The sequence below is a fragment of the Streptomyces sp. NBRC 110028 genome (assembly GCF_001417735.1).
Lineage (GTDB): Bacteria > Actinomycetota > Actinomycetes > Streptomycetales > Streptomycetaceae > Streptomyces.
The window spans coordinates 1-57,671 of sequence record NZ_BBUZ01000047.1 but is presented as its reverse complement, the minus strand read 5'-3'; the positions used below and the strand labels follow the sequence as shown (position 1 = coordinate 57,671).

General features: G+C 71.5%; 53 protein-coding genes (1 of these 53 running past the window's edge). 47 read left to right on the top strand and 6 right to left on the bottom strand.

Annotation, left to right across the window (positions count from 1 at the left end):
• A protein-coding gene (locus ASC60_RS34060) for an HIT domain-containing protein (protein ID WP_055557575.1) crosses the window boundary here: on the top strand, window positions 1–23 show its 3' portion. It extends 538 nt beyond the left edge of the window; 23 of the gene's 561 nt are visible here — the last part of the coding sequence; its start codon lies beyond the left edge, outside the window; its stop codon occupies window positions 21–23.
• 88 nt (window positions 24–111) lie between these two features.
• Here the strand turns inward: ASC60_RS34060 and ASC60_RS34055 are convergent, their stop codons facing one another.
• Window positions 112–1,764, bottom strand: a complete 1,653-nt coding sequence (locus ASC60_RS34055; protein WP_055557598.1) for a hypothetical protein — start codon at window positions 1,762–1,764, stop codon at window positions 112–114.
• Between the two features lie 171 nt (window positions 1,765–1,935).
• Complete coding sequence (locus tag ASC60_RS34050; protein ID WP_055557574.1) at window positions 1,936–4,146, bottom strand: elongation factor G-like protein EF-G2; 2,211 nt, start codon at window positions 4,144–4,146, stop codon at window positions 1,936–1,938.
• A gap of 149 nt (window positions 4,147–4,295) precedes the next feature.
• Here ASC60_RS34050 and pgsA point away from each other — a divergent pair, with 149 nt between their 5' ends.
• The 15 genes from pgsA (at window position 4,296) to ASC60_RS33975 (ending at window position 20,111) form a co-directional block, all read left to right on the top strand.
• Window positions 4,296–5,021, top strand: a complete 726-nt coding sequence (gene pgsA, locus ASC60_RS34045; protein ID WP_370592997.1) for a phosphatidylinositol phosphate synthase — start codon at window positions 4,296–4,298, stop codon at window positions 5,019–5,021.
• Window positions 5,018–5,926, top strand: a complete 909-nt coding sequence (locus ASC60_RS34040; protein WP_055557572.1) for a phosphatidylinositol mannoside acyltransferase — start codon at window positions 5,018–5,020, stop codon at window positions 5,924–5,926. The genes pgsA and ASC60_RS34040 overlap by 4 nt, the downstream gene beginning before the upstream one ends.
• Complete coding sequence (locus ASC60_RS34035; protein ID WP_055557571.1) at window positions 5,923–7,083, top strand: glycosyltransferase family 4 protein; 1,161 nt, start codon at window positions 5,923–5,925, stop codon at window positions 7,081–7,083. Before ASC60_RS34040 ends, ASC60_RS34035 begins: the two co-directional genes overlap by 4 nt.
• A 92-nt stretch (window positions 7,084–7,175) precedes the next feature.
• A complete protein-coding gene (locus ASC60_RS34030) occupies window positions 7,176–7,718 on the top strand; it encodes a hypothetical protein (RefSeq protein ID WP_055557570.1) in 543 nt (180 codons plus the stop codon).
• A gap of 200 nt (window positions 7,719–7,918) precedes the next feature.
• Window positions 7,919–8,851: a pyridoxal 5'-phosphate synthase lyase subunit PdxS gene (gene pdxS, locus ASC60_RS34025; RefSeq protein WP_055557569.1), complete on the top strand. Its 933-nt coding sequence runs from the start codon at window positions 7,919–7,921 to the stop codon at window positions 8,849–8,851.
• Between the two features lie 106 nt (window positions 8,852–8,957).
• Window positions 8,958–9,560 carry a pyridoxal 5'-phosphate synthase glutaminase subunit PdxT gene (gene pdxT, locus ASC60_RS34020; RefSeq protein ID WP_055557568.1) on the top strand — a complete coding sequence of 201 codons (603 nt, stop codon included), beginning with the start codon at window positions 8,958–8,960 and terminating at the stop codon, window positions 9,558–9,560.
• 269 nt (window positions 9,561–9,829) lie between these two features.
• On the top strand, window positions 9,830–10,582 hold the full coding sequence (locus ASC60_RS34015; protein WP_055557567.1) for a YebC/PmpR family DNA-binding transcriptional regulator: 753 nt from the start codon (window positions 9,830–9,832) through the stop codon (window positions 10,580–10,582).
• Between the two features lie 164 nt (window positions 10,583–10,746).
• The gene (ruvC, locus tag ASC60_RS34010) at window positions 10,747–11,298 is read left to right on the top strand and encodes a crossover junction endodeoxyribonuclease RuvC (RefSeq protein WP_055557566.1); all 552 of its coding nucleotides are present in this window, start codon (window positions 10,747–10,749) and stop codon (window positions 11,296–11,298) included.
• Entirely contained in the window at window positions 11,295–11,915 is a 621-nt protein-coding gene (gene ruvA, locus ASC60_RS34005) for a Holliday junction branch migration protein RuvA (protein WP_055557565.1), read from the top strand. The genes ruvC and ruvA overlap by 4 nt, the downstream gene beginning before the upstream one ends.
• 68 nt (window positions 11,916–11,983) lie before the next feature.
• A complete protein-coding gene (gene ruvB, locus ASC60_RS34000) occupies window positions 11,984–13,087 on the top strand; it encodes a Holliday junction branch migration DNA helicase RuvB (protein WP_234357243.1) in 1,104 nt (367 codons plus the stop codon).
• A gap of 205 nt (window positions 13,088–13,292) precedes the next feature.
• Window positions 13,293–13,817: a preprotein translocase subunit YajC gene (yajC, locus tag ASC60_RS33995; protein WP_055557564.1), complete on the top strand. Its 525-nt coding sequence runs from the start codon at window positions 13,293–13,295 to the stop codon at window positions 13,815–13,817.
• 148 nt (window positions 13,818–13,965) lie between these two features.
• Window positions 13,966–15,717, top strand: coding sequence for a protein translocase subunit SecD (gene secD, locus ASC60_RS33990; protein WP_055557563.1), 1,752 nt, complete (start codon window positions 13,966–13,968; stop codon window positions 15,715–15,717).
• A gap of 1 nt (window position 15,718) precedes the next feature.
• Window positions 15,719–16,840: a protein translocase subunit SecF gene (gene secF / locus ASC60_RS33985; protein WP_055557562.1), complete on the top strand. Its 1,122-nt coding sequence runs from the start codon at window positions 15,719–15,721 to the stop codon at window positions 16,838–16,840.
• On the top strand, window positions 16,837–17,409 hold the full coding sequence (locus tag ASC60_RS33980) for an adenine phosphoribosyltransferase (protein ID WP_055557561.1): 573 nt from the start codon (window positions 16,837–16,839) through the stop codon (window positions 17,407–17,409). Before secF ends, ASC60_RS33980 begins: the two co-directional genes overlap by 4 nt.
• 167 nt (window positions 17,410–17,576) lie before the next feature.
• The gene (locus ASC60_RS33975) at window positions 17,577–20,111 is read left to right on the top strand and encodes a bifunctional (p)ppGpp synthetase/guanosine-3',5'-bis(diphosphate) 3'-pyrophosphohydrolase (protein ID WP_055557560.1); all 2,535 of its coding nucleotides are present in this window, start codon (window positions 17,577–17,579) and stop codon (window positions 20,109–20,111) included.
• Window positions 20,112–20,187: 76 nt separating this feature from the next.
• Here ASC60_RS33975 and ASC60_RS33970 read toward each other — a convergent pair whose 3' ends face one another.
• Window positions 20,188–21,417, bottom strand: a complete 1,230-nt coding sequence (locus tag ASC60_RS33970) for a DUF349 domain-containing protein (protein ID WP_055557559.1) — start codon at window positions 21,415–21,417, stop codon at window positions 20,188–20,190.
• A 214-nt stretch (window positions 21,418–21,631) separates the two neighbouring features.
• Complete coding sequence (locus ASC60_RS33965) at window positions 21,632–22,492, bottom strand: peptidylprolyl isomerase (protein WP_055557558.1); 861 nt, start codon at window positions 22,490–22,492, stop codon at window positions 21,632–21,634.
• Window positions 22,493–22,649: 157 nt separating this feature from the next.
• Between ASC60_RS33965 and ASC60_RS33960 the strand changes: the two genes are divergently transcribed.
• The 4 genes from ASC60_RS33960 (at window position 22,650) to ASC60_RS33945 (ending at window position 26,964) form a co-directional block, all read left to right on the top strand.
• A complete protein-coding gene (locus ASC60_RS33960; protein WP_055557557.1) occupies window positions 22,650–23,369 on the top strand; it encodes an MBL fold metallo-hydrolase in 720 nt (239 codons plus the stop codon).
• Between the two features lie 14 nt (window positions 23,370–23,383).
• Window positions 23,384–24,646, top strand: coding sequence for a histidine--tRNA ligase (hisS, locus tag ASC60_RS33955; protein WP_055557556.1), 1,263 nt, complete (start codon window positions 23,384–23,386; stop codon window positions 24,644–24,646).
• A gap of 243 nt (window positions 24,647–24,889) precedes the next feature.
• Window positions 24,890–25,537, top strand: a complete 648-nt coding sequence (locus ASC60_RS33950) for a vitamin K epoxide reductase family protein (RefSeq protein WP_055557555.1) — start codon at window positions 24,890–24,892, stop codon at window positions 25,535–25,537.
• Window positions 25,538–25,596: 59 nt separating this feature from the next.
• Complete coding sequence (locus tag ASC60_RS33945; protein WP_055557554.1) at window positions 25,597–26,964, top strand: replication-associated recombination protein A; 1,368 nt, start codon at window positions 25,597–25,599, stop codon at window positions 26,962–26,964.
• A gap of 7 nt (window positions 26,965–26,971) precedes the next feature.
• Here ASC60_RS33945 and ASC60_RS33940 read toward each other — a convergent pair whose 3' ends face one another.
• Window positions 26,972–27,718 (bottom strand): DUF2470 domain-containing protein, encoded by a 747-nt coding sequence (locus tag ASC60_RS33940; RefSeq protein ID WP_055557553.1) that lies wholly within the window; start codon window positions 27,716–27,718, stop codon window positions 26,972–26,974.
• 193 nt (window positions 27,719–27,911) lie between these two features.
• On the opposite strand from ASC60_RS33940, the gene rpsD reads away from it, so the two are divergent.
• The 14 genes from rpsD (at window position 27,912) to nusB (ending at window position 42,259) form a co-directional block, all read left to right on the top strand.
• Window positions 27,912–28,523, top strand: coding sequence for a 30S ribosomal protein S4 (gene rpsD, locus ASC60_RS33935; protein ID WP_055557552.1), 612 nt, complete (start codon window positions 27,912–27,914; stop codon window positions 28,521–28,523).
• A 344-nt stretch (window positions 28,524–28,867) separates the two neighbouring features.
• Window positions 28,868–29,308 carry a DUF948 domain-containing protein gene (locus ASC60_RS33930; RefSeq protein ID WP_055557596.1) on the top strand — a complete coding sequence of 147 codons (441 nt, stop codon included), beginning with the start codon at window positions 28,868–28,870 and terminating at the stop codon, window positions 29,306–29,308.
• Between the two features lie 8 nt (window positions 29,309–29,316).
• A complete protein-coding gene (locus ASC60_RS33925; protein ID WP_055557551.1) occupies window positions 29,317–29,646 on the top strand; it encodes a DUF6167 family protein in 330 nt (109 codons plus the stop codon).
• Window positions 29,646–32,333 carry an alanine--tRNA ligase gene (gene alaS, locus ASC60_RS33920; RefSeq protein WP_055557550.1) on the top strand — a complete coding sequence of 896 codons (2,688 nt, stop codon included), beginning with the start codon at window positions 29,646–29,648 and terminating at the stop codon, window positions 32,331–32,333. Before ASC60_RS33925 ends, alaS begins: the two co-directional genes overlap by 1 nt.
• A 2-nt stretch (window positions 32,334–32,335) precedes the next feature.
• Entirely contained in the window at window positions 32,336–32,800 is a 465-nt protein-coding gene (gene ruvX / locus ASC60_RS33915; protein WP_055557549.1) for a Holliday junction resolvase RuvX, read from the top strand.
• A gap of 91 nt (window positions 32,801–32,891) precedes the next feature.
• Window positions 32,892–34,691, top strand: coding sequence for an endolytic transglycosylase MltG (gene mltG / locus ASC60_RS33910; RefSeq protein ID WP_055557548.1), 1,800 nt, complete (start codon window positions 32,892–32,894; stop codon window positions 34,689–34,691).
• A 6-nt stretch (window positions 34,692–34,697) separates the two neighbouring features.
• Window positions 34,698–35,543 carry a shikimate dehydrogenase gene (locus ASC60_RS33905; RefSeq protein WP_055557547.1) on the top strand — a complete coding sequence of 282 codons (846 nt, stop codon included), beginning with the start codon at window positions 34,698–34,700 and terminating at the stop codon, window positions 35,541–35,543.
• A 288-nt stretch (window positions 35,544–35,831) separates the two neighbouring features.
• A complete protein-coding gene (aroC, locus tag ASC60_RS33900) occupies window positions 35,832–37,016 on the top strand; it encodes a chorismate synthase (protein ID WP_055557546.1) in 1,185 nt (394 codons plus the stop codon).
• A 47-nt stretch (window positions 37,017–37,063) separates the two neighbouring features.
• On the top strand, window positions 37,064–37,546 hold the full coding sequence (locus tag ASC60_RS33895) for a shikimate kinase (protein ID WP_055557595.1): 483 nt from the start codon (window positions 37,064–37,066) through the stop codon (window positions 37,544–37,546).
• On the top strand, window positions 37,543–38,703 hold the full coding sequence (gene aroB, locus ASC60_RS33890) for a 3-dehydroquinate synthase (protein WP_055557545.1): 1,161 nt from the start codon (window positions 37,543–37,545) through the stop codon (window positions 38,701–38,703). Before ASC60_RS33895 ends, aroB begins: the two co-directional genes overlap by 4 nt.
• Before the next feature lie 268 nt (window positions 38,704–38,971).
• Complete coding sequence (locus ASC60_RS33885) at window positions 38,972–39,928, top strand: AAA family ATPase (RefSeq protein ID WP_055557544.1); 957 nt, start codon at window positions 38,972–38,974, stop codon at window positions 39,926–39,928.
• 91 nt (window positions 39,929–40,019) lie between these two features.
• The gene (locus ASC60_RS33880; protein ID WP_055557543.1) at window positions 40,020–41,132 is read left to right on the top strand and encodes an aminopeptidase P family protein; all 1,113 of its coding nucleotides are present in this window, start codon (window positions 40,020–40,022) and stop codon (window positions 41,130–41,132) included.
• A gap of 96 nt (window positions 41,133–41,228) precedes the next feature.
• A complete protein-coding gene (gene efp, locus ASC60_RS33875; protein WP_055557542.1) occupies window positions 41,229–41,795 on the top strand; it encodes an elongation factor P in 567 nt (188 codons plus the stop codon).
• Between the two features lie 2 nt (window positions 41,796–41,797).
• Entirely contained in the window at window positions 41,798–42,259 is a 462-nt protein-coding gene (gene nusB / locus ASC60_RS33870; protein WP_055557541.1) for a transcription antitermination factor NusB, read from the top strand.
• A 115-nt stretch (window positions 42,260–42,374) separates the two neighbouring features.
• Here the strand turns inward: nusB and bldD are convergent, their stop codons facing one another.
• Window positions 42,375–42,875, bottom strand: a complete 501-nt coding sequence (gene bldD / locus ASC60_RS33865) for a transcriptional regulator BldD (protein WP_014056259.1) — start codon at window positions 42,873–42,875, stop codon at window positions 42,375–42,377.
• A 222-nt stretch (window positions 42,876–43,097) separates the two neighbouring features.
• Here bldD and pyrR point away from each other — a divergent pair, with 222 nt between their 5' ends.
• The 13 genes from pyrR (at window position 43,098) to metK (ending at window position 57,627) form a co-directional block, all read left to right on the top strand.
• Window positions 43,098–43,682, top strand: a complete 585-nt coding sequence (pyrR, locus tag ASC60_RS33860; RefSeq protein ID WP_055557540.1) for a bifunctional pyr operon transcriptional regulator/uracil phosphoribosyltransferase PyrR — start codon at window positions 43,098–43,100, stop codon at window positions 43,680–43,682.
• A gap of 148 nt (window positions 43,683–43,830) precedes the next feature.
• The gene (locus tag ASC60_RS33855) at window positions 43,831–44,811 is read left to right on the top strand and encodes an aspartate carbamoyltransferase catalytic subunit (RefSeq protein WP_055557539.1); all 981 of its coding nucleotides are present in this window, start codon (window positions 43,831–43,833) and stop codon (window positions 44,809–44,811) included.
• 2 nt (window positions 44,812–44,813) lie between these two features.
• Window positions 44,814–46,109, top strand: a complete 1,296-nt coding sequence (locus ASC60_RS33850; RefSeq protein WP_055557538.1) for a dihydroorotase — start codon at window positions 44,814–44,816, stop codon at window positions 46,107–46,109.
• On the top strand, window positions 46,106–46,708 hold the full coding sequence (locus ASC60_RS33845; protein ID WP_055557537.1) for a hypothetical protein: 603 nt from the start codon (window positions 46,106–46,108) through the stop codon (window positions 46,706–46,708). Before ASC60_RS33850 ends, ASC60_RS33845 begins: the two co-directional genes overlap by 4 nt.
• Complete coding sequence (gene carA / locus ASC60_RS33840; protein WP_055557536.1) at window positions 46,705–47,844, top strand: glutamine-hydrolyzing carbamoyl-phosphate synthase small subunit; 1,140 nt, start codon at window positions 46,705–46,707, stop codon at window positions 47,842–47,844. The genes ASC60_RS33845 and carA overlap by 4 nt, the downstream gene beginning before the upstream one ends.
• Window positions 47,837–51,148, top strand: a complete 3,312-nt coding sequence (carB, locus tag ASC60_RS33835; protein ID WP_055557535.1) for a carbamoyl-phosphate synthase large subunit — start codon at window positions 47,837–47,839, stop codon at window positions 51,146–51,148. Before carA ends, carB begins: the two co-directional genes overlap by 8 nt.
• Before the next feature lie 96 nt (window positions 51,149–51,244).
• Complete coding sequence (locus tag ASC60_RS33830; RefSeq protein WP_055557534.1) at window positions 51,245–52,348, top strand: quinone-dependent dihydroorotate dehydrogenase; 1,104 nt, start codon at window positions 51,245–51,247, stop codon at window positions 52,346–52,348.
• Window positions 52,349–52,454: 106 nt separating this feature from the next.
• Window positions 52,455–53,312: an orotidine-5'-phosphate decarboxylase gene (pyrF, locus tag ASC60_RS33825; protein WP_055557533.1), complete on the top strand. Its 858-nt coding sequence runs from the start codon at window positions 52,455–52,457 to the stop codon at window positions 53,310–53,312.
• 204 nt (window positions 53,313–53,516) lie between these two features.
• Entirely contained in the window at window positions 53,517–53,840 is a 324-nt protein-coding gene (locus ASC60_RS33820) for an integration host factor (RefSeq protein ID WP_009713618.1), read from the top strand.
• 39 nt (window positions 53,841–53,879) lie between these two features.
• Window positions 53,880–54,446, top strand: coding sequence for a guanylate kinase (gene gmk / locus ASC60_RS33815; RefSeq protein ID WP_055557532.1), 567 nt, complete (start codon window positions 53,880–53,882; stop codon window positions 54,444–54,446).
• Window positions 54,447–54,504: 58 nt separating this feature from the next.
• Window positions 54,505–54,765 (top strand): DNA-directed RNA polymerase subunit omega, encoded by a 261-nt coding sequence (gene rpoZ / locus ASC60_RS33810; RefSeq protein ID WP_020867048.1) that lies wholly within the window; start codon window positions 54,505–54,507, stop codon window positions 54,763–54,765.
• Between the two features lie 101 nt (window positions 54,766–54,866).
• Window positions 54,867–56,084: a bifunctional phosphopantothenoylcysteine decarboxylase/phosphopantothenate--cysteine ligase CoaBC gene (gene coaBC, locus ASC60_RS33805; protein ID WP_055557531.1), complete on the top strand. Its 1,218-nt coding sequence runs from the start codon at window positions 54,867–54,869 to the stop codon at window positions 56,082–56,084.
• A 319-nt stretch (window positions 56,085–56,403) separates the two neighbouring features.
• A complete protein-coding gene (gene metK, locus ASC60_RS33800) occupies window positions 56,404–57,627 on the top strand; it encodes a methionine adenosyltransferase (protein WP_055557530.1) in 1,224 nt (407 codons plus the stop codon).
• Window positions 57,628–57,671 lie beyond the last annotated feature (44 nt).

Below are 57,671 nucleotides of genomic sequence, written 5' to 3'. Positions count from 1 at the left end.
CCGACGCCTGGCCGAAGGGCTGAGCGGCGGCGCCTCCCGCAGCACCGGGTACGACAGGGGCGTGGCCCCCGGCAGACCGCCGGGGGCCACGCCCCTGTCGTGCGCCGGGCCCTACGCGTCGTACAGGTCGACCTTCTTCGGGGTGACGTCCTGGACCTGGCCGCTGAGGGCCAGCGAGCGGTTACCGAAGCGCTCGGTGTCCACGCCGTGGTGCTTGAGCACGCCGATCGCCGCCTCGTGGACCACCCGCAGCACGGGGGTGGCCGTCCGCAGCGCGTCGTCCGCCATGAAGCGGTGCCGCCAGGGTTTGTCGGCCCAGGCGTGGCGCAGCCCGAACGGCTCGGGCAGCACGAGCTTGCCGCCGAGGTGATCCAGGACGGGCGGGTACCAGGTGAAGGGGGCGCGCGCGGCGAGCCGCACGACCTCCGCGGGCTTCACGAGCGGCAGCGGGACCGACTTGGTCTCCCAGAACCGGAAGGTCTTGGCGACCGTCTTCGAGGGAGCCGAGGGCTTGCCGAAGAACAGCGGGTGCACCGGGCCCAGCGCATGTCCGGTGACCTCGATGCGCAGCGTCTTGTGCAGCAGGGTCACCGTGATCATGAAGGTGATCACCAGCTGGCCGTCCCACAGCACGAACTGCACGCCCAGATAGTGCCGGTCGCCGGAGCCGAACTGCTGCTCGTCGCAGATCTTCTGCAGATCGACGCCCTTTATCTGGAAGCCTTCCCCCTCCGAGGTGCCGCCGCGCTCGACCGACTTGGCGCCCTCGCCGATGGGGGAGACCACCCAGTGGCGCACCTGGGGCGGGGGGAAGCCGCCGGTGTGCAGCGGGGTGCGCTCCAGCAGGCGCAGCTGGTCGTGGATCGCCCGTATGACGTCCCAGCTGCGGAAGGGGTCGATCTCCTTGTCGGGGTCGGCCGACACCAGGTCCTCGGCGAGCTGCCAGCTGCCCCAGCGGGTGCCCATGCCGAGTATGCCCTTGGGGCCGGCGTAGAAGACCACGTTGCTGTACTGCTCGGCGGTGAGCTTGTGCAGCGACTTGCGCAGCACCTCGGCGGAGGTCTGGCCCGGGTGGTTGGGCACCGAGTCGGGCACCTTGGCGCCGACGCCGGTGCCCGAGAGCAGCCCGCCCCAGTAGTCCCGCAGCTCCTTGGCGGTGCGCTCGCAGATCTGCTTGGCGATATACCAGCCGATCACCGGGGCGACCACCACGCCGCGCAGATATATGCCCCAGAAGCCACTGAACGGCAGCTTGATCAGAAAGATGACGACGAAGATGCCGAGCGCCGCCATCAGGGCGGTGCCCAGCGCCCCCATCCGCTTGTCCTGGGCGCCGGCCACCGAGCGGCGCAGCTGGAAGGCGCCGAGCCAGAGCAGCGCGCCGGGGAGGAACAGCAGCCCGAATATCACCATGACGACGGTGAGGCGGGCGTCGCGGACCTTGCGGATCCGGTTGGCGGCCAGGCAGTGCTCGACGATCGTCTGCGGCTCGGTGCCGAAGGACTGGATCACCTGGTTGCGGCCGCCGCCGAGCATGCGCAGCTGCACCGCGCGCGAGAACGCCTCGCCGAGGTTCGGCTCGAACAGCGAGATCTTGGGCGGCTTCACCTCCGAGACCGTCCACTCGGAATTGGCGTCCAGCAGCTTCGCCACCGGGTCGTCGCGATAGGCGGCCGAGGCGAGTGCCTGCGTCGCCGCCGTCTCGCCCGCCGACCCGGACAGGGGCACCTGTGCCCCGGGACTGAAATCGAATCCGTCCGTCACCAACGCCCCCAATACCGCACGCCGATTGCGCTGCGACCTCAGCGTATCCGGGGTGCGTACCACCTGTCGCCAGGGCGTGGGAGCCTGTGGAAAACTTCCCGGTCTCCGTGCCCGTCGACGGCCGCCCGCCCCGGGCGAGTTGGGGCGGGCGGCGCCATGGCGGCCGGTGAACTACGTCCCGGCCCCGGTCCGTTCGCCGCGCAACCGCTCGGCCACCTGCGGGGGCATCGGCTCGTGCCGGGCGTACGAGCGGCTGAACCGCCCGGTGCCGTGTGACAGCGACCGCAGGTCGACCGCGTACCGGCCGATCTCGAGTTCCGGGACCTCCGCCTGGATCAGGGTCTGGCCGCCGCCGGACTGCTCGGTGCCCACGACCCGGCCGCGCCGCCCGGACAGATCGCTCATGACGGCGCCGACGTAGTCGTCGGCGATCAGGACGCCGACCTTGACCACCGGCTCCAGCAGCTCGATCCAGCTGTCGGCGGCCGCCTCGCGCAGCGCGAGCGCGCCCGCCGTCTGGAACGCGGCATCGGAGGAGTCCACCGAGTGCGCCTTGCCGTCCAGCAGGGTGATCCGCACGTCGACCAGCGGGTTTCCGGTGGAGACACCGCGCGCCGCCTGGGCCCGTACCCCCTTCTCGACGGACGGGATGAACTGCCGGGGCACCGCGCCGCCGACGACCTTGTCCACGAACTCGATGCCCGAGCCGCCGGGCAGCGGCTCCACCTCGATCTCGCAGATCGCGTACTGGCCGTGCCCGCCGGACTGCTTGACGTGCCGCCCGCGCCCGCTGGATTTGCTTCCGAACGTCTCGCGGAGTGCCACCTTGTACGGCACGGCGTCCACCTGTACCCCGTACCGGGCGCGCAGCCGCTCCAGGGCGACGTCCACATGGGCCTCGCCCAGGCACCACAGCACCACCTGGTGGGTGTCCGGGTTCTGCTCCAGCCGCATCGTCGGGTCCTCGGCCACCAGCCGCGACAGGCCCAGCGACAGCTTGTCCTCGTCCGCCTTGCTGTGCGCCTCGATGGCGACGGGCAGCAGCGGGTCGGGCATCTGCCACGGCTCCATGAGCAGCGGCCGGTCCTTGGCCGAAAGCGTGTCCCCGGTCTCGGCGCGGGTCAGCTTGGCGACGCACGCCAGATCGCCCGCGATGGCCTGGGACAGCGTGCGCTGCTGTTTGCCGAACGGCGTGGACAGGGCACCGACCCGCTCGTCCACGTCGTGGTCCTCATGGCCGCGGTCCTCCATGCCGTGCCCCGAGACGTGCACCGTCTCGTCCGGGCGCAGCGTCCCGGAGAAGACCCGGACCAGCGATATCCGGCCGACGTAGGGGTCGGAGGAGGTCTTGACGACCTCGGCGGCCAGCGGGCCGTCCGGGTCGCAGACCAGTGCCGGGCACGCGGCGCCCTGCGGGGTGGTGACCGCGGGGGCCTCGCGCTCCAGCGGGGTCGGGAAGCCGCGGGTGATCAGCTCCAGCAGCTCGGTGGTGCCCAGGCCCTGCCGGGAGCCGTCGGCGGCGGGCGCGGCGGCCAGCACGGGGTGGAAGCTGCCGCGGGCGACGGCCTTCTCCAGGTCGTCGATCAGCGTCTTGACGTCGATCTCCTCGCCGCCCAGATAGCGGTCCATGAGGGTCTCGTCCTCGCTCTCGGAGATGATCCCCTCGATGAGCCGGTCGCGGGCCTCCGAGACCAGGGGGGCCTGGCCGTCGGTGGGCGGGGTCTCGGTCCGTGACCCCGAGGAGTAGTCGTACACCCGCTGGGAGAGCAGGCCGATCAGCCCGGTCACGGGGGCGTGCCCGTCCGGGGCCGGTTCGCCGCGCAGCGGCAGGTACAGCGGCAGGACGGCGTCGGGGTCGTCGCCGCCGAAGGTGCGGCGGCAGATCTCGGTCATCTCCTCGAAGCTGGCGCGGGCCGCCTCCAGGTGCGTGATCACGATGGCGCGCGGCATCCCGACCGCGGCGCACTCCTCCCACACCATGCGGGTGGCGCCCGCGATGCCCACCGCGTCCTGGGCCGCCGAGACGACGAAGAGGGCCGCGTCCGCTGCCCGCAGACCGGCCCTCAGCTCCCCGACGAAGTCGGCGTAGCCCGGGGTATCGAGGAGATTGATCTTCATCCCGCCCCATTCGACGGGGACCAGGGACAGCTGTACCGAGCGCTGCTGCCGGTGCTCGATCTCGTCGTGGTCGGAGAGACAGCCGCCGTCCTCGACCCGGCCGGCCCGGTTGATCGCGCCGGTGGCCAGCGCGAGGGCCTCCACGAGTGTCGTCTTCCCGGACCCGCTGTGGCCGACCAGCACCACATTCCGCAGGGAGCTGGGGCGGTCGGCCGCCGCTGCCCTTCCGGCGGCCCCGGGGTGTGTGTTCGTCTTCTCGCCCATGTGTCTCGCCTCCCGGTCGACACCTTGCGATACTTCGAGCTTTCCACCGAGGTCACGGTGCGTCCATACGTCGCACATCCGGGCACCGCACGGGAGGGGCGGGGGAGCGGTCCGGCAGGTGCGCGGCGGCCTGGTAGCGCCTGGCTACGATGGGCCCGCCGGTGGCCTCTTGGCCATCCGGCCCGCATCGACCCACCGGGAAGGCCATGCTGAACAAGTACGCGCGTGCTTTCTTCACGCGTGTTCTCACACCATTCGCCGCCCTGCTCATCCGTCTCGGCGTCAGCCCGGACGCGGTGACCCTCACCGGAACCGGTGGTGTGATCGCGGGAGCGCTGGTCTTCTACCCCCGGGGGGAGTTCTTCTGGGGCACCGTCGTCATCACGCTCTTCGTCTTCTCGGACCTGATCGACGGCAATATGGCGCGGCAGCTGGGCCGCTCCAGCCGCTGGGGCGCGTTCCTCGACTCGACGCTGGACCGGGTCGCCGACGGGGCGATCTTCGGCGGTCTGGCGTTGTGGTACGCGGGCGGGGGCGACGACAATGTGTTGTGTGCGGTGACGATCTTCTGTCTCGCCAGCGGCCAGGTGGTCTCGTACACCAAGGCGCGCGGCGAGAGCATTGGGCTGCCGGTGAACGTCAACGGGCTGGTGGAGCGCGCCGAGCGGCTGGTGATCTCGCTGGTCGCCTGCGGGCTCTCGGGCCTGCACATGTTCGGTGTGCCGCACATCCAAGTCCTGCTGCCGATCGCGCTGTGGATCGTCGCCGTGGGCAGCGCCGTGACGCTCGTACAGCGCGTGGTCACCGTGCGCCGGGAGGCCGCCGAGGCGGACGCCGCGGAGCGCGCGGTGCCCCAGGGGGGCGAGACACGGTGAAGGACAGGCTGACCGACGCGCTGTACGGGCTCGGCTGGAGCGCGGTCAAGAAGCTCCCGGAGCCGGTCGCCGTGGCGCTCGGGCAGCGCATCGCCGATCAGACGTGGAAGCGGCGAGGCAAGGGCGTGCTGCGGCTGGAGGCCAATCTCGCGCGCGTCGTCCCCGAGGCCTCGCCGCGGCGGCTGGCCGAGCTGTCCCGGGCGGGCATGCGCTCGTACATGCGCTACTGGATGGAGTCCTTCCGGCTTCCGACGTGGAGCGCGGAGCGCATCCGGAGCGGCGTCGAGATCAAGGACGTGCACTACCTGGTCGACGGGCTGGCCAGTGGCCGCGGCGTGGTCCTCGCGCTGCCCCACATGGGCAACTACGACCTCGCCGGGGCCTGGGTCACCACCAGGCTGGGGGTGCCGTTCACCACGGTCGCGGAGCGGCTGAAGCCGGAGTCGCTGTACGACCGGTTCGTCGCCTACCGCGAGGGCCTGGGCATGGAGGTGCTGCCGCACCAGGGCGGAGCCGCCTTCGGCACGCTGGCGCGGCGGCTGCGGGCGGGCGGCCTGGTCTGTCTGGTGGCCGACCGGGACCTGTCCGCCTCCGGGGTGGAGGTGTCCTTCTTCGGCGAGTCCGCGAAGATGCCCGCCGGCCCGGCCCGGCTCGCGGCGCAGACCGGCGCGCTGCTGCTGCCGGTCACCCTCTGGTACGACGCGTCCCCGGTCATGCAGGGCCGCGTCCATCCGCCCGTCGAGGTGCCGGAGGGCGGCACGCGCGCCGAGCAGACCGCCGTCATGGCCCAGCAGGTCGCCGACGCCTTCGCCTCGGGGATCGCCGAACACCCGGAGGACTGGCACATGCTGCAGCGGCTGTGGCTCGCCGACCTGGACCGCGGTCCCGGAAGGGAGACGCCGTGAGGATCGGGATCGTCTGCCCCTACTCCTGGGACGTCCCGGGCGGGGTGCAGTTCCACATCCGCGACCTGGCGGAGCACCTCATCCGGCGCGGCCACGAGGTCTCCGTCCTCGCGCCCGCGGACGACGAGACCCCGCTGCCGCCCTACGTCGTCTCCGCGGGGCGCGCGGTCCCGGTGCCGTACAACGGCTCCGTCGCCCGCCTCAACTTCGGCTTCCTGTCCGCCGCCCGGGTGCGGCGCTGGCTGCACGACGGCGCCTTCGACGTCATCCACATCCACGAGCCGACCTCGCCCTCTCTCGGGCTGCTGGCCTGCTGGGCGGCGCAGGGGCCGATCGTCGCCACCTTCCACACCTCCAACCCCCGCTCGCGGGCCATGATCGCCGCGTATCCGATCCTGCAGCCCGCCCTGGAGAAGATCAGCGCGCGGATCGCGGTCAGCGAGTACGCGCGGCGGACCCTGGTCGAGCATCTGGGCGGCGACGCCGTCGTCATCCCCAACGGCGTCGACGTGGGCTTCTTCGCCGACGCCGAGCCGAAACAGGAGTGGCAGGGCGACACGATCGGGTTCATCGGCCGCATCGACGAGCCCCGTAAGGGGCTTCCGGTGCTGATGCGCGCCCTGCCGAAGATCCTCGCCGAGCGTCCCCGGACCCGGCTGCTGGTCGCCGGGCGCGGCGACGAGAAGGAGGCGGTGGCCGGGCTCCCGGAGCGGCTGCGGGACCGGGTCGAGTTCCTGGGGATGGTCAGCGACGAGGACAAGGCGCGCTTCCTGCGCAGCGTGGACGTGTACGTCGCGCCCAACACGGGCGGTGAGAGCTTCGGCATCATCCTGGTCGAGGCCATGTCCGCGGGCGCCCCGGTCCTCGCCAGCGACCTGGACGCCTTCGCCCAGGTCCTGGACGGGGGAGCGGCCGGTGAGCTGTTCGCGAACGAGGACGCGGACGCGCTGGCGGCCGCCGCGCTACGGCTGCTCGGCGACCCGGACCGGCTCGCCGAGCTGCGCGAGCGGGGCAGCCGCCATGTGCGGCGCTTCGACTGGTCGACCGTGGGCGCGGACGTGCTGGCGGTCTACGAGACGGTGACGGACGGTACGTCCTCCGTCGACGCCGACGACCGCGTGGGCCTGCTCGGCCGCCTGGGCCTGACCCGTGACTAGTGCCGCGTCAGTCAAGGTTTGCCCGGGGTGAACCTTGGCTGACGCGGCACTGGGTCGGGCCCGGGGGGCCGTAGGCGGTAGCGTGGCGCGGCGTGAGCACACTGATCTGGGTCGCGATCGCGCTGGTGGTCGTCGCCGTCTATCTGAGCTGGACCGCGGGGCGTCTGGACCGGCTGCACAGCCGTCTGGACGCGGCGCGGGCGGCGCTGGACGCGCAGTTGCTGCGCCGCGCCTCGGTCACCCAGGAGCTGGGTACCGCCGGAGTGCTCGACCCCGCCTCGTCGATGGTGCTCTACCAGGCCGCGCACGCCGCCCGGCAGGCCGAGGAGGAGCACCGTGAGGTGGCCGAGAGCGAGCTGAGCCAGGCGCTGCGGGCCGTTTTCGAGGAGCCCGCGCAGGTCGAGGCGGTGCGGGAGGCGCCGGGCGGTGAGGCGGCGCTGGGGGAGCTGGCGGAGGCGGTGCGCCGGGTGCCGATGGCGCGTCGGTTCCACAACGACGCGGTGCGGGCGGCGCGGGCGCTGCGCCGGCACCGCAAGGTGCGCTGGTTCCGGCTGGCGGGCCATGCCCCGTTTCCGCTGGCGTTCGAGATGGACGACGAGCCTCCGGCGGCCCTGGTGGCGCGCGCGGAGCACTGAGGGCGTGCGGACAGGACCTTTGAGGGCGTCGGAGCCACCGGCCTTCGATTGGCCCTTGCCGAGGGTCCTCCGGACCGGGTTTCGTTCATCCGTGTATCACACATGTCCATGACCCGGGCCGGATGGCCGGGTCATGAACAGGTATCGAACGGCCCTACGATGGGTTCATCGCACTTTTCACTATCGAGTGAGGTCAAACCGTGTCCACCACGTCCGCCAGCACGTCCCCGTCCGCAGAGAATCCGGCGGCTCCCGCGACCGGCACCGCCCGCGTCAAGCGGGGCATGGCCGAGCAGCTCAAGGGCGGCGTGATCATGGACGTCGTCACGCCGGAGGAAGCCAAGATCGCCGAGGACGCCGGTGCCGTCGCGGTCATGGCGCTGGAGCGGGTTCCGGCCGACATCCGCAAGGACGGCGGCGTGGCCCGGATGTCCGACCCGGACATGATCGACGGCATCATCAACGCGGTCTCCATCCCGGTCATGGCCAAGTCCCGGATCGGCCACTTCGTCGAGGCGCAGGTGCTGCAGTCCCTGGGCGTCGACTACATCGACGAGTCCGAGGTGCTGACCCCGGCCGACGAGGTCAACCACAGCGACAAGTGGTCCTTCACCACCCCGTTCGTGTGCGGTGCCACCAACCTGGGCGAGGCGCTGCGCCGGATCGCCGAGGGCGCGGCGATGATCCGTTCCAAGGGCGAGGCGGGCACCGGCAACGTCGTGGAGGCGGTCCGTCACCTGCGCCAGATCAAGGGCGAGATCGCCCGGCTGCGCGGCCTGGACAACCACGAGCTGTACGCGGCGGCCAAGGAGCTGCGCGCCCCGTACGAGCTGGTCGCGGAGATCGCGCGGACCGGCAAGCTGCCGGTCGTGCTGTTCTCCGCCGGTGGTGTCGCCACCCCGGCCGACGCCGCGCTGATGCGTCAGCTCGGCGCCGAGGGCGTCTTCGTGGGCTCGGGCATCTTCAAGTCCGGTGACCCGGCGAAGCGCGCCGCGGCGATCGTGAAGGCGACCACCTTCTACGACGACCCGAAGGTCATCGCGGACGCGTCCCGCGACCTGGGCGAGGCCATGGTCGGCATCAACTGCGACACCCTCCCCGAGGCCGAGCGGTACGCCAACCGCGGCTGGTAATCACGGGCCGGCAGGCCCCGCACCACGCGTCCGGTGGACGGTCCGCGCCGCCCGCGGGCCGTCCACCGTCACGCGTTCACTCTGACATCCGAGAGGTCCCCGCACCGTGTCCGAGACGACGTCCGAGACCCCCCTCATCGGCGTGCTCGCTCTCCAGGGCGACGTCCGCGAGCATCTGGCCGCGCTCACCGCGGCCGGCGCGCAGGCCCGGCCGGTGCGCCGCCCCGAGGAACTGGCCGAGGTAGCCGGGCTGGTGATCCCCGGCGGCGAGTCCACCACCATGTCCAAGCTCGCGGTCGTCTTCGGGCTGCTGGAGCCGCTGCGCGAGCGCATCCGGGCGGGCTTGCCGGTGTACGGAACCTGCGCCGGTATGATCATGGTCGCGGACAAGATCCTCGACGGCCGGGAGGATCAGGAGACCCTGGGCGGCATCGACATGATCGTGCGCCGTAACGCCTTCGGCCGCCAGAACGAGTCCTTCGAGGCCGCGGTCGACATCGAGGGCATCGAGGGCGGCCCCGTGGAGGGCGTCTTCATCCGCGCGCCGTGGGTCGAGTCGGTGGGCGCCGGTGCCGAGGTGCTGGCGACGTACGAGGGCCATACGGTCGCGGTCCGGCAGGGCAACGTCCTCGCGACGTCGTTCCACCCGGAGCTGACCGGTGACCACCGGGTGCACGCCCTGTTCGTGGAGATGGCTCGGCGCGCGTAGCGCTCCGTCGAGGGTGGCGGTGGGCGACGGGAGATGGCTCGGCGCGCGTAGCGCTCCGTCGAGGGTGGCGGTGGGCGACGGGAGATGGCTCGGCGCGCGTAGCGCTCCGTTGAGGGTGGCGGTGGGCGACGGGAGATGGCTCGGCGCGCGTAGCGCTCCGTTGAGGGTGGCGGTGGGCGACGGGAGGGCGGGGACCGCGCGCTGAGCGGCGATCCCGGTAGGATCTCAGGCGTTCGTACAGCATTGGGTAACGCGAAGGAGACAGGCGGATGTCCGGCCACTCTAAATGGGCTACGACGAAGCACAAGAAGGCCGTGATCGATGCCAAGCGCGGCAAGCTCTTCGCGAAGCTGATCAAGAATATCGAGGTGGCGGCCCGGATGGGCGGGCCCGACGTCGACGGCAACCCGACGCTCTACGACGCCATCCAGAAGGCCAAGAAGCAGTCCGTTCCGAACAAGAACATCGACAGCGCGGTCAAGCGCGGTGCCGGTCTCGAGGCGGGCGGCGCCCAGTACGAGACGATCATGTACGAGGGCTACGGTCCCAACGGTGTCGCGGTGCTCATCGAGTGCCTCACCGACAACCGCAACCGTGCCGCCTCCGACGTCCGCGTCGCCATGACCCGCAACGGCGGCTCGATGGCCGACCCGGGCTCGGTGTCGTACCTGTTCAACCGCAAGGGTGTCGTGATCGTCCCCAAGGGCGAGCTGTCCGAGGACGACGTGCTGGCCGCGGTGCTCGACGCGGGCGCCGAGGAGGTCAACGACCTCGGCGAGTCCTTCGAGGTCCTCAGCGAGGCCACCGACCTGGTCGCGGTCCGCACCGCGCTCCAGAAGGAGGGCATCGACTACGACTCGGCCGACACCAACTTCGTGCCCACCATGCAGGTGGAGCTGGAGGAGGACGGCGCGCGCAAGATCTTCAAGCTGATCGACGCGCTGGAGGACAGCGACGACGTGCAGAACGTCTTCGCCAACTTCGACGTCTCCGACGAGGTCATGGCCAAGGTCGACGCCTGACGGCGGATCGCCTGAGGACACATCAGCACACGCGTGGCGGGCGGGTCGGCGGGGACACACCCCACCGGCCCGTCGGCGTTGTCGGCCGGTGCTGTCGGTGGCAGCCGCTAGCCTGCAGGAACAGATGACCGAAGCGTGATCAGGGCGACGAGGGGAGGGGCGCGGTGCGGGTGCTGGGCGTGGATCCGGGGCTGACCCGGTGTGGCATCGGCGTGGTCGACGGGGTCGCGGGCCGCCCGCTGCGGATGCTGGGCGTCGGCGTCATACGGACCCCTGCGGACGCCGGGATCGGCGACCGTCTCGTCCTCGTCGAGCGCGGCATCGAGGAGTGGCTGGACACGCACCGGCCCGAACGCGTCGCGGTGGAGCGGGTGTTCAGCCAGCACAATGTGCGGACCGTCATGGGCACCGCCCAGGCCAGCGCGGTCGCCATGCTCTGCGCCGCGCGCCGCGGGCTGCCGGTCGCGCTGCACACCCCCAGCGAGGTCAAGGCGGCCGTCACCGGCTCCGGGCGCGCCGAGAAGGCGCAGGTCGGCGCGATGGTCACCCGGCTGCTGCGGCTGGACGCCCCGCCCAAACCGGCCGACGCCGCCGACGCCCTGGCGCTCGCCATCTGCCACATCTGGCGCGCCCCCGCGGCCAACCGGCTGCAGCAGGCCGTCGCCGCCCACCGCACCCCGCGTTCCCCTCGCTCCACGGAAGGCCGTATTACATGATCGCGTTCGTCTCCGGTCCGGTCGCGGCCCTCGCCCCGGACACCGCCGTCATCGAGGTCGGCGGCGTCGGGATGGCGGTCCACTGCACCCCGGGCACCCTGTCCGGGCTGCGGGTCGGCGAGCCCGCCCGGCTCGCGACCTCGCTCGTGGTCCGCGAGGACTCCCTGACGCTCTACGGCTTCGCGGACGACGACGAGCGCCAGGTCTTCGAGCTGCTCCAGACCGCCAGCGGGGTCGGCCCCCGGCTCGCCCAGGCCATGCTGGCGGTGCACACGCCGGACGCCCTGCGGCTCGCCGTCTCCACCGGTGACGAGAAGGCGCTCACCGCCGTCCCCGGCATCGGCAAGAAGGGAGCGCAGAAGCTGCTGCTGGAGCTGAAGGACCGGCTCGGCGCGCCGGTCGGCAGGGCCGTGCCCGCCGCCCGCCCGCCCGCGGCCGCGGGCTGGAGCGATCAGCTGCACACCGCCCTGGTCGGCCTCGGCTACGCCACCCGGGAGGCCGACGAGGCGGTCGCCGCCGTCACCCCGCAGGCCGAGGTGGCCCTGGCCGAGGGCGGTGCGCCGCAGGTGGCGCAGCTGCTGCGGGCCGCCCTGCAGACCCTGAACCGCACCCGCTGACCGGCCGCCGGCGCGCGCATGCCGCGACCGGCCGGACCGCTCGACACGATCTCGCGAGGCGAAACGCAGTGAACTGGGACGAGACCGAACCGGCCGACGCCGACGACGCCCTGTCCGGCGACCTGCCCGGCGGCGCGGGCAGCCGGCTGGTGGGCGCCGACGCCGACGGGGACGACCAGGCGGTCGAGGCCGCCCTCCGCCCCAAGGACCTGGGGGAGTTCGTCGGCCAGGAGCGGGTCCGCGAGCAGCTGGACCTGGTCCTCAAGGCGGCCCGGCAGCGCGGCGGCACCGCCGACCACGTGCTGCTCTCCGGCGCGCCCGGGCTCGGCAAGACCACCCTCTCGATGATCATCGCGGCCGAGATGGGCGCCCCCATCCGCATCACCTCCGGCCCGGCCATCCAGCACGCGGGCGATCTCGCCGCGATCCTCTCCTCGCTCACCGAGGGCGAGGTGCTGTTCCTGGACGAGATCCACCGCATGTCCCGGCCCGCCGAGGAGATGCTGTACATGGCGATGGAGGACTTCCGGGTCGACGTCATCGTCGGCAAGGGGCCCGGGGCCACCGCCATCCCGCTGGAGCTGCCGCCGTTCACCCTGGTCGGCGCGACCACCCGGGCCGGACTGCTGCCGCCCCCGCTGCGCGACCGCTTCGGCTTCACCGGCCACATGGAGTTCTACGCCCCCGCCGAGCTGGAGCGGGTGATCGACCGCTCCGCCCGGCTCCTGGAGGTGACCATAGAGGCCGAGGGCGCGGCCGAGATCGCCGGGCGCTCCCGCGGCACGCCCCGTATCGCCAACCGGCTGCTGCGCCGGGTGCGCGACTACGCCCAGGTCAAGGCGGACGGCCTCATCACCCGGGAGATCGCCGCCAGCGCCCTGGCGGTCTACGACGTGGACGGCCGGGGCCTGGACCGGCTGGACCGGGCGGTGCTCAGCGCCCTGCTCAAGCTGTTCGGCGGCGGCCCGGTGGGCCTGTCGACCCTGGCGGTCGCGGTGGGGGAGGAGCGTGAGACCGTGGAAGAGGTCGCCGAGCCGTTCCTGGTGCGCGAGGGCCTGCTGGCCCGTACGCCCCGGGGCCGGATCGGGACCCCCGCGGCCTGGGAGCATCTGGGCCTCACCCCGCCGCAGCGCGGCGCCGGGGGCGGCCAGAGCGGCTTGTTCGAGGCGTGAAGGCGCGTACTGTCCGGCATCATGGCGTGAAGAGCGAATAATGGTGGGGTCAGGAACCCCGGTGCCGCGCCGGGCGTTGTTCCATAGGCGCGGGCTCGCTTAGACTCCGCCGATGCCGTCCGTATGCCGTCTGTTCTTCCGTATGGCATACCCACCCCCGTAGACCAGGCCGCGCCCCAGCGGTCGTGTGAAGGATCTCCGTCCCGTGAATATCGTGACTCTCCTGCCGTTCATCGTGCTCATCGGGGCCATGTTCCTGATGACTCGGTCGGCCAAGAACAAGCAGCGCCAGGCCGCCCAGATGCGGGACACCATGCAGCCGGGCACCGGCGTGCGGACCATCGGCGGCATGTACGCGACGGTCAAGGAGGTCCACGACGACACGGTCCTCCTCGAGGTGGCCCCCGCCGTTCACGCGATCTACGCGAAGAACGCGATCGGAGCCGTCCTCTCCGACGCGGAGTACAACCACATCGTCCACGGCATCGACCCCGATGAGGACGGTGCCGACGGCGTCGACAGCGCCGACACCCCTGTCGTCCCCGACGACGCCTCCTCGCTGACCACCCCCGCGGGCGGCGCCGACGACTCCTCCGCCGAGAAGGCGCCGGCCTCCGAGCCGGAGGCCGGGAAGGCCGACGCCAAGAAGATCGACCTCGGCAAGGACGACGCCGCCGCGGCCGACGCGCCCGAGGGCGAAAAGCGGGACGGCGGCGCCGACGCGAAGTAGTCCTGCACTGTGAACCACGGCGTGCCACCGCTCGGCGCGCCGTGGTTCATGGACGGTCTAGGCTCCGGCGGGGGCACACCCCCACAAGACTTCGTGGCCGCCCCGCGCACACCCGCTGCGGGGCGGTTGGACAGGGAGATACGACAAGGTGGCAGCACCGAAGAAGGGCCGCAGGTCCCCCGGGTCACAGGGCAGGCCCGGGCGCGCGCTGGCCGTGATCGTGATCGCCATGGTGGCGCTCATCGGGGGGATGTTCATCTCCGGTCACACCACACCGCGGCTGGGAATCGATCTCGCGGGCGGCACCAGCTTCACGCTGGAGGCCAAGAACCAGCCGGGCAAGCCCAACGCGATCAACACGGCCAACATGAACACCGCCGTCAGCATCATCGAGCGGCGGGTCAACGGCCTGGGTGTGTCCGAGGCCGAGGTCCAGACGCAGGGCCCCAAGCACATCATCGTGAACATCCCCAAGGGGACGAACGCGAAACAGGCCCGGCAGCAGGTGGGCACCACCGCCCAGCTGTACTTCCGGCCGGTGATGACCACCACCTCCGGCGGCAAGACCAAGGCGCCCAGCAGCACTCCCAGCCCCTCCTCCAGCGCGTCCCAGGGCAAGCCGGACAAGGGCGACCAGGGCGGCAGCGGCAAGCCCAGCCCCACCGCCACCACCCAGGGCCGTGCCGTCCCCGAGGCGCTGAAGGCCGACAAGACGCCGACGCCCACCCCGTCCAAGACCCCCAAGGGCGGCGAGACGGGCAAGCCCTCGGACACCTCCGGCCAGGAGAAGCTGGCCAAGGACTTCGCAGCACTGGACTGCACCACCCGGGCGGGGCGTGCCGCGGCGGCCGAGAAGGCGGCCAACACCAAGCCGAGCGATCCCGTCCTGGCGTGCAGCCAGAAGGGTGACTCCAAGTTCGTCCTCGGCCCCTCCGAGGTCGAGGGCACCGACGTCGACGATGCCTCGTCCGTCTTCGAGAGCCAGAACGCCTCGGGCTGGATCGTGCAGCTCGACTTCAACAACAAGGGCGCCAAGAAGTTCGCCAAGGTGACCGGCGAGCTGACCAAGCAGCAGTCCCCGCAGAACCGCTTCGCGATCGTCCTGGACGGCGAGGTCGTCTCCGACCCCGAGGTCACCCAGGGCGCCATCACCGGCGGCCGGGCCACCATCTCCGGTGGCTTCACCCAGCAGAGCTCCGCGGACCTGGCCAACGTGCTGTCCTTCGGTGCGCTGCCGCTGTCCTTCGACATCGCGGACGAGACCACCGTCTCCGCGGCCCTCGGCGGCGAGCAGCTGCAGGCCGGTCTGATCGCCGGCGCCATCGGTCTCGCACTCGTGGTGATCTACCTGGTCGTCTACTACCGCGGTCTGTCCCTGGTGGCCATGGCGTCCCTCGCCGCGTCCGCCATACTGACGTACACGATCATGGTGCTGCTCGGCCCGGCCATCGGCTTCGCACTGAACCTTCCGGCGGTCTGCGGTGCGATCGTGGCGATCGGTATCACCGCCGACTCGTTCATCGTCTACTTCGAGCGGATCCGTGACGAGATCCGTGAGGGCCGCTCGCTGCGCCCGGCCGTCGAGCGCGGCTGGCCGCGGGCCCGGCGCACCATCCTGGTCTCCGACTTCGTGTCGTTCCTCGCCGCCGCCGTGCTCTTCATCGTGACCGTCGGCAAGGTGCAGGGCTTCGCCTTCACCCTGGGGCTGACCACCCTGCTCGACGTCGTCGTGGTGTTCCTGTTCACCAAGCCGCTGATGACGATCCTCGCCCGCCGCCCGTTCTTCGGGAACGGCCATCCGTGGTCCGGTCTGGACCCCAAGCGCCTCGGGGCCAAACCGCCGCTGCGCCGCCGTCGTCCCGCCGCCCCCGGCCCCGCCGACACCCCGAAGGAGGCGTGAGATGTCGCGACTCGGCAGTCTCGGCGCCAGGCTCTACCGAGGCGAGGTCGGCTACGACTTCGTCGCCAAGCGGAAGATCTGGTACGCCATCTCGATCCTGATCACCATCACGGCCATCGCGGGCCTGGCGGTGCGCGGCCTCAACATGGGCATCGAGTTCTCCGGCGGCGCGGTCTTCACCACTCCCAACACCACGGTCTCGGCCCCCCAGGCCCAGGAGGTGGCGGAGAAGGCGTCCGGCGGCCACACCGCGGTCGTCCAGGAGCTGGGCCGCGGTGGCCTGCGGATCCAGATCAGCGAGCTGGGCACCAAGGAGGCCGTCCCGGTCCAGGAGAAGCTCGCCCAGAAACTGGACGTCAAGACCAACAAGATCGACACCCAGCTGGTCGGCCCGAGCTGGGGCGAGCAGATCGCCTCCAAGGCCTGGCAAGGCCTCGCGATCTTCATGGTCCTGGTGGTGATCTACCTTGCCATCGCCTTCGAATGGCGGATGGCGCTGGCCGCCCTGATCGCCCTGGTCCACGACCTCACCATCACCGTCGGTGTCTACGCGCTGGTCGGCTTCGAGGTCACCCCGGGCACCGTGATCGGTTTGCTGACGATCCTCGGTTACTCCCTCTACGACACCGTCGTGGTCTTCGACGGTCTCAAGGAAGGAGCCAAGGACATCACCAAGCAGACCCGCTTCACCTACCCGGAGATCGCCAACCGCAGCCTCAACTCGACCCTGGTGCGGTCCATCAACACCACGGTCGTGGCGCTGCTGCCGGTCGGGGCGCTGCTCTTCATCGGGGGCGGTCTGCTCGGCGCGGGCATGCTCAACGACATCTCGCTGGCCCTGTTCGTCGGCCTCGCCGCCGGCGCGTACTCCTCGATCTTCATCGCCACCCCGCTGGTCTCCGACTTCAAGAGCCGCGACCCGCAGATGAAGGCGCTGGCCAAGCGGGTGCGCGCCAAGCGCGCCGCGGCCGCCAAGGCCGAGACCGAGCCGAACGACGGCGAGCCGGCCGAGGGCGGCGAACCGGACCTGGAGGACGCGGCCCCGGCCGGAGTCGTCGGCCAGCGCCGCCAGCCCGCGTCCCGCAGCCGGGGCCGCGGCCGGCCGTCGGGGAAGCGCCGATGAGTGGGACGAGCGTGTCCGGGGAGCCGGGCACCGAAGAGCTGCGCGGGCTGCTGCTCAGCCGTATCCAGGACGTGCCGGACTACCCGCAGCCGGGCGTGATGTTCAAGGACATCACCCCGCTGCTCGCCGACGCCGCGGCCTTCTCCGCGCTGACCGACGCGCTCGCCGAGCTGTGCGTGCGGCACCGGGCGGACAAGGTCGTGGGCCTGGAGGCGCGCGGCTTCATCCTCGCCGCCCCGGCCGCCGTGCGCGCCGGGATCGGCTTCGTACCGGTCCGCAAGGCGGGCAAGCTCCCCGGGGCGACCCTGGGGCAGGCGTACGAGCTGGAGTACGGCACCGCGGAGATCGAGATACACGCCGACGCGCTGGAGCCCGGCGACCGGGTCCTGGTCATCGACGACGTGCTCGCCACCGGCGGCACCGCCGAGGCGTCGCTCCAGCTCATCCGGCGGGCCGGCGCCCAGGTCGCCGGGGTCGCCGTGCTCATGGAGCTGGGCTTCCTGGACGGCCGCAGACGTCTGCTGGGCGCGCTGGACAGCGCCCCGCTGGAGGCCCTGATCACGGTCTGACCGGAATCCGCCGACACCACCGCCGGAGGGCGGGGACCTGCGCAAGGAACAGGTCCCCGCCCTCCGTCGTTGCCCGGCTCTCGCGGCCGGGAGGCAAGCGGAGTGGCGGGATCGATACCATTGGGACCCCGACCCCCCGGGGTCCGGACCGCTTGAGGAGTGCTCTCTTGCCAGACGAGGCCCAGCCGCTCTCCCCCGGAGTCCGTCCCGCTCCGGACGCGACCGCCGCCGCCGAGCAGACGACGGCGTCCTCAGCCACGCCCGGAAACGGCGCGGACCGCCCCTCACCGGCAGCCGGCACCCCCGAGCAGACCCGGCCGGGGCCCGCCGCGGCGGGCCCCGCGGGCGAGCTGCGGCCCGCCCCGGCCGCGCCCCGCACCACTCAGAGCCAGAGCCCCGCCCCGCGCTCCGGCTCCTCCAACCGCGTGCGCGCCCGCCTCGCCCGCCTCGGCGTGCAGCGCTCCAGCCCGTACAACCCGGTGCTGGAGCCCCTGCTGCGCATCGTGCGCGGCAACGACCCCAAGGCGGACGGCGCCACGCTGCGCCAGATCGAGCGCGCGTACCAGGTGGCCGAGCGCTGGCACCGCGGCCAGAAGCGCAAGAGCGGCGATCCGTACATCACCCACCCGCTCGCGGTGACCACGATCCTCGCCGAGCTGGGTATGGATTCGGCCACGCTGATGGCCGGACTGCTGCACGACACCGTCGAGGACACCGAATACGGCCTGGACACCCTGCGCCGCGACTTCGGCGATCAGGTCGCCCTGCTCGTCGACGGCGTCACCAAGCTGGACAAGGTCAAGTTCGGCGAGGCGGCCCAGGCCGAGACCGTGCGCAAGATGGTCGTCGCGATGGCCAAGGACCCCCGGGTCCTGGTGATCAAGCTCGCCGACCGGCTGCACAACATGCGCACCATGCGCTACCTGAAGCGGGAGAAGCAGGAGAAGAAGGCCCGCGAGACGCTGGAGATCTACGCCCCGCTCGCCCACCGGCTGGGCATGAACACCATCAAGTGGGAGCTGGAGGACCTCGCCTTCGCGATCCTCTACCCCAAGATGTACGACGAGATCGTCCGGCTGGTCGCCGAGCGCGCGCCCAAGCGCGACGAGTACCTGGCCGTCGTCACCGACCAGGTCCAGGGCGATCTGCGGGCCGCGAGGATCAAGGCGACCGTCACCGGCCGCCCCAAGCACTACTACTCCGTCTACCAGAAGATGATCGTGCGGGGCCGGGACTTCGCCGAGATCTACGACCTGGTGGGCATCAGGGTGCTTGTCGACACCGTCCGCGACTGCTACGCGGCGCTGGGGACCATCCACGCGCGGTGGAACCCGGTGCCCGGGCGGTTCAAGGACTACATCGCGATGCCCAAGTTCAACATGTACCAGTCGCTGCACACGACGGTCATCGGGCCCAGCGGCAAGCCGGTCGAGCTGCAGATCCGCACCTTCGACATGCACCGCCGCGCCGAATACGGCATCGCCGCGCACTGGAAGTACAAGCAGGAGGCGGTCGCCGGCACCTCCAAGGTCCGCACCGACGTGCCCCGGGGCAAGGCCGGCAAGGACGACGCCGTCAACGACATGGCGTGGCTGCGGCAGCTCCTGGACTGGCAGAAGGAGACCGAGGACCCCGGCGAGTTCCTGGAGTCGCTGCGCTTCGACCTCTCCCGCAACGAGGTCTTCGTCTTCACGCCCAAGGGCGACGTCATAGCGCTGCCCGCCGGGGCCACCCCGGTGGACTTCGCGTACGCCGTCCACACCGAGGTCGGCCACCGCACCATCGGGGCCCGGGTCAACGGGCGGCTGGTGCCGCTGGAGTCGACCCTCGACAACGGTGACCTGGTGGAGGTCTTCACCTCCAAGGCGGCCGGAGCGGGGCCGTCCCGCGACTGGCTGGGCTTCGTCAAGTCACCGCGGGCCCGTAACAAGATCCGTGGCTGGTTCTCCAAGGAGCGCCGCGACGAGGCCATCGAACAGGGCAAGGACGCGATCGTCCGGGCGATGCGCAAGCAGAACCTGCCGATCCAGCGGATCCTGACCGGCGACTCGCTGGTCACCCTCGCCCACGAGATGCGCTACCCGGACATCTCCTCGCTCTACGCGGCCATCGGCGAGGGCCATGTCTCCGCGCAGAACGTGGTCGGCAAGCTCGTCTCGGCCCTCGGCGGCGAGGAGGCCGCCAACGAGGACATCGCCGAGACCGCCCCGCCCATCCGGCGCTCCAAGCGCCGCTCCAGCGCCGACCCGGGCGTGGTGGTCAAGGGCGTCGAGGACGTATGGGTCAAGCTGGCCCGCTGCTGCACGCCGGTGCCGGGCGACCCCATCATCGGCTTCGTGACCCGCGGCAGCGGCGTCTCCGTCCACCGCGCCGACTGCGTCAACGTGGACTCGCTGTCCCAGCAGCCCGAGCGCATCCTCGACGTCGAGTGGGCACCCACCCAGTCGTCGGTCTTCCTGGTCGCCATCCAGGTCGAGGCGCTGGACCGGTCCCGGCTGCTGTCGGACGTCACCCGCGTCCTGTCCGACCAGCACGTCAACATCCTCTCCGCGGCCGTCCAGACCTCCCGCGACCGGGTGGCCACCTCGCGCTTCACCTTCGAGATGGGCGACCCCAAGCATCTGGGACACGTCCTGAAGGCCGTGCGCGGCGTCGAGGGCGTCTACGACGTGTACCGGGTCACCTCGGCCCGCGCACGCTGAGAAAGCCCCGCAGAACGCGAAGGGCGGCCCCGGTCTCCCGGGGCCGCCCTTCGCGTGCCGTTTCAGCGCGACGGGCTCAGCCGCCGAACTCCTCCAGGCCCTTGAGCGCCTGGTCCAGCAGTGCCTGCCGGCCCTCCAGCTCCTTGGAGAGCTTGTCGGCCTTCGCGTTGTTCCCCGCCGCGCGGGCCGCGTCGATCTGGGAACGCAGCTTGTCCACGGCGTCCTGCAGCTGGCCGGTCAGCCCCTGGGCGCGCGCCCGCGCCTCGGGGTTCGTACGCCGCCACTCGGCCTCCTCGGCCTCCTGGAAGGCGCGCTCGACCGCGTGCAGCCGGCCCTCGATGCGGGCGCGGGCGTCCCTCGGCACATGGCCGACGGCCTCCCACCGCTCGTTGATCGACCGGAACGCCGCGCGGGACGCCTTCAGGTCCGAGATCGGCAGCAGCTTCTCGGCCTCGACGACCAGCTCCTCCTTGCGGGTCAGGTTCTCCCGCTGCTCGGCGTCCCGCTCCGCGAAGACCTCGCCGCGGGCCTGGAAGAAGACGTCCTGGGCGCCGCGGAACCGGTTCCACAGGTCGTCCTCGTGCTCGCGCTGCGCGCGGCCCGCGGCCTTCCAGTCGGCCATCAGCTCGCGGTAGCGGGCCGCGGTCGGACCCCAGTCGGTGGAGCCGGACAGCGCCTCCGCCTCGGCGACCAGCTTCTCCTTGGTCTGCCGGGCCTCCTCGCGCTGCGCGTCCAGCGCGGCGAAGTGCGCCTTGCGCCGCTTGGAGAACGCCGAGCGGGCGTGCGAGAAGCGGTGCCACAGCTGGTCGTCCGTCTTGCGGTCCAGCCGCGGCAGGCCCTTCCAGATGTCGACCAGGGCGCGCAGCCGCTCCCCGGCCGCCCGCCACTGCTCGCTGGCCGCCAGCTCCTCGGCCTCGGCGACCAGCGCCTCCTTGGCCTGGCGGGCCTCGTCGGCCTGCACCGCCTTGGCCGCCCGGCGCTCCTCACGGCGCGTCTCGACGACCTTGGCGAGCTGGTCGAGCCGCTTGCGCAGCGCTTCCAGATCGCCGACCACATGGTGCTCGTCGACCTGGTGCCGGATGTGCTCGATGGCCGCCGTCGCGTCCTTGGCCGACAGGTCGGTGGTCTTGACCCGGCGCTCGAGAAGGTCGATTTCGACGACCAGACCGTCGTACTTGCGCTCGAAGTAGGCGAGGGCCTCGTCCGGCGATCCCGCCTGCCACGACCCGACGACCTGCTCACCGTCGGCCGTACGCACGTACACGGTCCCCGCCTCGTCGACGCGGCCCCAAGGCTCGCTGCTCACAGCGCCTCCTCCACATGATGCCGGGGCGGGCATGCGGCCCGCGGGCATCGTCCACAGTTTCTTCCGGCCGGGCAGCGACGCCCGGGCCGGTCTCCCAGCAGGGTGGTGCGGCCATCACGGCAGACACCCTGCACAACGCCAACATAGGCGAACGGTGCCCCGGCTGTCCGTATCCTGCGCGACCGAAATTTCGCGGTACGCACACCCGGCGACCTCAGGACTTGCCGACCGTCGCCTTGTTGATCACCACGCTGGCGTTCGGGGCGGTGTTCTGCATCTGGTCCGGGGGAGCCGCCCCGGCCTTGGCGATCTTCTGCAGGACCTTCATGCCGTCCTCGGAGACCTTCCCGAAGGGGGTGTAGTCCGGCGGCAGCGGGCTGTCCTTGTAGACGAGGAAGAACTGGCTGCCGCCGCTGTTCCGGCCCTTCTTGGTCTGCGCGTTGTACTGGTTCGCCATCGCGACCGTGCCGGCCGGGTACGTGTTCCCCTTCAGCGAGGGGTCCTTCAGGTTCTCGTCCGGCAGGGTGTAGCCGGGGCCGCCCGCGCCGGTGCCCTGCGGGTCACCGCACTGCAGCACGTAGATCCCCTGGTTCACCAGCCGGTGGCACTTGGTGTGGTCGAAGTACCCCTTGCCGGCCAGGAAGTCGAACGAGTTGACCGTGTGCGGCGCCTTGGCGGCGTCCATGTCGAAGGAGATGTCCCCGCAGGTGGTCTCCAGCTTCATGGTGTAGGTGGCCGACTTGTCGATGGAGACCGCCGGCTCCTTCTTGAACGACATCTTCTTCGGCTTCTCGCCGGCGACCGCCTTCGCCTCCTTGGCGCACGGGTCCGGCGCCTTGCTGGTGGCGGGGGCCGAAGGGGTGGACGCGGCGTCGTCCTTCTTCTTGTCCTTGTCGTCGCCGGAGAAGGCGCCCGCGGCCGCCACCGCCCCGCCGCCGGCCAGTACCACGGCCAGTACGGAGGCGATCACCACATTGCGCTGGCGGGCCTTGCGCCGTGCCGTCTCGCGCCGCTGCTGCTGCCGCAGGTACTTCTCCCGGGCAAGCTGCCGCCGCCGCTGCTCGCTACTGACCACCGGGTCGTCTCCTCACGCCGTATGTCATCGGTGTCCTGCCGGAGGGCTCGGCCGTACCGTATACGGGTTCGCTGTGCCGGGCCCGCCGCCGGTAGGCTCTGGAGCTGCCGACATTCTTCCGCCGGCCGACTCTTCCGGACGACATTTAAGGACGATCGTGCTCATTGCCGGGTTCCCCGCCGGGGCCTGGGGGACCAACTGCTACCTGGTCGCCCCCGCCGCCGGTGAGGAGTGCGTGATCATCGACCCGGGCCACCAGGCGGCCCAAGGCGTCGAGGAGGCCGTCGCCAAACACCGGCTCAAGCCCGTCGCCGTCATCCTGACCCACGGCCACATCGACCACGTCGCCTCGGTCGTTCCGGTCTGCGGCGCCCATGACGTACCGGCCTGGATCCACCCCGCCGACCGCTACATGATGAGCGATCCGGCCAAGGCGCTCGGACGGTCCATCGGCACGCAGCTGATGGGCGAGCTGACCGTCGGCGAGCCGGACGACGTCAAGGAGCTGTCCGACGGCTCCGAACTGAAGCTGGCCGGAATGGAGTTCACCGTCGCGCACGCGCCGGGCCATACCAAGGGGTCGGTGACCTTCAGGCTGCCCGAACAGCCGGACATCCCCCCGGTGTTCTTCTCGGGCGACCTGCTCTTCGCCGGCTCCATCGGACGCACCGATCTGCCCGGCGGCGACCACGCCGAGATGCTCCAGTCGCTGGCCCGTGTGTGCCTGCCGCTCGACGACTCGACCGTGGTGCTGTCCGGCCACGGCCCCCAGACCAGCATCGGCCACGAGCGCGCCACCAACCCCTTCCTGCGGCAGGTGGCCGCCGGCCCCGGAGACGCCGCCACGGACGCGGCTCCTCCGCGACGAGGAATGTGACGAGAGAACCCACGGTGAGCACCTTCAAGGCCCCCAAGGGCACCTACGACCTGATCCCGCCGGTCTCCGCGACCTACCTCGCGGTGCGGGACGCCATCGCCACCCCGCTGCGGCGGTCCGGCTACGGCTACATCGAGACCCCCGGCTTCGAGAACGTCGAACTCTTCGCGCGCGGCGTCGGCGAGTCCACCGACATCGTCACCAAGGAGATGTACACCCTCACCACCAAGGGCGGCGACGAACTGGCGCTGCGCCCCGAGGGGACCGCCTCGGTGCTGCGCGCCGCGCTGGAGGCCAATCTGCACAAGGCCGGCAGCCTGCCGGTCAAGCTCTGGTACTCCGGTTCGTACTACCGCTACGAGCGGCCCCAGAAGGGCCGCTACCGCCACTTCTCGCAGGTCGGCGCGGAGGCGATCGGCGCCGAGGACCCGGCCCTGGACGCCGAGCTGATCATCCTCGCGCACGACGCCTACCGGTCGCTGGGGCTGCGGAACTTCCGGATCCTGCTGAACTCGCTCGGCGACGCCGAGTGCCGTCCCGTCTACCGGGCCGCCCTCCAGGACTTCCTGCGCGGGCTCGACCTGGACGAGGACACCCGGCGGCGCATCGACATCAACCCGCTGCGGGTGCTCGACGACAAGCGCGAGGCCGTCCAGAAGCAGCTGGCCGGAGCGCCGCTGCTGCGCGACTACCTGTGCGACGCCTGCCGGGAGTACCACGCGCGGGTGCGTGAGCTGATCACCGCGCAGGGCGTGGAGTTCGAGGACGACGCCAAGCTGGTCCGCGGCCTGGACTACTACACCCGCACCACGTTCGAGTTCGTCCACGACGGCCTCGGCTCGCAGTCCGCGGTCGGCGGCGGCGGCCGGTACGACGGCCTGTCCGAGATGATCGGCGGCCCGGCCCTGCCGTCGGTGGGCTGGGCGCTCGGCGTCGACCGTACGGTGCTCGCGCTGGAGGCCGAGGGCGTCCGGCTGGACCTGCCCGACGCGACGAGCGTCTTCGCCGTGCCGCTGGGGGAGGAGGCCCGCAAGGTCCTCTTCGGCGTGGTCGGCGAGCTGCGCAGGGAAGGCGTGGCGACGGACTTCGCGTACGGCGGCAAGGGGCTCAAGGCCGCGATGAAGGCCGCGAACCGCAGCGGCGCGCGGTACGCGATCGTGGCGGGCGAGCGGGACTTCGCCGAGGGCGTCGTCCAGCTGAAGGACATGGAATCGGGCGAGCAGGAGGCCGTTCCGCTGTCCAAGATCGTGACCACCCTCCAGGCGAAGCTGGGCTGACCGCCTCCGCGGCGTCAACGCCGTGGGGGCCGGTTCATCCTGCCAATCGAGACCGCCCTCCGCTCCCCGGCCCCGCCCCTCCCGGGGCGGGGCCCGGCCGCCTCGGCCCGCGCTTATGCCCGTCGAACGGGGGACCCGCGAAGATGGTCGGGCCCTGACAACAGGGCATGACGGGGCGATGGGTTGGGGCACAATGGCCGTGCCCGACGGGGCCGGACAGTGTGGAGAGCGACGGACGGCGATATGGCGACGACACTGATGGACGACGTGGAGTCCGACGAGGCGCGGGGCGGCGCGCGGACCGGAACGGGAGGCGGCCGCGCCTTCGCGCTCCTGCTCGTGATCACCGGCGCGCTGGGGCTGCTGGCGGCCTGGGTCATCACGCTCGACAAGAACAAGATCCTCGAGTACAAGGCCGACGGCAAGGTCTTCACCCCCGGCTGCAGCCTCAACCCGGTGGTCTCCTGCGGCAACATCATGGAGAGCAAGCAGGCCGCGGCGTTCGGCTTCCCGAACCCGATGCTCGGCCTGGTCGCCTACGGCATCGTCATCTGCGTGGGCATGTCCCTGCTGGCCGGGGCCCGCTTCCCGCGCTGGTACTGGCTGACGTTCAACGCGGGCACCCTCTTCGGCGCCGGCTTCGTGACCTGGCTCCAGTACGAGTCGCTGTACGTCATCGGCTCGCTGTGCCTGTGGTGCTGCCTCGCCTGGGTCGCCACCATCGTGATGTTCTGCTACGTCACCGGCCACAACATCAAGCACGGATACCTGCCGGCGCCGGACGGGCTGCGGCGCGGGCTGCTGGAGTTCCACTGGGTGGTGCCGGTGATGTGGATCGGCGTGATCGGGATGCTGATCCTGACGCGCTGGTGGGACTTCTGGACGAGCTAGAGACTAGGCCGAACCCCCTGGAAGCCGGTGCTGTCGGTGCGGTGCCATAGGCTTTCGGGGTGGAGCCAGACCTGTTCACCGCCGCCGCCGAGGACCGCCAGGAGAAGGACCCGGCCAGCAGCCCGCTGGCCGTGCGCATGCGCCCGCGCACGCTGGACGAGGTCGTGGGCCAGCAGCATCTGCTGCGTCCCGGATCGCCGTTGCGGAGACTGGTCGGCGAGGGCAGCGGGGGGCCGGCCGGGCCGTCCTCGGTCCTGCTGTGGGGCCCGCCCGGGATCGGGAAGACCACGCTCGCGTACGTGGTCAGCCAGGCCACCCAGAAGCGGTTCGTGGAGCTGTCGGCGATCACCGCGGGGGTCAAGGAGGTGCGGGCCGTCATCGACGGGGCGCGCCGCTCCTCGGGGGCGTACGGCCGGGAGACCGTGCTCTTCCTGGACGAGATCCACCGCTTCAGCAAGGCGCAGCAGGATTCGCTGCTGCCCGCCGTGGAGAACCGCTGGGTCACCCTGATCGCGGCCACCACGGAGAACCCGTACTTCTCGGTGATCTCCCCGCTCCTGTCCCGCTCGCTGCTGCTCACCCTGGAGTCGCTCACCGATGACGATCTGCGCGGGCTGGTGCGCCGCGCGCTGACCGACGAGCGGGGGCTCGGCGGCGCGGTCACCCTCTCCGAGGAGGCCGAAGGGCATCTGCTGCGGATCGCGGGCGGCGACGCCCGGCGGGCGCTCACCGCGCTGGAGGCGGGGGCCGGGTCGGCGATGGCCAAGGGCGAGGCGGAGATCACGCTGACCACGCTGGAGGAGGCGGTCGACCGGGCCGCGGTCACCTACGACCGGGCCGGTGATCAGCACTATGACGTGGCAAGCGCTCTCATCAAGTCGATCCGCGGCTCGGACGTGGACGCCGCGCTGCACTATCTGGCGCGGATGATCGAGGCGGGGGAGGACCCCCGGTTCATCGCGCGGCGGCTGATGATCTCGGCGAGCGAGGACATCGGGCTGGCGGACCCGACCGCCCTGCCCACCGCCGTGGCGGCGGCGCAGGCGGTCGCGCTGATCGGCTTTCCCGAGGCCGCCCTGACGCTGAGCCACGCCACGATCGCGCTGGCGCTCGCGCCCAAGTCCAACGCGGCCACGACGGCGATCGGGGCGGCGCTGGCGGACGTCCGGGCGGGGCTCGCGGGCCCGGTGCCGCCGCATCTGCGGGACGGGCACTACAAGGGCGCCGAAAAGCTCGGCCACGCCCAGGGGTATCTGTATCCGCACGATCTGCCGGGCGGCATCGCGGCGCAGCAGTACGCGCCGGACAAGATCCACGGAAAGCGCTACTACGAGCCGACGCGGTACGGGGCGGAGGCCCGCTACGCCGATGTGGTCGAGCGGGTCCGGGCGCGGCTGCGCGGCGACCCGCCGCCGGAGTCCTCGTAGACACCCCCTAGTCGGCGGCCGCCTCGAACAGGGTGTGCATCGCGCGGCGCAGTTCGGAGACGCTCCGCACCGGCTCCGGGAAGTCGAAGCGCGCGTCGAACGGCCGGTCGGCGTCGTCCGTGAAGCGGACGCGCAGGCCGAAGCGGTCCAGGGCCACGGGGATCGCGGGGCCGCGGGTGCACACCATGGACGAGCGCTCGCCCAGCAGGACGCACAGCCCGCGCACCTGGTCGCTGTGGGCGGCGTGCAGATGCTGCAGCAGCTCGGCCTCGTGCGGGGCGAGCGGGTCGGGGGCGGCCTGCGCGAAGTCGTCCGGCTCGACGCCGTCCGCGCCCCACAGGTCGTCCACGCACGCCTCGGCGACCTCCAGCCGCAGCAGCGTCCACGCGGCGGCCCGGCCGCGCGGCCCGGCGGACGGGTCGGGCCGAAGGGCCTCCCCGAGGCCCAGCAGCTCTCCGACCGGATGGTGCTCTGCCAGCAGGGCCGCGTTCGCGGCGCGGTCGCCGCCGCGTACGGGAGTGAGCCAGCCGGCCACCCAGGCGCGGCCGCGGATCCGCTGGGGCACCGCGACCGGGGCGACGTCCGTGATCTCCATCACGCAGGTCAGATCGTCGTCCTGCGCGTGGGCCGCCGCGCGGGCCGCGGGTGAGCCGCCGGGGAGCAGTAACAGCACATCCCCGTCCGGGGTGACGGCGCGAGCGGCCGGTCCGTCCATGCCGAGATCGTCGGTGACCTCGATTCCGGGAATCGTCAACGACGCCGTAGCCTTGTTTTCCACGAGAGTCCGTACACGCTCTGCCGCCGTCGGCCGCAGGGCGTCTTCCTTGGGACGCGGCTGACCCTCCTCAAGACTCTGAGCAGTGCTGGGCAGGGGGATCCCAGGTCGAAACATGCGTTTTCCTCGGCTAAGGTAAGGCTCACCTAACTTACATGGAGGTTCGTTCCACGTGAACCAGTCGCGTCCCAAGGTCAAGAAGTCGAGGGCGCTCGGCATCGCGCTGACGCCGAAGGCCGTCAAGTACTTCGAGGCCCGTCCCTACCCGCCCGGCGAGCACGGCCGTGGCCGCAAGCAGACCAGTGACTACAAGGTCCGGCTGCTGGAGAAGCAGCGTCTGCGCGCTCAGTACGACATCAGCGAGCGCCAGATGGCCCGTGCCTACGACCGCGCTCGGAAGGTCGATGGCAAGACGGGCGAAGCCCTGATCATCGAGCTTGAGCGCCGTCTGGACGCGCTCGTCCTGCGGTCGGGAATCGCCCGCACGATCTACCAGGCCCGCCAGATGGTGGTCCACGGTCACATCGAGGTCAACGGCCGCAAGGTCGACAAGCCCTCCTTCCGGGTCAGCCCGGACGACGTGGTGATGGTCCGCGAGCGCAGCCGCGAGAAGCACCCCTTCCAGGTGGCCCGCGAGGGTGGCTACGCCCCCGACGGCGAGACCCCGCGCTACCTCCAGGTCAACCTCAAGGCGCTCGCGTTCCGGCTCGACCGGGACCCGAACCGCAAGGAGGTCCCGGTGATCTGCGACGAGCAGCTCGTCGTCGAGTACTACGCCCGCTGACCCAGCGGACCGTACGCGCTCCGCATCGAGGCTCGGTTCGCCTCCGGGGCGCCTCAGCCTCTGTCGGCGGTCGACCGTGCTCTCCCTTTCGGCAGCGGCGCGCCCCTGTGGCCCACTCGCCATCCAGCCCGCGGGTTCCCCATCGACCGGTGTGTCGAGGGGAACCCGCGGGCTGTTTGGCCGAGCGGAATGCGTTTCGGCCGGGCGTGCCCGGCGCGATAGGGTCGTTACCTGCCGCCCGCGCCCGGACGACCCGCCCGAGACCGGCGGGCGACGGACGACTGAGACGACGGACGACCTGAACGACGACGACCGACGTGATCGGCAGCAGGGAGCGGTGCAACGTGTCCGGTGGAGAGGTGGCCGGGATCCTCGTGGCCGTCTTCTGGGCGATTCTGGTGTCCTTCCTCGCCCTCGCCCTGGTGAGACTCGCCCAGACGCTCAAGGCGGCCACCCGGCTGGTGGCGGAGGTCACCGAACAGGCGGTGCCGCTGCTCAGTGAGGCGTCGGCGACCGTGCGCGAGGCGAACACCCAGCTCGCGCGCGTGGACTCGATCGCCTCCGACGTCCAGGAGGTCACCTCGAACGCCTCCGCGCTGTCCTCGACCGTCTCCTCCGCCTTCGGTGGACCGCTGGTCAAGGTGGCGGCGTTCGGCTACGGCGTCCGGCGCGCGATCGGCCGCAAGGGCCGGCCCGAGAGCGATCCCGCGCCCACCGTCGTCATCGGCAAGACCTTGCCGTCCGCCCGCCGGGGCGGCCGCCGCAACCGTGGATCGAAGGGCTGAGAGACCGGATGTTCCGCCGCACTTTCTGGTTCACCACCGGCGTCGCAGCCGGTGTGTGGGCCACCACCAAGGTCCAGCGCAAGCTCAACCAGCTCACCCCCGAGAGTCTGGCGGCGCAGGCCGCCGACCGGGCGGTGCTCGCCGGACGGCGGATCAAGGTCTTCGCGCTCGATGTGCGCGACGGCATGGCCGACCGCGAGGCGGCCCTCAAGGACGCGCTGGGCCTGACCTCGGCGCCCGCCAATGACCTCACCCAGCTGCCGGCCCAGCGCGGCCGGGCCCAGCTCACGCACATGTCCCCCTACCCCAACCCGAACGCCCGAAATGAGGACCACTGATGGAGTCGGCTGAAATCCGCCGCCGCTGGCTGCGCTTCTTCGAGGAGCGCGGGCACACCGTCGTGCCGTCGGCGTCGCTCATCGCGGACGACCCGACCCTGCTGCTCGTCAACGCGGGCATGGTCCCCTTCAAGCCGTTCTTCCTGGGTGAGGTCCAGCCGCCCTACAAGCGCGCCGTGAGCGTGCAGAAGTGCGTGCGCACGCCGGACATCGAAGAGGTCGGCAAGACCACCCGGCACGGCACGTTCTTCCAGATGTGCGGCAACTTCTCGTTCGGCGACTACTTCAAGGAAGGCGCCATCACCTACGCCTGGGAGCTGCTGACCGGCTCCGTGGCGGACGGTGGCTACGGTCTTGACCCCGAGCGCCTCTGGATCACCGTCTACGAGCAGGACGACGAGGCCGAGCGCATCTGGCGCGACGTCGTCGGCGTCCCCGCAGAGCGCATCCAGCGCCTGGGCATGGGCCCCAACTACTGGTCCATGGGCGTCCCCGGCCCCTGCGGCCCCTGCTCCGAGATCAACTACGACCGTGGTCCGGAGTTCGGCGTGGAGGGCGGCCCGGCCGTCAACGACGAGCGCTACGTGGAGATCTGGAACCTGGTCTTCATGCAGTACGAGCGCGGCCCGGGCGAGGGCAAGGAGAACTTCCCCATCCTCGGCGAGCTGCCCAGCAAGAACATCGACACCGGCCTCGGCCTCGAACGCCTCGCGATGATCCTGCAGGGCGTGCAGAACATGTACGAGACCGACACCCTGCGCGTCGTGATCGACAAGGCCACCGAGCTGACCGGGGTCGCCTACGGCGCCGCCCATGACTCCGACGTATCGCTGCGCGTGGTCGCCGACCACATGCGCACCTCCGTCATGCTCATCGGCGACGGAGTCACCCCCGGCAACGAGGGCCGCGGCTATGTGCTGCGCCGCATCATGCGCCGCGCCATCCGCAACATGCGCATCCTCGGCGCCGCCGAGCCGGTCGTCGCCGAGCTGGTGGACACCGTCCTCACGACCATGGGCGAGCAGTACCCGGAGCTGCTGACCGACCGCAAGCGCATCGAGACCGTCGCGCTCGCCGAGGAGTCGGCCTTCCTGAAGACGCTCAAGGCCGGCACCAACATCCTCGACACCGCCGTCACCGACACCAAGGCCGCCGGCTCCACCGTCCTCCCCGGCGACAAGGCGTTCCTGCTCCACGACACCTGGGGTTTCCCGATCGACCTCACCCTGGAGATGGCCGCCGAACAGGGCCTCTCGGTGGACGAGGACGGCTTCCGCCGCCTGATGCGGGAGCAGCGGGAGCGCGCCAAGGCCGACGCCAAGGCCAAGAAGACCGGCCACGCCGACCTGTCCGCCTACCGCGAGGTCGCCGACACCTCCGGCTCGACCGTCTTCACCGGCTACAGCGACACCTCCGGTGAGTCCACTGTCGTCGGCCTGCTGGTCGACGGGGTCTCCTCGCCCGCCGCCTCCGAGGGCGACGACGTCGAGGTCGTCCTGGACCGCACCCCGTTCTACGCCGAGGGCGGCGGCCAGCTCGCCGACACCGGCAAGATCAAGCTGGCCTCCGGCGCCGTCGTCGAGGTGCGGGACGTCCAGCAGCCGGTGCCCGGCGTCAGCGTGCACAAGGGCGTCGTCCAGGTCGGCGAGGTGACGGTCGGCTCCGCCGCGTACGCCGAGATCGACGTCAGGCGCCGCCGCGCCATCGCCCGCGCCCACAGCGCCACCCACCTCACCCACCAGGCGCTGCGCGACGCGCTCGGCCCGACCGCCGCCCAGGCCGGTTCGGAGAACTCGCCCGGCCGCTTCCGCTTCGACTTCGGCTCGCCGACCGCCGTCCCCGGCACGGTGCTCACCGACGTCGAGCAGAAGATCAACGAGGTGCTCTCCCGCGAACTCGACGTCACCGCCGAGGTGATGAGCATGGACGACGCCAAGAAGCAGGGCGCCATCGCCGAGTTCGGCGAGAAGTACGGCGACCGGGTGCGCGTGGTGACCATCGGCGACTTCTCCAAGGAGCTGTGCGGCGGTACGCACGTCCGCAACACCGCCCAGCTGGGCCTGGTGAAGCTGCTCGGCGAGTCCTCCATCGGCTCCGGCGTGCGCCGCGTGGAGGCCCTGGTGGGCGTGGACGCGTACAACTTCCTCGCCCGTGAGCACACGGTCGTCTCCCAGCTCACCGACCTGGTCAAGGGGCGCCCCGAGGAGCTTCCGGAGAAGATCTCCGGAATGATCACCAAGCTCCGGGACGCGGAGAAGGAGATCGACCGGTTCCGCGCCGAGAAGGTGCTGCAGGCCGCCGCCGGGCTCGCCGAGGGCGCCAAGGACGTCCGGGGCGTCACCCTGGCCACCGGCCGGGTGCCGGACGGCACGACCGCCGACGACCTGCGCAAGCTGGTGCTGGACGTGCGCGGACGGCTGGACCACAAGGCGGGGGCCCTCGACCGGCCCGCCGTCGTCGCCCTGTTCACCGTGGGAGGCGGCCGCCCGCTGACCGTCATCGCCACCAACGAGGCGGCGCGCGAGCGCGGACTCAAGGCCGGTGACCTGGTCCGTACCGCCGCCAAGACGCTCGGCGGCGGAGGCGGCGGCAAGCCGGACGTCGCCCAGGGCGGCGGCCAGAACCCGGACGCCGTCGGCGACGCCATCGAGGCCGTCGAGCGGCTCGTCGCGGAAGCGGGCCAGTAGCCGTGCGACGCGGCCGGCGCATCGCCATCGACGTCGGGGACGCCCGGATCGGGGTCGCCTCGTGCGACCCCGACGGGATCCTCGCCACCCCGGTGGAGACCGTGCCGGGACGTGACATCCCGGCCGCCCACAAGCGGCTTGCGGCCCTCGTCGAGGAGTATGAGCCCATCGAGGTGGTGATCGGCCTCCCGCGCTCGCTCAACGGGCGCGAGGGGCCGGCCGCGGCCAAGGTGCGCACCTTCGCCCGGGAGCTGGCGCGGCGGGTCCAGCCGGTGTCCGTAAGGCTGGTCGACGAGCGTATGACGACCGTCACAGCGGCGCACGGACTCCGGGCTTCCGGGGTGTCGTCCAAGAAGGGCCGTTCGGTCGTTGACCAGGCAGCCGCGGTGGTCATTCTGCAGAGCGCGCTGGAGACCGAGCGGGCCTCCGGCCGGGCGCCGGGCGAGGCCGTCGAAGTGGTCATCTGATCGCGATACGGTAACGTTCCGCGCGACATGGCAGCCATCTCTTGTGCCGCGAGCGCACTCGGTGGCTGCCACCGCCGTCGCTAGGGGTTCGATGACTGAGTACGGCCGGGGACCCGGCTCCCAACCGTGGCATTCCGAGGACCCGTTGTACGGGGACCAGGGATGGGGCGGGCATCAGGCGGTGACCGGGCAGGAGCCGTACCCGCCGGACCCGAACGACCCCTACGGACAGGGTCCCTACGCGCAGGCCGGTTACCCGCACGACGGCTACGCCCAGGACGCCTACGCGCAGGATGCCTACGCCCAGAACGGATACGCCCAGGGCGCCCCCGGCCAGGACGTCTACGGGCAGGACCCCTACGGACACCAGCAGTACCCGCACGGATACCCGCAGGACGCCCAGCCGTTCCCGCAGCAGCAACAGCAGCCGTCATGGGAGCAGTACGGGCAGCAAGGCAGCCAGCAGGGGTACGACCCCGGCGGCAACCCCGGCTGGGACGGCTCCTACAGCGCCGGGACGGACCCGAACGATCCGTACGGCTACGCGGCCCAGGGCGGCGCCCAGGAGGGCTACCCGCAGCAGGCGGCGCACGAGCCGCCGCGGCAGCAGGACGCGCAGACGCCGGGGGAGACCCAGCAGATGCCCCAGGTGCCGCAGGAGGCACAGGAGCCCGAGCCCCAGGTATCCCGGCAGGACGCCCCGAAGGATGACCACCCGTTCTTCGCCTCCGACGACGACGCGGGGCACGACGCCGACGACTCCGAGGGCCGCTCCCAGAAGGGCAGGAAGCCCAAGGCGAAAGGGAAGGCCGGGCCCAAGCGCCGCAGCGGGGTCGCCTGCCTCTTCGTCACCGTCGTCCTGGTGGGTGCCGTCGGCGGAGGCGGCTACTTCGCCTACGACTTCTGGCAGACCCGCTTCGGCCCGGCGCCGGACTACGAGGGCCAGGGCTCCGGCCAGGTCGAGGTGGAGGTGCCCGACGGCTCGGGCAACGCCGAAATCGGCAGCATCCTCGCCGAAAAGGGCGTGATCAAGAGCAGCGGCGCCTTCGTGGAAGCCGTCGAGGACAGCGGCAAGTTCGTCCAGCCGGGCAGCTACACCCTCCGTAAGGAAATGTCCGGCGCGGCCGCGGTGAAGCTGATGCTCAGCCCCGCCAGCAGCAACGCCCTGATCGTCACCGAGGGCATGCGCGGCGCGGCGGTCTACGCGGCGATCGACAAGAAGACCGGCGCAAAGACGGGCACCACCGCGGGCATCGCCAAGAAGGAAGCCGAGAACCTCGGCCTGCCTTCCTGGGCGAACGACAATGCCAAGATCAAGGACCCGCTGGAAGGATTCCTCTACCCCTCCCGCTACAGCGTGGGCAAGAACGCCGAGCCCGCGGACGTGCTGCGCAAGATGGTCGCCGAGGCCAAGCGGAACTACGCGCGGCAGGATCTGGAGGGCAAAGCCAGGGAGCTGGGTCTCAAGAGTCCCCTGCAACTCATCACCGTGGCGAGCCTGGTCCAGGCCGAGGGCATCACACACGATGACTTCCGCAAGATGGCCGAGGTGGTCTACAACCGGCTCGAACCCGGCAACAGCCAGACCAACGGCAAGCTGGAATTCGACTCGACGTACAACTACATCAAGAACCAGAGCAAGCTCGACATCTCGGTCAGCGAGATCAAGGGCTACGACAACCCGTACAACACCTACTTCTACAAGGGCCTGCCGCCGGGCCCGATCGGGAACCCCGGCGCGGACGCGCTCAAGGCGTCGATGAACCCGACCAGCGACGGCTGGTACTACTTCGTGGCGATCGGCAACAAGAGCCAGTTCTCCAAGACCTACGCGGAACACCAGAAGTGGGTCGAGAAGTTCAACAAGCAGCAGCGCGAGAACAACGGCTGAGGAAAGATGTCGCACAACCGCAGGGCAGCCGTGCTCGGCTCGCCGGTCTCCCACTCCCTCTCCCCGGCGCTGCACAACGCCGCGTACCGGAAGCTGGGGCTCGACGGCTGGCACTACGGCACCGTCGAGCTGGACGAGGCGGCGCTGCCGGGCTTCTTCGAGCGGCTCGGCGGACCGGGCGAGCCGGACTGGGCGGGGTTCTCCGTCACCATGCCGCTCAAGCGCGCGGTCATCCCGCTGCTGGACCGCGTCAGCGACACGGCGGCCTCGGTGGAGGCGGTCAACACCGTCGTCCTGACCGACGACGGACGACGGCTCGGCGACAACACCGACATCCCCGGCATGGTGGCGGCGCTCGCCGAGCGCGGCGTCCAGCGGGTGGAGCGGGCCGCCGTCCTGGGCGCCGGGGCCACCGCCTCCTCCGCGCTGGCCGCGCTCGCCCGCGTCTGCGACGGCGAGGTCACCGCGTACGTCCGCAGCGACGCCCGGGCGGCCGAGATGCGGCAGTGGGGCGAGCGGCTGGGCGTGCCGGTGCGCACGGCGGACTGGGGCGCCGCGGCCGAGGCTTTCGACGCCCCGCTGGTGATCGCCACCACCCCCGCCGGGACGACCGACGCGCTCGCGGCGTCCGTCCCCGAGCGCCCCGGCACGCTCTTCGACGTCCTCTACGACCCCTGGCCGACCGCGCTGGCCGCCGCCTGGTCCGTGCGCGGCGGCGTCGTGGTCGGCGGTCTCGACCTGCTGGTCCACCAGGCCGTGCCGCAGGTCGAGCAAATCACCGGGCGCGCCCCGGCGCCGCTCGCCGTGATGCGCGAGGCAGGCGAGGCGGCCCTCGCCGCCCGCGGAGTGTAACCAGGCGCAGTCGGGATCGTTCTCCTGGTGAGCCACGCGCTCCCCGCCACAGCGGGGGTGGTCCGCCGTACTTCTGGATTCCGGCCAGTTCCGCGTGGTGCTCCGCTCAGTGAGGAAGGGGCGGCAGGCGCAGCGCCTGCCGCCCCTATCGCGTCGCACGTCCGTACGCTGGACGTGGGCCCTCGGCGGAATCCGCGCCGTGGGAGGATCGGAGGTGGCCGGCCCGAGCCGCGCACCGGGCCGAGCCCCTGGACGTCGAGGCGCGAGCATGAGCATGAGGGAGCACCGTTGAGCAGGTTGCGCTGGCTGACCGCGGGGGAGTCGCACGGCCCCGCGCTTGTGGCGACGCTGGAAGGACTGCCCGCAGGGGTGCCGGTCACCACCGAGATGGTGGCGGACGCCCTCGCGCGGCGCCGGCTCGGTTACGGCCGCGGGGCGCGGATGAAGTTCGAGCGTGACGAGGTCACCTTCCTCGGCGGCGTCCGGCACGGTCTGACCCTCGGCTCCCCGGTCGCGATCATGATCGGCAATACCGAGTGGCCCAAGTGGGAGCAGGTCATGTCGGCCGACCCGGTCGACCCCGAGGTCCTGGAGGGACTGGCCCGTAACGCGCCGCTGACCCGCCCCCGTCCCGGCCACGCCGACCTCGCCGGCATGCAGAAGTACGGTGTGGCGGACGCCCGGCCCATCCTGGAGCGCGCCAGCGCCCGCGAGACCGCCGCCCGCGTCGCCCTCGGCACCGTCGCCCGCTCCTACCTCAAGGAGACGGCCGGGATCGAGATCGTCTCCCATGTGACCGAGCTGGCCTCGGCCAAGGCCCCGTACGGGGTCTACCCCGAGCCGTCCGACGTCGAGCGGCTCGACGCCGACCCGGTGCGCTGCCTGGACGCCGACGCGAGCAAGGCGATGGTGGCCGAGATCGACCAGGCCCACAAGGACGGCGACACCCTCGGCGGCGTCGTCGAGGTGCTGGCGTACGGCGTGCCGGTGGGCCTCGGCTCGCATGTGCACTGGGACCGCCGGCTGGACGCGCGGCTGGCCGCCGCGCTGATGGGCATCCAGGCCATCAAGGGCGTCGAGGTCGGCGACGGCTTCGACCTCGCCCGGGTGCCCGGCTCCCAGGCGCACGACGAGATCGTGTCGACCGACGAGGGCATCAGGCGCTCCTCCGGCCGCTCCGGCGGCACCGAGGGCGGGCTGAGCACGGGCGAACTGCTGCGAGTACGGGCCGCGATGAAGCCGATCGCGACCGTGCCCCGGGCGCTGGCCACCGTCGACGTCACCACCGGCGAGGCCACCAAGGCCCACCACCAGCGCTCGGACGTGTGCGCGGTACCGGCCGCCGGTATCGTCGCCGAGGCCATGGTCGCCCTGGTCCTGGCCGAAGCGGTCGCCGAGAAGTTCGGCGGCGACTCGGTCACCGAGACCCGCCGCAACGTCCGGGGCTTCCTCGACAGCCTGGCCATCCGGTGACCGCGCCCAGCGCACCGGAGGGGCCCGCCGCGGTGCTGGTCGGGCCCATGGGCGTCGGTAAGAGCACCGTCGGACGGGTGCTCGCCGAGCGGCTGGACACCACGTTCCGCGACACCGACACCGACATCGTGGCGACCGCGGGCAAGGAGATCTCCGAGATCTTCATCGACGAGGGCGAGCCCCACTTCCGTGAGCTGGAGCGGCAGGCCGTACGGGCCGCCGTCACCGGGCACCCGGGCGTGCTGGCGCTCGGCGGCGGCGCGATCCTCGACCCGGACACCCGCGCCCTGCTCACCGGCCTGCCGGTGGTCTTCCTGGAGATGGGCGTCGCCGAGGCCGTCAAGCGCACCGGCCTGGACGCCCCCCGCCCGCTGCTCGCCGTCAACCCGCGCCAGCGCTGGCGCGAGCTGATGGAGCAGCGCCGCCCGCTGTACACCGAAGTCGCCCGAGCCGTCGTGACGACCGAGGGCCGCACCCCCGACGAGGTCGCCGACGCCGTCATGGACGCACTGGAGCTGAAGAAGGCATGAGCACCGACACCCCCACGCGCATCCAGGTCGGCGGCACGGCGGGCACCGCGCCGTACGAGGTCCTGGTCGGCCGGCAGCTCCTGGGCGAGCTGCCCGGGCTGATCGGCGATGCCCGCCCGTCTCCCACCACCACCCTCGACGGAGGCGCCGCGCGCCACGGCAATCGTCAGCGCGTCGCCGTCCTGCACCCCGAGGCGCTGGCCGAGACCGGTGAGGCGATCCGCCAGGACCTCGCCGACCAGGGGTACGAGGCCATCGCGATCCAGCTGCCGAACGCGGAGGAGGCCAAGACCGCCGAGGTCGCCGCGTACTGCTGGAAGGCGCTGGGCCAGACCGGCTTCACCCGCAGCGACGTCATCGTCGGCGTCGGCGGCGGCGCGACCACCGACCTCGCGGGCTTCGTCGCCGCGACCTGGCTGCGCGGGGTGCGCTGGATCGCCGTCCCGACGACCGTGCTCGGCATGGTCGACGCGGCGGTCGGCGGCAAGACCGGCATCAACACCGCCGAGGGCAAGAACCTCGTCGGCGCCTTCCACCCCCCGGCCGGGGTGCTGTGCGACCTGGCCGCGCTGGACTCGCTTCCGGTCAACGACTACATCAGCGGCCTCGCCGAGATCATCAAGGCCGGATTCATCGCCGACCCGGCCATCCTGGAGCTGATCGAGCAGGACCCGGCCGCGGCCCGCACCCCCGGCGGGGCGCACACCGCCGAGCTGATCGAGCGGTCCATCCGGGTCAAGGCCGAGGTCGTCTCCAGCGACCTCAGGGAATCCGGGCTGCGCGAGATCCTCAACTACGGGCACACCCTCGCGCACGCCATCGAGAAGAACGAGCGCTACAACTGGCGGCACGGCGCCGCCGTCTCCGTCGGCATGGTCTTCGCCGCCGAACTGGGCCGCCTCGCGGGCCGTCTGGACGACGCCACCGCCGACCGGCACCGCGCCGTCCTGGAGTCCGTCGGCCTGCCGCTCACCTACCGCGGCGACCAGTGGCCCAAGCTGCTGGAGACCATGAAGGTCGACAAGAAGACCCGCGGTGACCTGCTGCGCTTCATCGTGCTGGACGGCATCGCCAAGCCGACCGTGCTGGAAGGGCCGGACCCGGCGGTGCTGCTCGCCGCGTACGGCGAGGTCTCCGGGGAGACCTCCCGGAGCTGACCGGATCCGGTCACAACTGTGTCATCGCCATCGAAGCCCGCGGCCCCGCCGCGGGCTTTCGAACACCGCGGAGTTTGCCCGCAGTTGCGGGCCCCCGCGGACGAATTGCCTGGCTGACGCGTCGAGACGGGCACTCATCGGGTTTCCGGGGCGTTCACACAGCGGCGCACGGGGCAGGTACCGTTCGGTAGGAGCGGCCTCAGCGCCGCGTCACCACGCGACAGTTGTCCGCCACGACTGCCGCCCGTACGAGACGGAGTGCCACCGGATGCAGCACGCAGTGGGAGCTCCGCTGCCACCGTCCCACCGGCCGGCGGGGCAGGGGCCCGGGCCGCAGGGCGCAGGCTGGGCCCAGAGCGCGAGTCAGCCCCCCGGTTCCCAGCAGCACCCCCCGGCCCCGCCCGTACCCCCGGCGCCCGCTCCACCGGTCCCGCCCGCGCACCCCTCGGCGCCCATGCCGCCGGGGTTCGTGCCCCCGGCCCCCGCACCGCCCGCGCCCGCACCCCCGGTGGCGGGCCATCCGCAGACCGCCGGGCACCCCACCCCGCAGCCGCCCCCCGGACCGCCCGTCGACCACCCCGGCACCACCGGCCACATCCAGCTGCCGCCCGGCGGGCCCGTCCCGCTGCCCCACCCGCCCGCCGACCCGGCGATGGCCGACGCCTCGCAGGCCGCCGTCGCCGTGCTGCTCATCGGACCGGCCGGGGCGGGCAAGACCACCGTCGCCCGCCACTGGGCCGACCGCCGCCGGGTGCCCACCGCCCACATCAGCCTCGACGACGTCCGCGAATGGGTCAGGTCGGGCTTCGCCAACCCCCAGTCGGGCTGGAACGAGAACTCCGAGGCGCAGTACCGCCTCGCCCGCCGCACCTGCGGCTTCGCCGCCCGGAACTTCCTGGCCAACGGCATCTCCTGCATCCTCGACGACGCCGTCTTCCCCGACCGCCCCGTCGTCGGCCTCGGCGGCTGGAAGCGGCACGTCGGCCCGGGCCTGCTGCCCGTGGTGGTGCTGCCCGGCCTCGAAATCGTCCTGGAGCGGAACGCGGCCCGCAGCGGCAACCGCCGCCTCAGCGACGAGGAGGTCGCCCGGATCCACGGCCGGATGGCGGGCTGGTACGGCTCGGGCCTGCCGATCATCGACAACTCGACGTACGACGTGGAGACCACCGCCCGCATGCTGGACGAGGTGGTGGCCCGCTCCATCGCCAGCCCGCCCGCCTTCTGACGACAGCCCGGGGCATCCCGAGTACCGGGCCGGGCCCCCGTCCGGCCCCTTCCGGACGGCCGGGGCGGGGCGGAGTGCGTACGCTCGGGGCATGTCCCAGGTGTACGCGGCCCGACGTGCCCGCCTGCACGACCAGTACGCGGCGGCAGGGAGCGAGGCCGCCCTGGTCTCCCGGCCCGCCAATGTGCGCTATCTGTGCGGCGACGCGCCCCCGGGCGCCGCACTGCTCCTCGGACCCGTCCAGGACGTCCTGGTGGCGCCCGAGGCGTCCTCGTGGGGGCCGGTGCCGGGGCCGCATCCGGAGGATCTGCGGGTCCTCGTGCTGTCCGGGCGCGGGGCGGACGGCGACCCGGCCGTGGCCGCGGCCGACCTGGCGGCGGCGGACGGCGCCGAGTCGCTGGCCGTCGAGGAGCACGATCTGACCGTGGCCCGCCACCGGGCGGTCGGCTCCGCCGTGCCGCGGCTGCGCCTCGCCGACCTGGGGCGGGCCGTCGAGCAGCTGCGGATCGTCAAGGACGACGAGGAGATCTCGTGCATGCGGATCGCCGGGGAGCTGGCCGACCAGGCCCTCGGCGAGCTGCTGGAGTCGATCCTGGTGGGCCGTACCGAGCGCCATCTCGCGCTGGAGCTGGAGCGGCGGCTGGTGGATCACGGCGCGGACGGACCGGCCTTCCCCACCGTGGTCGCCGCGGGGCCGCACGCGGGCCGGGCCGGGCATCTGCCCACCGACCGCCGGGTGGAGGAGGGCGATTTCCTCACCATCTGCCTGGGCGCCGACTACCGGGGGTACCGCTGCCAGGTGGGCCGTACGTTCGTCGTCGGCCCCTCGCCCGCGGACTGGCAGGTCGAGCTGTACGACATCGTCTTCGCCGCTCAGCGGGCCGGACGGGAGGCCCTGCTGCCGGGAATGGCGTACCGGGACGTGGACCGGGTGACCCGTCAGGTGCTGGACGCCGCGGGGTACGGGGAGGGGCTCGAGGCGCGTACCGGACACGGTGTGGGCCTGGAAAACGACGAGGACCCTCGGCTGTCGCCGTCGGCCATGGGTAAACTGGACGCTTGTGTGCCGGTCACCGTCGAACCGGGGGTCCACCTCCCGGGACGGGGCGGTGTCCGGATCGACGACACGCTCGTCGTCCGCCCCGAGGCGGACGGCGGACCCGAGCTACTCACCATCACGACCAAAGAGCTGCTCGCGCTGTAGTCCTGGCTGACAGTTTTCCGCTGGCGGCCCTGGCTGATAACGGCGCGTCGCGGCCTTTTGGTCTCCACCAGCTGCAGTCCAGGAGATCCCGCAACCGTGGCATCCACGAACGACCTCAAGAACGGCATGGTGCTCAAGCTAGACGGCGGCCAGCTCTGGTCCGTCGTCGAGTTCCAGCACGTCAAGCCCGGCAAGGGCCCCGCTTTCGTGCGCACCAAGCTCAAGAACGTGCTGTCCGGCAAGGTGGTCGACAAGACCTTCAACGCCGGCGTGAAGGTCGAGACGGCCAATGTCGACAAGCGCGGCATGCAGTTCTCGTACAAGGACGGCGAGAGCTTCGTGTTCATGGACATGGACACGTTCGACCAGATCTATGTCACCCCCGAGGTCGTCGGCGACAACGCCCGGTATCTGCTCGAGGGTTTCGAGGCGGTCGTGGCGATGTACGAGGGCAACCCTCTGTATGTCGAGCTGCCCGCCGCCGTCGAGCTGGTGATCGAGTACACCGAGCCCGGCGTCCAGGGTGACCGCTCGACCGGTGGCTCCAAGCCCGCCAAGCTCGAGACCGGCTACGAGATCGGCGTCCCGCTCTTCATCACCACCGGTGAGAAGATCAAGGTCGACACCCGTTCCGGTGAGTACCTCGGTCGGGTGAACAACTAACCGTGGCTGCCCGCAACAAGGCCCGTAAGCGTGCCTTTCAGATCCTTTTCGAGGCCGATCAGCGTGGCAGCTCCGTGCAGACCGTCCTCGCGGACTGGATACGGCACGCCCGGACCGACGATCGGCAGCCGCCGGTCAGCGAATACACGATGCAGCTCGTCGAGGGGTACGCGGAGCACACCGCCCGGATCGACGAACTGCTCGCCACCTACGCGGTGGGCTGGACGCTGGACCGGATGCCGGTCGTCGACCGGAACATCCTGCGGCTCGGCGCCTATGAGCTGGTGTGGGAGGACGCGACTCCGGACGCGGTGGTGATCGACGAGGCGGTGCAGCTCGCCAAGGAGTTCTCCACCGACGACTCGCCGTCGTTCGTCAACGGCCTGCTGGGCCGGCTCAAGGAGCTGAAGCCGGGACTGCGCCGCGACTCGGAGACCCAGGCCTCGGGAGAGACCCAGGGTTAAGGAAGCAGGACGTCACAAAGCCGCCGGGGGCGGTGGAGGCCAGATGGCACCTCCACCGCCCCCGGCGGCACGTTTCTGCTGGTGGAGAGGGGTGCGAGAGCGCGAAGGGCGCGCCTCACACATCCTCGTGCTGGACCGCGCGGCGCGCGTCGGCGCCCAGCACTCCCCAGCTGATCAGCTGTTCGGTCAGCACGGAAGGCGACTGGTCGTAGATCACGGCGAGGGTGCGCAGATCGTCCTGGCGGATCGAGAGCACCTTGCCGTTGTAGTCACCGCGCTGGCTCTGGATCGTGGCGGCGTACCGCTGGAGCGGGCCCGCCTTCTCGACCGGCACATGGGCCAGCCGCTCCAGGTCAAGCACCAGCTTCGGCGGCGGCTCGGCCGCCCCGGCCGGGCTGGTGCCCGGCAGCAGCTCCTGCACCGGGACGCCGTAGAAGTCGGCCAGTTCGGCGAGACGCTGGACGGTCACGGCGCGGTCCCCGCGCTCGTACGATCCCACCACCACGGCCTTCCACCGGCCCTGGGACTTCTCCTCGACGCCGTGAAGGGAGAGGCCCTGCTGGGTGCGGATGGCGCGGAGCTTGGCCCCGAGCTGTTTGGCGTATTCGCTGGACATAAAGCTCCCCGGACACTGAATCGACGTGCGGCTCCGCCGCGCGGCTGGTAACTCACTGTGAAGGTTACGTAGCGTAATCTCCATTCGTCAAGCCGAATGGTGCGGAGGGGCTCTCGCCAGGGGTGTTGGCGAGCGCCCCGTGCGCCCCTGCTACTGTGAATGGCGCAAATCCGACGTCCTTTAAGGTCCGTCCCGTGAGGCGGAGAAGGAGGTCCGTATCCCATGGACGCTCGTACCTCGGACGCCGCGCGTTCCGTGCTGGAAGCACCGGACATCGCGCGTGTCCTGACCCGCATCGCCCACGAGATCGTCGAGCGCGCCAAGGGCGCCGACGACGTGGTGCTGCTCGGCATCCCCACCCGCGGTGTCTTCCTCGCCCGGCGGCTGGCCGCCCGGCTGGAGGAGATCACCGGCAGGTCGCCCGGTGAGCTGCCGGTCGGCTCGCTCGACATCACGATGTACCGCGACGACCTGCGCCTGCGGCCCGCCCGCGCGCTGGCCCGCACCGACATCCCCGGCGACGGCGTCGACGGCCGTCTGGTCGTCCTCGTCGACGACGTGCTCTTCTCCGGCCGCACCATCCGCGCCGCGCTCGACGCCCTCGGTGACATCGGCCGGCCGCGCGCCGTCCAGCTCGCGGTCCTCGTCGACCGCGGCCACCGGGAACTGCCGATCCGGGCCGACTACGTCGGCAAGAACCTCCCCACGTCGCTGCGGGAGACGGTCAAGGTCCAGCTCACCGAGGAGGACGGGCGCGACAGCGTGCTCCTCGGCCTGCGCGGGACCACCCCCGCGGACGGACAGTAGCGCCCCGGGAACCGACGGCGACGGCTCCCGGCGATCCCGGGGTACCCGGCCCGTCGGACGACCGGTGCGAGGGCCCCACGGCCCGGCACCGGACCAGGCGCCCGCACGCCCGCACGCCCGCACACCTCCTCACCCACGGAGCACCCGGATGAAGCGTCACCTCATCTCGGCCGCCGACCTCTCGCGCGACGACGCCGTCCTGATCCTCGACACCGCCGAGGAGCTGGCCCGGCTCGCCGACCGGCCGATCAAGAAGCTGCCCACCCTGCGCGGCCGCACCGTCGTGAACCTCTTCTTCGAGGACTCGACCCGCACCCGCATCTCCTTCGAGGCGGCCGCCAAGCGGCTGTCCGCCGACGTCATCAACTTCTCCGCCAAGGGCTCCTCGGTCTCCAAGGGCGAGTCCCTGAAGGACACCGCGCTCACCCTGGAGGCGATGGGCGCCGACGCCGTCGTCATCCGGCACCACTCCTCCGGCGCCCCGCACCGGCTCGCCACCTCCGGCTGGATCAAGGGCTCCGTCGTCAACGCGGGCGACGGCACCCATGAGCACCCCACCCAGGCGCTGCTCGACGCGTTCACCATGCGCCGCCGGCTGGCCTCCGGGGCCTCCGGCGTGGGCCAGGACCTGTCCGGCCGCCGGATCACCATCGTCGGCGACGTGCTGCACAGCCGGGTCGCCCGCTCCAACGTCCACCTGCTGTCCACCCTCGGCGCCGACGTCACCCTGGTCGCCCCGCCCACGCTCGTCCCCTTCGGCGTCGAGAGCTGGCCCTGTGACGTCTCGTACGACCTGGACGCGGTGGTGGGCAAGTCCGACGCCGTGATGATGCTGCGGGTCCAGCGCGAGCGCATGAACGCCGCCTTCTTCCCCACCGAGCGCGAGTACGCGCGCCGCTACGGCCTGGACGCCGACCGCATGGCCCGGATGCCCGAGCACGCCATCGTGATGCACCCCGGCCCCATGAACCGCGGCATGGAGATCACCGCCGAGGTCGCCGACTCCGACCGCTGCACCGCCGTCGAGCAGGTCGCCAACGGCGTCTCGATCCGCATGGCCGTCCTGTACCTGCTGCTCGGCGGTAACGAGCCCGCCGTCGCCGCCGCCCGCACCGAGGAGAACCAGTAACCATGAGCGACACGAACAAGACGCTGCTGCGCGGCGCGCAGGTGCTCGGCGGCGAGCCGCGGGACGTGCTGATCGAGGGCGAGCGCATCGCCGCCGTCGGCACTGGCCTCGGCGCGGACGGCGCCACCGTGATCGACGCCGCCGGGCAGATCCTGCTGCCGGGCCTGGTCGACCTCCACACCCATCTGCGCGAGCCCGGCCGGGAGGACTCCGAGACGGTCCTCACCGGCACCAAGGCCGCCGCGGTCGGCGGCTTCACCGCCGTCCACGCCATGGCCAACACCTTCCCCGTCGCCGACACCGCGGGCGTCGTGGAACAGGTGTGGCGGCTCGGCAAGGAGTCCGGCTACTGCGACGTGCAGCCCGTCGGCGCCGTCACCGTCGGCCTGGAGGGCAAGAAGCTCGCCGAACTGGGCGCCATGCACGACTCCGCCGCCGGGGTCCGGGTCTTCTCCGACGACGGCAAGTGCGTCGACGACGCCGTGATCATGCGCCGCGCCCTGGAGTACGTGAAGGCGTTCGACGGCGTCATCGCCCAGCACGCCCAGGAGCCGCGGCTCACCGAGGGCGCCCAGATGAACGAGGGCATCGTCTCCGCCGAACTGGGCCTGGGCGGCTGGCCGGCCGTCGCCGAGGAGTCGATCATCGCCCGCGACGTGCTGCTTGCCGCGCACGTCCGCTCCCGTGTGCACATCTGCCATCTGTCCACCGCGGGCTCGGTCGAGATCGTCCGCTGGGCCAAGTCCAAGGGCTGGAACGTCACCGCCGAGGTCACCCCGCACCACCTGCTGCTCACCGACGAGCTGGTCCGCTCCTACAACCCCGTCTACAAGGTGAACCCGCCGCTGCGCACCGAGGCCGACGTCATGGCGCTGCGCGAGGCGCTGGCCGACGGCACCATCGACTGCGTCGCCACCGACCACGCCCCGCACCCGCACGAGGACAAGGACTGCGAGTGGGGCGCGGCGGCCATGGGCATGGTCGGCCTGGAGACCGCACTGTCCGTCGTCCAGCACACCATGGTCGACACCGGGCTGCTGGACTGGGCGGGCGTCGCCGACCGGATGTCCACCCGCCCCTCCGCCATCGGCCGGCTCACCGGCCAGGGCCGGCCGATCGCCGCCGGGGAACCCGCCAACCTCACCCTGCTGGACTCCGCATACCGTGGTGAGGTGAACCCCGCGGGCTTCGCCTCCCGCAGCCGCAACACCCCCTACGAGGGCCGGGAACTGCCGGGCCGGGTGACGCACACCTTCCTGCGGGGCCGGGCAACGGTCGTGGACGGGAAACTGGCGTGATAACTCTGACCCATCTGGCAGCTGAGCAGCGGTCCCAGGACGTCACCGACTGGGCCGCCCGCATCGGCTGGGTCGTCGGCCTGCTGCTCGTCATCGCGCTGGTCTACTGGCTGATGCGCGAGGGCTGGAACTGGCGCGGCACCCTCCAGGGCGATCTGCCCGAGCTGCCCGAGGCTCCGGCCGAACCGGGCCCCGCGAAGCTGGCGCTCACCGGCCGCTACCACGGCTCCACCACCGCCGGACAGTGGCTCGACCGCATCGTGGCCCACGGTCTCGGCACCCGCAGCCGCGTCGAGCTGACCCTCACCGAGGAGGGCGTGAGCGTCGTACGGCCCGGCGCCCAGGACTTCTTCATCCCGGCGGCGAGCCTGCGCGGCGCGCGGCTCGACAAGGGCATCGCGGGCAAGGTCCTCGCCGAGGGCGGGCTGCTGATCATCACCTGGAGCCACGGCGACCGGCGGATCGACTCCGGCTTCCGCTCCGACCACGCCGCCGAGCACGCGGCCTGGGTCGAAGCCCTCGACGCCCCCGATGCCGACGCCCCCGATGTCACCGACGACGTCAAGCACACCGAGCACAACCAGGAAGGCGCACGATGACGACCTCCACCAGGGGGGCCCAGACCCCCGCCGTTCTCGTCCTGGAGGACGGCCGCACCTTCCGTGGCCGCGCCTACGGGGCCGTGGGGGAGACCTTCGGCGAGGCCGTGTTCTCCACCGGGATGACCGGCTACCAGGAGACCCTGACCGACCCGTCCTACCACCGCCAGGTCGTCGTCATGACCGCCCCGCACATCGGCAACACGGGCGTCAACGACGAGGACCCCGAGTCCGGCCGCATCTGGGTCTCCGGCTATGTGGTGCGCGATCCGGCCCGTACGCCGTCCAACTGGCGCTCCCGCCGCTCGCTGGACGAGGAGCTGACCGCCCAGGGCGTCGTCGGCATCAGCGGTGTCGACACCCGCGCCCTCACCCGCCATCTGCGCGAGCGCGGCGCCATGCGCGTGGGCATCTTCTCCGGCGAGGCGCTCGCGGACGAGGCCGCGCTGCTCGCCCGGGTGCAGGCCGCCCCGCAGATGAAGGGCGCCGACCTGAGCGGCGAGGTGGCGACGCGGGAGACGTACGTCGTCCCCGCGATCGGCACCAAGCGGTTCACCGTCGCCGCCGTCGACCTCGGCATCAAGGGCATGACCCCGCACCGGATGGCCGAGCGCGGCATCGAGGTGCACGTCCTGCCCGCCACCGCCACCGTGGACGACCTCTACGCGGTGAACCCCGACGGCGTGTTCTTCTCCAACGGCCCGGGCGACCCGGCCACCGCCGAGCACCCCGTCTCCCTCATGCGCGCCGTCCTGGAGCGGTCCACCCCGCTGTTCGGCATCTGCTTCGGCAACCAGATCCTGGGCCGCGCGCTCGGCTTCGGCACCTTCAAACTGAAGTACGGCCACCGCGGCATCAACCAGCCGGTGCAGGACCGCACCACCGGCAAGGTGGAGGTCACCGCGCACAACCACGGCTTCGCCGTGGACGCCCCGCTCGACGCGCCCAGCGACACCCCCTACGGGCGGGCCGAGGTCTCCCACGTCTGCCTCAACGACAACGTGGTCGAGGGGCTGCGCCTGCTCGACCGCCCAGCGTTCAGCGTCCAGTACCACCCCGAAGCCGCCGCGGGCCCGCACGACGCCGGGTACCTGTTCGACCGCTTCGTCACCCTGATGGAGGGCCAGCGTGCCTAAGCGCACCGACATCCAGTCCGTCCTGGTCATCGGCTCCGGCCCGATCGTCATCGGCCAGGCCGCCGAGTTCGACTACTCCGGCACCCAGGCCTGCCGGGTGCTGAAGGCCGAGGGCCTGCGGGTCATTCTGGTCAACTCCAACCCGGCCACGATCATGACCGACCCGGAGATCGCCGACGCCACGTACGTCGAGCCGATCACCCCGGAGTACGTCGAGAAGATCATCGCCAAGGAGCGCCCCGACGCGCTGCTGCCGACCCTCGGCGGCCAGACCGCCCTGAACACCGCCATCTCCCTGCACGAGGCGGGCACCCTCGACGAGTACGGCGTCGAGCTGATCGGCGCCAACGTCGAGGCGATCCACAAGGGCGAGGACCGCGACCGGTTCAAGGAGGTCGTCGAGGCCGTCAACGCCAAGATCGGCCACGGCGAGTCCGCCCGCTCGTACATCTGCCACTCCATGGACGAGGTCCTCGCGGGTGTCGAGCACCTCGGCGGCTACCCCGTCGTCGTCCGCCCCTCCTTCACCATGGGCGGCGCCGGCTCCGGCTTCGCGCACGACGAGGAGGAGCTGCGCCGCATCGCGGGCACGGGCCTGACGCTCTCCCCGACCACCGAGGTGCTGCTGGAGGAGTCGATCCTGGGCTGGAAGGAGTACGAGCTGGAGCTGATGCGCGACAAGCACGACAACGTCGTGGTCGTCTGCTCCATCGAGAACTTCGACCCCATGGGCGTCCACACCGGCGACTCGATCACCGTCGCCCCGGCGATGACGCTGACCGACCGCGAGTACCAGGTGCTGCGGGACATCGGCATCGCCGTCATCCGCGAGGTCGGCGTCGACACCGGCGGCTGCAACATCCAGTTCGCGGTCAACCCCGAGGACGGCCGGGTCATCGTCATCGAGATGAACCCGCGCGTCTCCCGGTCCTCCGCGCTGGCCTCCAAGGCCACCGGCTTCCCGATCGCGAAGATCGCCGCCCGGCTGGCCGTCGGCTACACACTGGACGAGATCCCCAACGACATCACCGAGAAGACCCCGGCGTCCTTCGAGCCCACGCTCGACTACGTCGTGGTCAAGGTGCCGCGGTTCGCGTTCGAGAAGTTCCCCGCCGCCGACGCCCGCCTCACCACCACCATGAAGTCGGTCGGCGAGGCCATGGCCATCGGCCGCAACTTCACCGAGGCGCTGCAGAAGGCGCTGCGCTCGATGGAGAAGAAGGGCAGCCAGTTCGACTTCACCGGCGACCCCGGAGAGAAGTCCGCGCTGCTGGAGCGGGCCGACATCCCCACCGACGGCCGGATCAACACCGTCATGGCGGCGATCCGCGCCGGGGCCACCCCGCAGGAGGTCTTCGACGCCACGAAGATCGACCCCTGGTTCGTGGACCAGCTGTTCCTGATCAAGGAGATCGCGGACGAGCTGGCGGCCGCCGACAAGCTCGGCCCCGAGCTGCTCGCCGAGGCCAAGCGGCACGGCTTCTCCGACGCCCAGATCGCCGGGATCCGCTCGCTGCGCGAGGACGTGGTCCGCGAGGTGCGGCACGCGCTCGGCATCCGGCCCGTCTACAAGACGGTCGACACCTGCGCCGCCGAGTTCGCCGCCAGGACCCCGTACTTCTACTCCTCCTACGACGAGGAGAGCGAGGTCGCGCCGCGCGAGACCCCGGCCGTGATCATCCTCGGCTCCGGGCCCAACCGCATCGGCCAGGGCATCGAGTTCGACTACTCGTGCGTCCACGCCTCCTTCGCGCTGCACGACGCGGGCTACGAGACCGTCATGGTCAACTGCAACCCGGAGACCGTCTCCACCGACTACGACACCTCCGACCGGCTCTACTTCGAGCCGCTCACCCTGGAGGACGTCCTGGAGATCGTCCACGCCGAACAGCAGGCGGGCCCGGTCGCGGGCGTCGTCGTCCAGCTCGGCGGCCAGACCCCGCTCGGCCTCGCCCAGGCCCTCAAGGACAACGGCGTGCCCATCGTCGGCACCTCGCCCGAGGCGATCAACCTCGCCGAGGAGCGCGGCGCCTTCGGCCGGGTGCTGACCGAGGCCGGGCTGCCCGCCCCCAAGTACGGCACCGCGTTCTCCTTCGAACAGGCCAAGGGCATCGCCGCCGAGATCGGCTACCCGGTCATGGTCCGCCCCTCGTACGTCCTGGGCGGCCGCGGCATGGAGATCGTCTACGACGAGCCCTCGCTCGCCGCGTACCTGGAGCGCCACGCGGGCCTCATCTCCGAGCACCCGGTGCTGATCGACCGCTTCCTCGACGACGCGATCGAGATCGACGTCGACGCGCTCTACGACGGCCAGGAGCTGTACCTCGGCGGCGTCATGGAGCACATCGAGGAGGCCGGCATCCACTCCGGCGACTCGGCCTGCGCGCTGCCCCCGATCACCCTCGGCGGCTTCGACATCAAGCGGCTGCGCGCCTCCACCGAGGCCATCGCGCGCGGCGTCGGCGTCCGCGGACTGATCAACATCCAGTTCGCGATGGCCGGGGACATCCTGTACGTCCTGGAGGCGAACCCGCGCGCCTCGCGTACGGTCCCCTTCACCTCCAAGGCCACCGCCGTACCGCTGGCCAAGGCCGCCGCCCGGATCTCGCTGGGCGCGACCATCGCCGAGCTGCGCGCGGAGGGCCTGCTGCCCGCGACCGGCGACGGCGGCACCCTGCCGCTGGACGCGCCGATCTCCGTCAAGGAGGCCGTGATGCCCTGGTCGCGGTTCCGCGACGCCTCGGGGCGCGGGGTGGACACCATCCTCGGCCCGGAGATGCGCTCGACCGGTGAGGTCATGGGCATCGACTCGGTCTTCGGCGCGGCGTACGCCAAGTCGCAGGCCGGGGCGTACGGCGCGCTGCCCACCAAGGGGCGCGCCTTCGTCTCCGTCGCCAACCGCGACAAGCGCTCGATGATCTTCCCGGCCCGGGAGCTGGTCGGCCTCGGCTTCGAGCTGCTGGCCACCTCGGGCACGGCGGAGGTGCTCAAGCGCAACGGGATCAACGCCACCGTCGTCCGCAAGCACAGCGAGGGGGAGGGGCCGGACGGTACGAAGACCATCGTCCAGCTCATCCACGACGGCCAGGTCGACCTGATCGTCAACACCCCGTACGGCACCGGCGGCCGGCTCGACGGCTACGACATCCGTACGGCGGCCGTCGCCCGCGGCGTCCCGTGCCTGACCACCGTCCAGGCCCTCGCCGCCGCCGTCCAGGGCATCGAGTCCCTGGGCCGGGGCACGGTCGGCGTCCGGTCGCTCCAGGAACACGCGGAACATCTGACCGCCGCCCGCGGGGAGTGAGGCGAGAGAGGGGGACACCGGCCGGTGTCCCCCTCTTGGCGAGCCCCCCTTTTTCCCGTCCCGCTTTTCCCGCTTCCCGCGCGCAGAAAGCCCCTCATGTACTCGCTGCTCTTCAACCTGATCTTCCGGCGCATGGACCCGGAAGCGGCCCACCACCTGGCCTTCGGCTGGATCCGGCTGGCCGCCCGCGTCCCCGTCCTGCGCACGTGTCTCGCGGCAGTCCTCGCCCCCCGCGACACGGCGCTGCGCACCGAGGCGCTGGGCCTGCGGATGCACGGGCCGTTCGGGCTCGCCGCCGGGTTCGACAAGAACGCCGCCGGGATCGACGGCATGGCCATGCTCGGCTTCGACCATGTCGAGATCGGCACCGTCACCGGTCAGCCGCAGCCCGGCAACCCCAAGAAGCGGCTCTTCCGGCTGGTCGGCGACCGCGCGCTGATCAACCGCATGGGCTTCAACAACGACGGCTCGGCCGCCGTCGCCGACCGGCTCGCGGCCCGCCGCGCCGCCTTCCGTACGACGGTCGGCGTCAACATCGGCAAGACCAAGGTCGTCCCGGAGGCGGAAGCGGTCGCCGACTATGTGACCTCGACCGAGCGACTGGCCGCCCACGCGGATTACCTCGTCGTCAACGTCTCCTCGCCCAACACCCCCGGACTGCGGAACCTCCAGGCCGTCGACCAGCTGCGGCCGCTGCTGACCGCGGTGCGCGAGGCCGCCGACCGCACGGTCACCGGGCGCCGGGTGCCGCTGCTGGTGAAGATCGCGCCGGATCTGGCCGACGCGGACGTGGACGCGGTCGCCGACCTCGCCGTCGAACTGGGCCTGGACGGCATCATCGCCACGAACACGACGATCGCGCGGGAGGGGCTGGGCCTCACCTCCCCGGCGCAGCTCACCGCCGAGACCGGCGGCCTGTCCGGCGCCCCGCTCAAGGCGCGCTCGCTGGAGGTCCTGCGCCGCCTGCACGCCCGGGTGGGGGACCGGCTCACGCTCGTGGGCGTGGGCGGGATCGAGACGGCCGACGACGCGTGGGAGCGGATCCTCGCGGGGGCGACGCTGGTGCAGGGCTACAGCGCGTTCATCTACCGCGGGCCGTTCTGGGCCCGCGAGATCCATCGCGGGCTGGCCGCCCGGCTCGCCGCGTCCCCGTACCAGACCCTGGCCGACGCCGTGGGCGCCGAGGCCCCCGCCGCGTAGTGGGCGGGGGCTTCCGCCCCCCACACCCCCGCCGGGGCGCCGCCCCCGGACCCCGCTCCTCAAGCGCCGGAGGGGCTGGGAGTGCCCCTTCTTCGAGGAGAGAACCATGACCCCGCCCACCCCCTTCGGTACGCGCCTGCGACGGGCCATGGACGAGCGCGGGCCGCTCTGCGTCGGCATCGACCCGCACGCCTCCCTGCTCGCCGACTGGGGCCTCGGCGACGATGTCGCGGGGCTCGAGCGGTTCACGCGGACCGTCGTGGACGCGCTCGCCGGGCGCGTCGCCGTCCTCAAGCCGCAGTCGGCCTTCTTCGAGCGCTTCGGCTCGCGCGGCATCGCCGTGCTGGAGCGGGCCGTGGCGGACGCCCGGGACGCCGGGGCGCTGGTCCTGATGGACGCCAAGCGCGGCGACATCGGGTCCACGATGGCCGCGTACGCCGCCGCCTACCTCGACCCCGGCAGCCCGCTGTTCTCGGACGCGGTCACCGTCAGCCCCTACCTCGGCTTCGGCTCGCTGCGCCCCGCGCTGGACACCGCGCGGGCGAGCGGCGCGGGGGTCTTCGTGCTGGCGCTGACGTCCAACCCGGAGGGCGCCGAGGTGCAGCACGCGGCGGGGCCCGGCGGGACGGCCGTCGCCGCCTCGGTGCTGGCACACCTGAAGGCGGAGAACGCCGATGAGGCCGAGCGGGGCGCGCTCGGCTCGTACGGCGCGGTCGTCGGCGCGACCCTCGGCGGCACGGCGGACCGGATCGGCGCGGACCTGGCGATCGACGGGCCGCTGCTGGCTCCCGGCATCGGCGCCCAGGGCGCGACCCCGGCGGACCTTCCGGAGGTCTTCGGCGCGGCGGTCCGGAACGTCGTCCCGAGCGTCAGCCGCGGGGTCCTCAAGCACGGTCCGGACGCTGCCGCGCTGGTCGAGGCGGCGGCCCGAATGGCTGATGACGTGCGTGCCGTGGCCGAATAACCGAGCTATTTTGTCCCTAAATATCCCAGTCGAGAGAGTCTGACCAGGACTTTTCGTCTGTTCTCGCTGACTGGAGCGGGATCGGCCGCTAGTCTCCGACGAGAGCGAACGCGCTGTTGCGTTGCGCGTTGCTCCGCAGGTGAGGGCCGACTAGGTTCCTCACCGGTCCCTATCCGACAGTTCGACATCCGAGGTGACGTAGGCGTGGCTCTTCCGCCCCTTACCCCTGAACAGCGCGCAGCCGCGCTCGAAAAGGCCGCCGCGGCTCGCCGGGAGCGCGCCGAGGTCAAGAATCGGCTCAAGCACTCCGGCGCGTCCTTGCACGAGGTCATCAAGCAGGGCCAGGAGAACGATGTCATCGGCAAGATGAAGGTCTCCGCCCTCCTGGAGTCCCTGCCGGGCGTCGGCAAGGTCCGCGCCAAGCAGATCATGGAGCGGCTCGGCATCTCCGAGAGCCGTCGTGTGCGCGGGCTCGGCTCCAACCAGATCGCATCCCTCGAGCGTGAGTTCGGCGGCGCGGCCGGCTGACGTTTCCCGGCACGCTCGGGAACCTGGATAATCTGCTGCATGGCAGCACATCCAGTACGCCCGCGGCTGACCGTGCTCTCCGGCCCCTCCGGGGTCGGTAAGAGCACGGTCGTCGCGCATATGCGCAAGGCACACCCCCAGGTCTGGCTCTCGGTCTCCGCCACGACCCGCAGGCCCCGCCCCGGTGAGCGGCACGGTGTCCAGTACTTCTTCGTGGACGACGGTGAGTTCGACAAGCTGATCGCCAACGGTGAGCTGCTGGAGTGGGCCGAGTTCGCCGGCAACCGCTACGGCACCCCCCGTGAGGCGGTCATCGACCGGCTCGACGCGGGCGAGCCGGTGCTGCTGGAGATCGACCTGCAGGGCGCGCGGCAGATCCGCGAGTCCATGCCGGAGGCCCAGCTGGTCTTCCTCGCCCCACCCAGCTGGGAGGAGCTGGTCCGCCGGCTCACCGGCCGGGGGACCGAGGCGCCCGAGGTCATCGAGCGGCGGCTGGAAGCGGCCCGCGTCGAGCTGGCCGCCGAATCCGAGTTCGATACGACCCTGGTCAACACCTCCGTCGAGGACGTGGCGAGTGAGCTGCTAGCCTTGATGCGAGTGGCTTGATCTTCAATTCATTCTTGCCATGAGGCGTAATAAGGAAGGCTAGAGAGTGTCCTCTCCCATGACCGCGCCCGAGGGCATCATCAACCCTCCGATTGATGAGCTGCTCGAGGCGACCGACTCGAAGTACAGCCTCGTGATCTACGCGGCCAAGCGTGCCCGTCAGATCAACGCGTACTACTCGCAGCTCGGTGAGGGTCTGCTCGAGTACGTCGGCCCCCTGGTGGACACCCACGTCCACGAGAAGCCGCTGTCGATCGCGCTCCGCGAGATCAACGCGGGTCTGCTGACCTCCGAGGCCATCGAGGGCCCGGCTCAGTAGGTCCGGCACATCGCTCATCACCGGCCCGGCGGCCTCGCTGCCGGGCTTGTGGTGTGTCATGGGTACGTATCGGTTCGTAAACGGCGGGGAAGAGGCGAGCGATGGCCATGGCGGACAGGCCCAGGGTCGTGCTGGGGGTCGGCGGCGGGATCGCCGCCTACAAGGCGTGCGAGCTGCTGCGGCGGCTGACGGAGTCCGGGCATGACGTGCGCGTCGTGCCGACCACCTCGGCGCTGCACTTCGTCGGCGAGGCCACCTGGTCGGCGCTCTCCGGGAATCCGGCGGGCACCGAGGTGTGGGAGTCCGTCCACGAGGTGCCGCACGTGCGCATCGGCCAGTCCGCGGACCTGGTCGTGGTCGCCCCCGCCACCGCCGATCTGCTCGCCAAGGCCGCCCATGGCCTCGCCGACGACCTGCTGACCAATACGCTGCTGACCGCCCGATGTCCGGTCCTCTTCGCCCCCGCCATGCACACCGAGATGTGGGAGCACCCCGCGACCCAGGAGAACGTGGCGACCCTGCGCCGCCGCGGCGCCGTGGTCATCGAGCCCGCCGTCGGGCGGCTGACCGGGGTGGACACCGGCAAGGGGCGGCTGCCGGACCCCCAGGAGATCTTCGAGGTCTGCCGCCGGGTGCTGGCCCGCGGCCCCGAGGCGGTGCGCGCCGACCTGGCCGGACGCCATGTGGTGATCAGCGCCGGAGGCACTCGCGAGCCGCTGGACCCGGTGCGCTACCTGGGCAACCGCTCCACCGGCAAGCAGGGGTACGCGCTGGCCCGGGCCGCTGTGGCCCGGGGCGCCCGGGTGACTCTTGTCTCGGCCAACAGCGAGCTGCCCGCCCCGGCCGGTGCCGATGTGGTGCGGGTGGGGACCGCGGTCCAGCTGCGGGAGGCGGTCCTGAAGGCCGCCGCGGACGCCGACGCGGTGGTGATGGCCGCCGCGGTCGCCGACTTCCGGCCCGCCCGCTACGCCCCGGGAAAGATCAAGAAGCGGGACGGGCAGGAGCCCGAACCGGTCGCTCTGGTGCGCAACCCGGACGTCCTCGCGGAAATCTCCGCCGAGCGCGCCCGCCCCGGCCAGGTCGTCGTCGGGTTCGCCGCCGAGACCGACGACGTCCTCGTCAACGGCCGGGCGAAGCTCGCCCGCAAGGGCTGCGATCTGCTCGTGGTGAACGAGGTGGGGGAGCACAAGACCTTCGGCTCGGAGGAGAACGAGGCGGTGGTGCTCGGCGCGGACGGCACCGAGACGCCCGTCCCGTACGGCCCGAAGGACGCCCTGGCCGAGACCGTGTGGGATCTGGTGGCAGCCCGTTTCGGCTGAGCCCGCGACCGTCTTCGCGCGATCTTCACAAGACCTTCGCGTGACCTTCGGCCGTACGTGGGTAGGCATTGCCGCCACCGTGGGTTGATCCAGGGCGGGAGCGCCCGTTCGGACCATGACGGTTTTCTGTCATGGGGGCCTTGCTGTATTTCGGCTCGAGGCGAGGTATGTTCCAGGTCATGGCCTGCCCGTCTTGTGAGACGGGAATGCTCGACCGGCGGAAGAGCCGGATAAACTGGCCCAGGAACCGCATCGGGCGCAGCCCCCGGGCGGTCCCGCCCATGATCAGCCAGCAGCCGCTGCAACCCCAGGGAGCGATGTGTCCCGCCGCCTGTTCACCTCGGAATCCGTGACCGAGGGTCACCCCGACAAGATCGCTGACCAGATCAGCGATTCCATCCTCGACGCTCTCCTCAAGGAGGACCCGACCTCCCGGGTCGCCGTCGAGACCCTGATCACCACCGGCCTGGTCCATGTCGCCGGTGAGGTGACCACCAAGGCGTACGCCGATATCGCGACGCTCGTCCGCAACAAGGTCCTCGACATCGGCTACGACTCGTCGAAGAAGGGCTTCGACGGCGCCTCCTGCGGCGTCTCGGTGTCGATCGGCTCGCAGTCCCCCGACATCGCCCAGGGCGTCGACTCCGCCTACGAGCTGCGGGTCGAGGGTGCCGCCGAGGGCGACCGGGGGGACGAGCTGGACAAGCAGGGTGCGGGCGACCAGGGCCTGATGTTCGGCTACGCGTGCGACGAGACGCCCGAGCTGATGCCGCTGCCGATCAACCTGGCGCACCGGCTCTCCCGCCGGCTGTCCGAGGTCCGGAAGAACGGGACCATCCCGTACCTGCGCCCGGACGGCAAGACCCAGGTCACCATCGAGTACGACGGCCACAAGGCGGTCCGCCTGGACACCGTCGTCGTCTCCTCGCAGCACGCCTCCGACATCGACCTGGACTCGCTGCTGGCTCCGGACATCCGGGAGTTCGTGGTCGAGCACGTGCTGAACCAGCTGGTCGAGGACGGCATCAAGCTGGACACCGAGGGCTACCGGCTGCTGGTCAACCCGACCGGCCGCTTCGAGATCGGCGGCCCGATGGGCGACGCCGGCCTCACCGGCCGCAAGATCATCATCGACACCTACGGCGGCATGTCCCGCCACGGCGGCGGCGCCTTCTCCGGCAAGGACCCGTCCAAGGTCGACCGCTCCGCCGCGTACGCGATGCGCTGGGTCGCCAAGAACGTCGTCGCCGCGGGCCTCGCCCAGCGGTGCGAGGTCCAGGTCGCCTACGCCATCGGCAAGGCCGAGCCGGTCGGTCTCTTCGTCGAGACCTTCGGCACCGCCACGATCGACGTCGAGAAGATCGAGAAGGCCATCTCCGAGGTCTTCGACCTGCGTCCGGCCGCGATCATCCGCGACCTGGACCTGCTCCGCCCGATCTACGCCCAGACGGCGGCCTACGGCCACTTCGGCCGTGAGGAGTCCGACTTCACCTGGGAGCGCACCGACCGCGTCGACGCCCTCCGCGCGGCGGCCGGTCTGTAAGGACCTGGTTGCCACGGCCTGAACCGAAGGCCCGGACGTCCCTC

What these genes read in the sequence shown, in the direction of transcription:
- ASC60_RS34050 (WP_055557574.1), bottom strand. Translation starts at nt 4,146, where the DNA reads ATGGGCGAGAAGACGAACACACACCCCGGGGCCGCCGGAAGGGCAGCG.
- pgsA (WP_370592997.1), top strand. Translation starts at nt 4,296, where the DNA reads ATGGGCCCGCCGGTGGCCTCTTGGCCATCCGGCCCGCATCGACCCACC.
- ASC60_RS34015 (WP_055557567.1), top strand. Translation starts at nt 9,830, where the DNA reads ATGTCCGGCCACTCTAAATGGGCTACGACGAAGCACAAGAAGGCCGTG.
- ruvA (WP_055557565.1), top strand. Translation starts at nt 11,295, where the DNA reads ATGATCGCGTTCGTCTCCGGTCCGGTCGCGGCCCTCGCCCCGGACACC.
- secF (WP_055557562.1), top strand. Translation starts at nt 15,719, where the DNA reads ATGTCGCGACTCGGCAGTCTCGGCGCCAGGCTCTACCGAGGCGAGGTC.
- ASC60_RS33980 (WP_055557561.1), top strand. Translation starts at nt 16,837, where the DNA reads ATGAGTGGGACGAGCGTGTCCGGGGAGCCGGGCACCGAAGAGCTGCGC.
- ASC60_RS33950 (WP_055557555.1), top strand. Translation starts at nt 24,890, where the DNA reads ATGGCGACGACACTGATGGACGACGTGGAGTCCGACGAGGCGCGGGGC.
- ASC60_RS33925 (WP_055557551.1), top strand. Translation starts at nt 29,317, where the DNA reads ATGTTCCGCCGCACTTTCTGGTTCACCACCGGCGTCGCAGCCGGTGTG.
- alaS (WP_055557550.1), top strand. Translation starts at nt 29,646, where the DNA reads ATGGAGTCGGCTGAAATCCGCCGCCGCTGGCTGCGCTTCTTCGAGGAG.
- mltG (WP_055557548.1), top strand. Translation starts at nt 32,892, where the DNA reads ATGACTGAGTACGGCCGGGGACCCGGCTCCCAACCGTGGCATTCCGAG.
- ASC60_RS33905 (WP_055557547.1), top strand. Translation starts at nt 34,698, where the DNA reads ATGTCGCACAACCGCAGGGCAGCCGTGCTCGGCTCGCCGGTCTCCCAC.
- ASC60_RS33895 (WP_055557595.1), top strand. Translation starts at nt 37,064, where the DNA reads ATGGGCGTCGGTAAGAGCACCGTCGGACGGGTGCTCGCCGAGCGGCTG.
- aroB (WP_055557545.1), top strand. Translation starts at nt 37,543, where the DNA reads ATGAGCACCGACACCCCCACGCGCATCCAGGTCGGCGGCACGGCGGGC.
- ASC60_RS33885 (WP_055557544.1), top strand. Translation starts at nt 38,972, where the DNA reads ATGCAGCACGCAGTGGGAGCTCCGCTGCCACCGTCCCACCGGCCGGCG.
- ASC60_RS33880 (WP_055557543.1), top strand. Translation starts at nt 40,020, where the DNA reads ATGTCCCAGGTGTACGCGGCCCGACGTGCCCGCCTGCACGACCAGTAC.
- bldD (WP_014056259.1), bottom strand. Translation starts at nt 42,875, where the DNA reads ATGTCCAGCGAATACGCCAAACAGCTCGGGGCCAAGCTCCGCGCCATC.
- pyrR (WP_055557540.1), top strand. Translation starts at nt 43,098, where the DNA reads ATGGACGCTCGTACCTCGGACGCCGCGCGTTCCGTGCTGGAAGCACCG.
- ASC60_RS33855 (WP_055557539.1), top strand. Translation starts at nt 43,831, where the DNA reads ATGAAGCGTCACCTCATCTCGGCCGCCGACCTCTCGCGCGACGACGCC.
- ASC60_RS33850 (WP_055557538.1), top strand. Translation starts at nt 44,814, where the DNA reads ATGAGCGACACGAACAAGACGCTGCTGCGCGGCGCGCAGGTGCTCGGC.
- carA (WP_055557536.1), top strand. Translation starts at nt 46,705, where the DNA reads ATGACGACCTCCACCAGGGGGGCCCAGACCCCCGCCGTTCTCGTCCTG.
- ASC60_RS33830 (WP_055557534.1), top strand. Translation starts at nt 51,245, where the DNA reads ATGTACTCGCTGCTCTTCAACCTGATCTTCCGGCGCATGGACCCGGAA.
- pyrF (WP_055557533.1), top strand. Translation starts at nt 52,455, where the DNA reads ATGACCCCGCCCACCCCCTTCGGTACGCGCCTGCGACGGGCCATGGAC.
- gmk (WP_055557532.1), top strand. Translation starts at nt 53,880, where the DNA reads ATGGCAGCACATCCAGTACGCCCGCGGCTGACCGTGCTCTCCGGCCCC.
- rpoZ (WP_020867048.1), top strand. Translation starts at nt 54,505, where the DNA reads ATGACCGCGCCCGAGGGCATCATCAACCCTCCGATTGATGAGCTGCTC.
- coaBC (WP_055557531.1), top strand. Translation starts at nt 54,867, where the DNA reads ATGGCCATGGCGGACAGGCCCAGGGTCGTGCTGGGGGTCGGCGGCGGG.